Consider the following 57,671-nt stretch of genomic DNA (forward strand, 5'->3'; position numbering starts at 1 on the left):
TAGATGTTCCAATCCGGAATGGGACCATGGGCACTCAGTTCATCAAAATCATCATCAACGGCTCCCTTGACGACATGCCGGATGGGAGTGGGTACCCGGCTGACCCACATGTCCTCCTTGTTCATGCTGTAGGTTAGCCACATGTCGTTACCGGGAGGAGTTCCGTTTCCCTGCACGATCCCGCGTACGTAACAGGGTCCGAAATCTTTCCATCGACCGTAAAACCGGCGGGGCGGGACCTCTCCCTGTACCAGTACCATGTCATCAAACAGGATGCCGTCATCCGAGCTGATTGCGATCAGCGGGTACCGGTATTCGTCGATGTCAATGGGGTTGTATACGAGGGCATAGCGGTTGTCGGGTGTCTGCTGCGCCCAGACCTTGTCGCCGGCCATGGTCAGTGTGGGGACTTTTACAGAGGGGCTGAACGTTTTTCCCGCATCTTCTGAGATAGCGACCAGCGAACGCTTCCAGAATCCAATCGTTTTTCCGTCCTTCCGTGTATAGTAGGAAAAGGCCGAACCACCTCGCTCTCCCGTGTAGAATCCATCCAGGCCATTGTCTTCGTCCCGCCACTGCAGGGTGATCAGGGTATTTTCCAGCAATTCTTCACAGGCATGAATAAACGCTGTATCGGGAGATGTGGTATACAAAGGAAAAGCCGTGTTGCTTTCGTTCCAATCGGTGTGACTGCTGTACCGAATAAAATATATGGGGCCAAAACTTCCGTCTTTCTTTATTTCGCGGACAACCCGACCGATACCGCCTGCTTCGAAGGGGTCCTCCGAATGGCCGTAAAAGGCCAGGCTGAGTAATTTACCGCTGTTGCTTACATAGAATCCCATCCGCTGGTGCATCATGTAGCCGGCGTACCCTTCGGGAATCTGCACGCCCTCCGGTGCCGGGTAGGGCGGGAAAAGCACCACCGGTTCCGACCAGTTTCGCCCATCCTCCGAGCGGATCAACAGGGTTTGCCCCGGCGATATGTGCTCATCCACGGGGTTGCTCAAGTACTGTTGGAAGAAAGTACCTTCCCAATAGGCCAGGTTGGAGGCATGGCTATAGGTCCAGCCGAAGCCGTCGGCCAGCTCTGGTTGGCTGCGGTTTACCCGCAAGGTTTGCCTGCTTTCTACCCCCACGGCATACCGAAGCCTGCCTTCGTGTACATCCGGATCGATACTGGTACCGCCAATATAGCGGACCGGTTCATGTATGCTGCCCGTTTGGGCCGAAGAACTCGTCAAAAAGCCAAAAAGACCGACGAAAACAAGAAGGCAGTGTACACGTAGGTAAGGCTTCATGGGGTTTTATAATTTGATGAATATCTTCCGTTGATACAGCAGGTAGGCGGGGATAAAATTGATGCCAACGAACAGCAAGGCATAGACCATGCTGGAAAATTTCAGCGGCAATCCAATGCCGGAAAAGGCGGTCAGAAAGTGCATGTTTAAGGATTGGCCTCCGATCTCGAGCCCATAAAATACCAGGGAGAGGACATCTGCCAGTACATACACGGTAATGGCATTGGCTCCGAAAATAATGCCAATGCGGGTTCCTTTTTGTTTACCCAAAATGTCTACCAGAAAATAGCAGGCGCCCAGCGCCGGAAATGCCGCTCCTCCGGTTACTAAGGTAAAGGAGCTGGTCCACAAGTGTTTATTGATCGGGAAAACCTGCGCCCACAGGAGCCCCAGCAGGACAAGTGGCAAACCCAGAGCCATCAGGTAGTTGGCTTTCAGGTGCTGGTTTTTGTCGGAAAGCAAGATATGTCCTGCCAACATCCCCAAAATGCCCGTTACGATCGCTGGAAAGGTGCTGAACAGGCCTTCCGGATCCCAATTCCCCTCCCACATTTTGCCGGGAAGCAGGATTCGGTCGATCCAGGCGGCCAGGTTTCTTCCGGGTTCCAGCATCACCAGGCCCTCATCCGGCGTGGGAATCAGGGTCATGGCCAGCCAGTATCCCACGAGGATGCTGCCGGCCAGGTAAGCTTGCTTTTTCCAGTCGCTGTTCAGGAAAAGGAAGGCACACACCAGGAAGACGATGGCGATGCGCTGCAGCACCCCGGCTATCCGCATGTCCGAAAAATCAAAGGCAGGAATCAGGTTCAAAAAAACACCCACAAGGAATATTTTAAGGGAACGGGTCAGTATTTTTTTGTACATTTCAGCTTTGGGAAAGCCAGCCTGAAGCCTTTTGGAATAGGCAAAAGCAATGGAAACCCCGACGATAAACAGGAAAAACGGATAGATAAAATCCGTCATCGTAAGGCCGTTCCAGGACGCATGCAACAAGGGAGGGTAGACCTGGTCCCATGTACCGGGGTAGTTGACCAATATCATGGCTGCAATGGTAAATCCTCTCAACGCATCCAGGGAGATCAATCGGGTTGGCTTCATAGAATAAATTTAGGTTCGTTTGATAGTCAATTTAATACCAATTGCGGTAATAATAAGGCTATTTAAATCTGTTGAATTATGAATAAAACCCTTCCTTCCTTTTTACTCCTGGCCCTTGGTCTTTTGTTTGGGTCCTGTCAGTCGTCGCCCACCTGGGAGCAAACCGTCGAACAGCTTCACCTGGAATGGGAGTTGGTCAGTAACTTTACCGGAGAGGAAGGCCAGTTCAAGGCACGTTTCCTGTTTGAAAATACGGGCGAAAAAGCCCTGGAAGACGAGGGATGGGCTTTATTTTTCAACATGTCCCCGCGAAAGATCCTCAGCAGTACCCATGCGACCATCACACATATTAACGGCGATTGGTACCGGCTTCGTCCCGAAAAAGGTTTCTACCTTGGTCCCGGTGAGCGGCTGGAGGTAGCCTACACGGGTATTGAGGGGATAATCAAGGAAACGGATGCCCCTATGGGACTGTACATGGTATCTTACGGCCCAAATCAGCAGGAGCTTGCAACGGTCCCCGTGGATCATTGGAACGTCCGGCCTTTTGTCCGTGAAGAACAACTACTGCGCGGTGGGGCAGACCAGGAAGAACCGTACAGCCTTGCCCGGCAGTATGCGATCAACGAGCGCATGCAACCGGTAGGTGATTCCGATTTGCAGCCCATTATCCCGAGCCCTTATCGGATGGAAAAGCGAAAAGGAACGTTTTCAATCGATCCAGCGATGACAGTCGCTTATCAGGAAGAATTGGAAAACGAAGCAGCTTACCTGAATGAAAAGCTGAAAAGCCTGACCGGCGTTGATCTCGGAAGCAATGCAGCGCTGGGAAAAGGAGCAGCCATCCGGCTGTCTCTTTCCGATATACGGGTGGACGGGAAGCAGCAGGAGGCCTATCGCCTGGAGGTGGACGAATCGGGTATTTCCATCACGGGTGGAGATGCTGCGGGTGTTTTTTACGGGGTGCAAAGTTTGCTCTCCCTACTGGGCCCGGAAATCTACCTTCGCGAAAAAGCACCATTGGTCCTGCCTTTTGTCTATATAGAAGACGCCCCCCGCTTTCGTTTTAGGAGTTTGCACGTGGACGTGGCCAGGAATTTTCAAACCAAGGAGACCATCAAAAAAGCCCTGGACATGATGGCGCATTACAAGCTGAATCATTTTCTTTTCTATACCTCCGAGGACGAGGGTTGGCGGGTAGAAATCCCCGGGTTACCGGAATTAACGGATGTGGGCGGACAGCGGCAGCACGTGGAAGGCATGGCAGCGCCCGCGTTGCATCCCGGGTACGGTTCGGGGCCGGAGGCCTATGGGAAAGGCAGCCACGGAAGCGGCTTCTACACCCGGGAGGAATTTATCGATATACTTAAGTATGCCCGGGAACGTCACATCACGATTATTCCGGAGTTGAACTTTCCCGGGCATGCCCGGGCTGCCATTAAGTCCATGGAAGCAAGGTACCACAGGTTTATGGAGGCCGGCGATATGCTGGCCGCCGAGGAATACCGCCTGATTGATCCGGATGATCGCTCGGAGTACCTTTCGGCACAGGCGTATAAGGACAACGTCGTCAGCGTGGTGAGGGAATCCACCTACCGCTTTTACGAGAAAGTGGTGGACGAGCTGGCCCTTATGTATCAGGAGGCAGGTCTGGAATTAAAAAAGATGCATGCAGGAGGAGATGAGGTACCGGTTGGCTCCTGGACCGAATCGCCCATGGTCGCCGAATTGCTGGAAGAATCTCCCGGCGAATCGCCTTCCGCAGCCCTATTGCTGGAAAATCTCCCCGACATACAGGATAGGAAAAACCTACAGGCCTTCTTTTTCCGCGAACTTTTGAAGCGATTGGAAAAGCGGGGATTAGAGGTACACGTATGGGAAGAAATGACCCTGATAAAAGATGAATCCGGTGCCTACCGGCCCAATCCCGAATTCGTTGGCCGAAACGTGGTGCCCTATATCTGGAACAATATGTTTGATTACCCGGATTTGGGTTACCAATTGGCCAATCAGGGCTACGACGTGGTGTTGTGCAACGTATCCAATTTTTACTTTGACCTGGCCTATTCAAACGACCCTGCCGAGCCGGGTTTGTATTGGGCGGGATTCGTGGATACAAAAGACGCCTGGGCCTTTGCTCCCTTCGATTGGTTTAAAACAACCTATACCAGCAGCATGGGACGGCCGATCGATCGGGAAAAGGAATTCGCAAACATGGTCCGCATCCATCCCGATGCGAAGGAAAATATCATGGGATTGGAGGCACAGCTTTGGTCGGAAACGGTAAAGGGCGAGGCGATGGCCGAGTACTATATTTTCCCGAAACTACTCGGGTTTGCCGAGAGTTCCTGGGCAAAGGAGCGGGATTGGGAAAGGGCATTGGACCTTAAAGAAATGGATCAGGAAATTGAAAAAGGCTGGAATCGTTTTGCAAATACCCTGGCTCGAAGAGAGTATCCCAAACTGGCCCGTTGGAATGGAGGATACAATTACCGCATTGCGCCTCCTGGCTTGCGGATAAAAAACGATACCCTGTATGCGAATGTGAATTTTCCGGGGCTTGAACTCCGCTATACCACCGATGGGACCGAACCCCACTTCGATGCTGACAAGTACGAGAAGCCCCTACCTTTGAGCGCTCAGGTAAAAATAAGGGCATTTGACCGCGCAGGCAGGGGGAGCAAGACCGTAACTGTAGATCTGTAATTCGGTCTTGGCTTCACAAATTCCTCTCGGTAAAACGAACCCCTATGGCCCGGATTTGTTGATTCCAAAAGGGCGAATGCGGTAACCCGAGGCGCCAATATGGACGACCCCCAGCCGGAACAGTACACCCTGACAGCCGGTCACTATACAAACTTCATTGGTCGTTCCATGCCGGTAACGTTCATTTTTTTCTGAAAACGTGAAGTTAGCCGGGTCAAGGTAGGAGGCCGAGCAAGGAGGCGTTTCGTTAAGTAGTCCTGGAATAGGGGCGATGAGGTTCCCGCCTGATAGGATTGGTGCGCTTGCCTGTTTTCTACGGAGTGCTTATGTGGTTTTTACGTTACAGATTCGGGTGGGGCTTTGTCAGTTGCCCTGCCGTTGTTTTTTTTCTGTTTTTGGAGATTGATGGGTTTTGTTTTTCCAAAAAACATGTACTAATACAATTTTTTGTATTTTTTACTTAAATTAATTTACAGGTGATCGCATAAACCTATAATAAAACGAGGTTTAATTGTAACACATTGAGGTGCTTTGTTCGCTACCTTTGTAGGAAGTTGGTTGGTTCAAATGGGACTTGCCGAAAGCATTCTAAAGCCCCAAATAGTATGAAAAAGATATTAGTTGTTGATAATCAGATTTCCACGTGTTCGCTTTTGAAAAAATTTTTATCCAAAGAAAAGTACGAGGTGGAAACCATAACGCAAGGGCATCTTGCGTTGGCAATCATGAAAAAGCAGCAGGTGGACATCGTTATTTGCGAATACCGGCTACCGGATATCGACGCCGACGAATTTTTCGAAAAAGCGCTGAAAACCCTACCGGATGTGTTCCTGATTTTCATGGGTCAAGAGGTCAACCTAAAAAATGCGGTCGATTCAATCAAAAAGGGTGCGTGCAATTTCCTGTCGAAGCCGCTTAATCCAGATGAATTGCTGGAGGCAATTCGGGCCTGTAGTCTTCGGGAACGTACCGCCGCAAGTAGCGTTCCGTCTGTAGGAAGAAAGCCTACTGTCCAAGAAAATGGCGGTAGCGAGGAATTTGACTTTGTAGTCGGAGAAAGCAGGGAAGCGGTGGAGATGATCCGACAAATAAAACGCGTGGGGACAACGAACTTCACGGTGATCATTGAAGGAGAAACCGGAACCGGTAAAGAGGCGGTAGCCCGACTGATTCATAAAGTCAGCGATCGTTCCGATCAACCATTTGTAGCCGTTGATTGTGGGAGCCTGTCCAAGGAAATAGCGGGAAGTGAACTTTTTGGTCACGAAAAGGGGGCATTTACAGGAGCCGTTACCAAAAAGACGGGGTTATTTGAACTGGCCAATGGCGGCACAATTTTCCTGGACGAAATTGCCAATCTTTCTCCGGAAACGCAAATGGCTTTGCTCCGGGCACTTCAGGAAAAACGTATCCGGAAAATCGGGGGTGTTGGAGAAGTATCCATCGACGTCCGCGTGATCGCCGCTACAAACGAAGACCTTATTGTTAAATCCGGTTCGGCCTGTTTTCGGGAAGACTTGTTTTACCGGCTAAGTGAGTTCATTTTAAAGGTTCCTACCCTGAAGCAGCGAATTTCAGATTTGCCCCTGTTCATCAATTATTTCCTGAGCCAGGTAAGTGAGGAACTACGTATCGAAAAGCCACAGCTTTCAGAAGAAGTAAAACGAATCTTTTATCGATACGAATGGCCCGGAAATATTCGGGAATTAAAAAATGTAATCCGAAGGGCCTGCTTGTTTATCGAAAAGGATCAGTACATCTATAAAAGTGCCTTGCCGGCTGCAATGCTGGTTAGCCCTTCCTACAAGCACTTGGACGAAACGAATAACGGCAAAGCAGCGTACCAGGTGAGTAGCGTAGACCCGGACCTCAAGTCGGCTGCACGGCAGGCGGAAATAACCAGAATCATGGAAGTGCTTGAGAAGGTCAACTTCAACAAAACCAAAGCAGCGAAGATTTTGAACATCCACAGAAAAACACTCTACTCCAAATTAAAAGTCGTAGAATTAGCCAATTAGTGCTATCCAATACCAGGTATGCGCTGAGGAGAGCGCAGCACCTTGGGTCTGTCAGGGTTGATTGAATAGTAATGGAGCCCTATCAATCGAAAGCCATTGAAAAAAAAGGGAAAAAGATGCTAGTGAGTGGGCCTGTTTCGGCCGGCCAACCGAAACAGGGGGGCTCATGGTAAGCTACGATGGTGCGTTCCGGGATTCTGCCAGCCGCCAGGTTTGGCCCCCACACCTATATCAGTCAGCTTCACCTGCTATTTCTGGCCGCTGGTATCCCCTATCTAAGGTGATACCGGTCCCTTACCGCCAAAGGGTAGGGGGTAAACCGCTGGCGGATGCCAAAGCTGAACTGGCAACAGGTTCCGGTCCTACTACTAGGCGAATTGGGTCGGGATTCGTTTTGCATTCGTTTAGCGAAGCAAAACTATCAGGGTGCTGATTTGTGCAGTAATGTGCAGTACTACCTGGTCCTTTCAAATTTTAAACCATCTCCTAAAAACGTACCTTTCTGCCTCTTACTCCCTGTAACCGTTCCAAACCATTTTGTAACGATTACTCCACAGCGGAACCCCCTTCCAGCCAATTTGGAAAAACAGCGCCAAGTCCTTCCACGACAAATTGGATCGCAATAGCTGCGACAATCACTCCAAAAATTCTGGTAAATGCGACGAATGCCAGTTTGTTTACTTTTTCTTCCAGCAAATAGGAATGGATGAGAACGAGAAAAAGGAAGGCATAACTAACCACCAAAACAAGCGACTTGCCCAAGTAATCCAGCAGTTCCTGAGATTGCGCGCTGTATAGCAAAACAGTGGTGAGGGAACCCGGTCCGGCAAGCATTGGGATCGTAAGTGGGACAAGCACTTTTTCAAACCGCCTTGCGGCGAGTTCTGTATCGGTTTGGCCTTCTTCCTGATTTCCAGTCAGGCGACTGGCCTTTCCTTCCACCATCGAAACGGCTGTTAGCATTAGTAATAGCCCTCCGGCAATTTTAAACACTTCTATATCAATGGCAAAGAATTGCAGGATGAAGATTCCAACATTCACGAAGACCAATAGGATAACGAATGCGGTGCCTACCACCATTACGGCAATTCGGCGCCTTACCTTTGGTTGGGCATCCCCCGTCAATTCATACCAAATCGGTATCAGTCCGATAGGGTTGACAATTGCGACCATCGCTAGCAGGAAATTTAGCATCAAATCACTATTCATGTCTTTATTCCGGTTAAGGGTACGCCAGTTAGCGTACACATATCATTCCAATGGAGCGTTAGATCGCTGGCTGGGCTTAGGGTTTTCGGCCGATAACCAGACTGTTGTACCAAAAAAGTTGTAGGTATCGGGGTTTTTAGTCCTCAAGATTTTTTGGGCAGCACGCAACCAAGGTACTGGCACAGGAATTGTCCCTGTGTGGGTAAGTAAGCGAACGGCCAATCGTTTGAGAACCGTTGGAATCCAGTTTTGCGAACAAATAATGTCGAAACAAAATCACCCTAACGCAAAACGCGTATGAAAAGCAAAAATATCCATCCGACCTACTGGACACCTGCAGCGATGATTGGTACTAAAAATGAGCGAATATGGAATAGCTACACGGATCTGAATGAGAAAATAGCGAATGCCGGCTATCCATGTGTAGGCGCAAAGGCCGCTATTAATACCAATCAATACCGCTTGGGTTTTTATAACCTGATGGCATCGGAAACAACCACGCAAGATTTAAGCGTTGATTTAAAAAAATACCTACAAGAGGCCGTTGAATCCGAAAGTGATTACCTTACATTTATCGCCTACTTTACGGATGAAATCCGTTCCGAATCGGAATTTGAACAAAAGTTATGGGAGCAACTTCAAAAATTGCACGATCTCGAAGGTCGCAAAGATAATTGGGACCCGGCGGTAAGTAGTGATCCTGAGGCAGACAATTTCAGCTTTAGTTTTGGGGGAACGGCTTTTTTTATTGTGGGGCTTCATCCAAAAGCCAGCAGGCTTGCACGAAGGATAGGGTATCCCGCCATGGCGTTTAATCTACACCGGCAATTTGACAAATTGAGAGAAAACGATCAATTCGAAACGATGAAAAAGGTGATTAGAGAACGGGATAGGGAATACCAGGGTTCCATCAATCCAATGGTCGAAGATTTCGGAGAGGGACGGGAGGCACCTCAATACAGCGGTAGAAGGGTAGAAAAGAACTGGAAATGTCCCTTTCATCCGTAGAAAGGCTGAGCCGTTAAAATAGACGTAGGATGAAATCGTGCCTGCCTGCCGGACAGGCAGGGATTCCCCGTCCGATTGGCGTTATCCGGGCGGGTAGGTGACCACTAAAAGACCATTATAAACACATGAAAATAATTGAAAAACAGTCTGGAGTAGCCTTTCACCTCAAAAAGGGAGCATTTTTGAAGGTAATTGATTTACAGGGAGAGCAGGTCAGCGATTTGGTGGCATTTAATGCGAATGACAAGCGCGAAAAGCTCTCTTCGGGTAAAACCCTGGATTTTGAAAGTACGCTTTTTATCACGAAAGGACATCATCTTTGGAGCAACCGAGGTCAGAAAATGATGGAAATATGGGAAGATACGAATGGCAGAAATGATTTTCTCCTGGCTCCTTGCAGTCCCGAAACCTTTCAGATTTTATACAACAATCCAACCTATCACCCCAGTTGTTTCGAAAACCTGGAGCAAAACCTCGACGCATTCGGCATACCAGCCGACGATATACCGACAGCCTTTAATATTTTTATGAATGTACAACTGGACCCGGAAGGAACCATTCGCGTGGAACCTCCAAAAAGCAAGGCGGGGGACTACGTTCTATTTAAAGCCTGCATGGATTTGATTATTGGTCTAACGGCCTGTTCTGCCGAACAATCCAATAACTTCAAATTCAAACCTATCGGCTACGAGGTAAATCCGGAGTCGTAAAATCCGGAAGTTGTCGCGATGGACACCGTTTGGTATTCGGTATCGCTGCTACCGCACTTACCTGATTTCGGGTTCCCCCTTTTTCTTATTGGAGCAATAACGTTGATACCATTCGGGATCATTTCTTTGAATCAGTTCGATCCCTTCGTCGAACATTGCATGTAACTCATTCGAGTACAGGTCGTCTTCGGAAATGGCCTCCTGTAAAATCAGTCGCCATTGTTCCCTGACCTGTGGGTCGTCGGGTTTAGACTTGAGGTCACTGAGCTTTTCATGGTCAATGATACGCGTCAATTTACATTCGAGCCATTCATAAATAGTGTCCAGTCTCCCCTTAATTTTTTCGTTAACGGATGCCTCATTCAAATAACTAAGCAGAATCAGTAGTTGCGCAGGTATACTCTTCATTTTTCACAGGTTTATTTAAATTTCCTTCGAGGTGGTTACCGCAAAGGACAGATTTATTACGATGCTTCTATATGAGCTTTCAAAAAATGAACCAGACACCGTTTTTTATACAAAAAAATAGGCCAAAATTGCCGAAAAAGTTTTTTTAGTTCCAGAAACAGAGATATCGCTAAAAATTAACACAATTTTAAAAAGAAGCCACTTTTTTACGGGTATTCTCAATTTTTCGGTTAATTTTTTGTCATCAATTTGTTAAATCCTTCATTTCCAACCCATAATGTGTTTGTAAAATTCGCAAATTGAAGATTTATATACGTGATTTGCGCAGATTTTCCCGGTTTAAAGCTTCATATTCATAAAAAAATAAGCAGTGCCTGTCCATGTTTCATGCAGAGCAAGGCTTACGAACAGTGTATACGATAATCAATTGGGATATGGAACAACCTGACAAAAAATTGCTGGATGGTTTTCGGAGTGGAGACCGCAAGGCCTTCGAAAAGATTTACCAATATTACCGGATACCGGTAATCCGTTTCAGTGTTTCCATTATCAAGGATGAGCAGGAGGCGGAAAATATTTACCACGAGGTATTTATGAAAATTCTCAAACGAAGGACCAAAATTCGCCCGGAATTGAATTTCAATTCGTACGTATTTACTTCCGTCAAGAACGAAATATTCGATTACTTGAAAGCACTCAACAAAAACAACAATTTGAAGGAGCGGTTTTGGGAACGTATTCAACAAGAGGAGGACGATTGTGAACAGGTAAAGGAGGCGCAGCTAACGAAGATGGAACGCATCATCGAAGGTTTATCTCCAAAGCGGCGGAAGATTTTGGAGATGAATTATTTCGAAAAGAAGTCCTACAATGAAATCGCGGATATTCTCATGATTTCAAAAAACACGGTGAAGAACCAATTAGTAAAAGCCAAGTTTATCCTTCGGAAAGAGATGGAGTAATGCCCCGGCATCCTTGATTTTTTCAGGCTGGTAGGTGGTTCGTGAGGAGCTACGAAGATATTTGTGTGTTTTTTTTTTTCGCACCCAAGTCATTTTTTAAGTAACAGCTTATTTTCGGATATACGTTACATCTTTTTTATACAAGCAAGTAGAATCGGGTCCTCTGTGGTTTCGGTACACGTCCACCATAAAAACTTGCCCATTTTTGACTCCATGACGAATAAAAGCGGGGCTTCTCCGTGTCGGGACCTTCATTAAAACGCGTAAGCCTTCAAACAGTGGACGCGTACCACACAGTCCTTGAAATAACCTTTTGTTGTTTTTAACGAAAGTAGCCACGCGGGAAAAGCTGGTTACCCGGCTTCGGGGCATCAATCTACCAGGCGGGCGATTGAACCCGCCCGGGAAAAAAGAAAAAAATGGAGGGGATTTTTTCCTTATTTCTCAGTAGTAAGTAAGATCAATCAATAAAAAATCGGTATGCATCAGCATTTCCTGAACTTAATCCCGGTAGTAAATGGCCGCGGCGCTGGCTTTTCCCGGAACGCGCATGCGCCGAAAATCGCAAAAAGCAAACGCTGGCTGGCGCACACTTCCAGTCAAGAAGGCAGGAACAGCGTCTACATGCGCACCACTCCGCTGAAGCGGCTACAGAAATAATTGAGTATATTGGATGCAATCAAACTGACTCAGATGCCTATGATACCCGTTTACTCCGGTTTGTTGCCGGTTATCTTCTTACTTACAGCAATCCAGGTAAGCCTGGCCCAGGAAGCTGTGTCTCTTGCTGACCGCCGCGAACTTTTTGTGGACGAGTACCTGATAGACTCCCTGAAGGGAGCCACCTTACGGATGCATACGCCGGTGGATGAAGGTCAGGTGTTGCCATTCGACCTGCCCTGGGAGGGAGCTTTTTCCGCATACGTGACCATCCTGCAGGACGGGGATACGTTCAAGGCCTATTACCGAGGGGTTCCTACCGCCGGTAAGGATGGCAACAGTGCAGAGGTCACCTGCTATGCCGAGTCCGCCGATGGTATTCATTGGGTAAAACCCCACCTCGGCATCCACGAAGTGGGAGGCGATACAAACAACAACGTTATCCTGGCAAATGAGGCGCCAATTACCCATAATTTCAGTCCCTTCATTGATACCAATCCCGCTGCCAAACCGGATGAACGCTACAAAGCACTGGGAGGTACGCAAAAGAGTGGATTGGTTGCCTTTACCTCTCCCGATGGCATTCACTGGAAGCGCCTCCAAAATGAGCCCGTTTTTCGTCAGGGTGTTTTCGACTCCCAAAACGTGAGCTTTTGGTCCGAAAATGAAGGGATGTACCTCTGTTATTTTCGTTCCTGGACCGGAAAAGGGTACCAGGGCTTTCGCTCCGTTAGCAGGACCACTTCCCGGGATTTTATCCACTGGACCGAACCCGAACCCATGGGTTTTGGCAACACGCCCTACGAACACCTGTACACGCAGCAGACCAGTCCTTATTTTCGCGCGCCGCATATCTACCTGGCGATTGGTGCACGGTTTATGCCCAATCGAAAGGTGGTTTCGGATGAAGAAGCCGAAAAACTGGGCGTAAACCCAAACTATTACAACGACTGCTCCGACGCCATATTGATGTCTTCACGGGGAGGAAACCGGTATTACCGGCACTTTATGGAGTCCTTTATTCGTCCGGGCATCGGCCTGCAAAACTGGGTATCCCGCTCCAATTACCCCGCCCTCAACCTGGTGCAAACCGGGCCGGCAGAAATGTCATTGTATGTCAACCAGGATTATGCCCAGCCATCTGCCCATTTGCGCCGGTACAGCATGCGCCTGGACGGACTGGCGTCTCTTTCTGCGGGGTATGCGGGCGGGGAAATGCTGACGCGCCCGGTTACCTTTACGGGCAACAGGCTGGAGGTAAATTTTGCCACATCTGCGGCAGGAGAGGTCCGGGTGGAGTTGCTCGACGAATCAGGAAATAAGTTGCCCGGCTATTCTCTGGAGGAATGCCGTCCGCTGGTCGGAAATGAAATTTCCAAAACCGTTTACTGGAACAGCAACCCCGATGTTTCGGAACTTTCCGGGAAGGAAATTCGGATGCGCATACGGCTATCCGATGCCAATCTTTTTTCTTTCCGTTTTTATTCCAACGCCGACTAGTGTTGGGAAGTATACAAGAATTTACACCCAAACAAATTGCATAATGAGACTACCTTTTCTTTTCGCCTTACACGTTTTTGTGACCGTCGTAGCCCAGCAGCCTTCGTTGGCTCAAACGAACGGGTCCACTGCCACAAAAATCCGGGACCTGGTGATTTACCAGGATTCCATGTATTATGCCAGTTTTCCTTCCATCGTGCGGAAAGCGGACGGGGATTTTTTGCTTTCCTTTCGGCGTGCGCCGGATCGACGGGTCGTATTTGGAGAGAAGGGAAATAACCACGTGGATCCCAATAGTTACCTGGTGAGCATGACCTCCAGGGACGGTCTGAACTGGGCGGAAGACCCGGAGTTGCTCCATGCATACGATTTTGGGGGATCCCAGGACCCCTGCCTGTTGCAACTGCGGGACGGAACCCTGCTGTGCACCAGCTATGCATGGGCATTTTTGCGGGATGACGGCGTGCAAAACCTACCCATCCCAAACTTTCAGAACCGCCCCGGAACCGTATTCCTGGGAGGGTATTTGCTGCGCTCCATTGATGGGGGAAAAAGCTGGTCCAAACCCATTTATCCTCCACACATCGAACCGGAGGTGAACCTAGACCCCATGGGCCGCCCCATTCCTGCCTACAACCGGGGAGCCCTGCTTGAAGGCAAAAACGGCCGAATCTACTGGGTAGTAGCTGCCAATGATCAGGTAGCGCCCCGCCGTACTTCCAATTACCTACTGGTTTCCGACGACCAGGGCCGAAGTTGGGAGCACCTCTCTACCGTTGCCAAAGACGAGGAAGTGATATTCAATGAGGCATCGCTCCATGAAACCCCCAAAGGCGATTTGGTAGCCTTTATTCGCACAGACAAGTACGAGGGGCAGTCCGTTATCGCCCGGTCTTCGGACGGTGGAAAAACCTTTTCCTGGCAGGGGATGGGTTTTAAAGGGCATCCCTTGCAGGCCTTGCGCTTACCCGATGACCGGGTACTGCTGGTGTACGGGTACCGGTATCGGCCGTACGGCATCCGTGCCCGAATCCTGAACCCCGAATGCACAGATTTCGCTACCGCCGAAGAGATTGTATTGCGGGAAGATGGTGGAAGTGGCGACATTGGGTATCCCTGGGCCGTCATGCTCGATGAAAAAAGGGCCTTGGTGACCTATTACTTCAACAAAGACAACGGTACCCGACACATCGCCGGCACCGTCCTGGAGATTCATTGAGGGGGGATTTACTTGTCCCCGCAATGCCGCTGATTAGGCTGTTGGCAGGTAAGGGGATTTCCTACCTCCTCAGTGAGAAATGGGCCATTCCTAAACGATGGAATATCTGCAATTCGAACCTCCCTTCATAAGGAAATAGCCCATTCAAAAAAAAAAATAGCAATCAAAAATCATGGGCTTTAGCCTTTATAGATTCAATAGGAAATAGCCTATTCCAATTTATCTGTCCATGATTTTGGGTTAAAAATGGTTAAAGTTGCGCATTTACCTTCCATTATGTGCTGGAAATGAATAGGTTTATGGAATGTTGCTTTGCTCGTATACTAGACACCTTTAAATACAATGCCCAACAAAACTTTCCTAGTGCTTTTCTTTATGGCATGTTTTTCCTGCAGAAAACCGCAGGATACTGCATCCATTGAAACAATCCGTTATCAAGTGGACACCGTGATGGTAGATGGCAAAGGGCATCTGTTTGACCTAACCTATTTGTTGCTTAATTCGGATTATTGCGAGCAAGATGGTTTTTTGTATACCTATATTAAATTTGATCATGGTATTGACAAGATAGACCTGGACCTGATGGAACTGGAGGACAACTATCCACTTCAAAAAGAAGGTCCTGATGGCACCGGTTCGTGGATTTCCTCCCTCAAAAGTATGGGCGATGGTAAATTGTTTCTCGCAGGACAATTTGGAGGCCATTTCAACTTAGAAGGCAGACTGGTTAAAAAATTTGAATGGGAAAGATTATCCGGCATAAAGGGAGGAATTGCTGATGAAGAATACGTATACCAACAAATGGCAAATCCTAGCTTCGGTCACCTGGCCTTTGCATTGGTAATTGATGACTTGGCTGATAGGATATCACTGAAAAAACTAAACACAAACGACACCCTGATTTCAACCTACGAGATTGATCCCTACGGGAATTATAAAAAATACACACTTGGAGATTTGACGTCTTATAATAAATGGGGTCCTCGGGTTTTTATAGCCAGTCAAGACGATAAAATTATCGTTTCCCATGAATTTTCTAATGATTTTTATGTTTACTATCCAATGGAAGATAACCTCGAATCGGTGACCTATTCCTCCATCCATACGCCGAGTAAAGTAACTATCACAACCGAAGGTGACCTCGTTAATTCCACCGATGATCGAATTAGTGCCCTTCAATTTTACCTCGAACAAGTAAGTTTTGGACCATTGGCTTATGATAAGCAAAGGAAGAGATATTATCGGCTTTCTGCCTCCAGTAAGTTTGGTCAAGAAAAAAAAGAGAATAGAATCCTACATGAAACGATTAGCGTCAAGGTCTTTCTAACTGTGTTTGATCAGGAATTCAATTTTTTGAGTGAAATACCTATTCCCGAGCTCAGTAACAAATCCTCTGCAAAATATTTTGTAAAAGACGGAAAGCTATGGGTCTTTCAGAACAGGGATGATGAGTTGGGATTTGTTAGGGTGGCAATAAGTGAATGAAATTATGAAAATATCCAGTACCCATTCCACGAGCGTGACGGAGCATTTTTTGTGAAATGGGGATTTTAGTCTCTTGGGATAAATGGTTTGGCTAAAGCCAGGGATGTTGGGAAATGCCAGATTGCTGATTTCTCAATTCATGATTCCTTTTACAAGGTTTTAACCAATGATTGCTTTTAAAGGAAGATTTCGCTGGCATACTTAAACCGCCCGAAGTATGCAATTTACCTGGAATTAATTACTTTGGTAGACCAGTACTGGATGCTAGAAATGGGTATCCCACAGAAAAATTCGGTTGTTTCCAATTTACCAGCTGGATTTCGGATGAGATGTAGATGTACCTGCTTTCATAATTACCCACTCCCGGAAGCAAATTCTTCCGGGGAACCGGCGGGGATGGCAAATGAAAACCCCGAAAGGCCCGAACAAGAATCAGGCAAGAACAATTCGTAACAAACCATGGATTCCAGCAAACACATCCAACAATTCTCACGCGATGGCTACCTGTACTTACCGGGCTTTTTATCCCGCAATCAGGTGGAGGAGATCAACGAACAGTTGGACACCTTTATTCGTGACCAGCTCTCCGATATGGCAGCAGAACATAGGAAATACGAAGTGCCTGGGGAGGTACAAACCTTGAAAATGCTGCAGGACCTGCAGGTCTATTTGCCCTTTTTCGGAGACTTGCTGCTGGACAGTTCCTTTTCAACGCTGGCAGAAAGCCTGCTCGGAGAGCCGGTGGTCGGCAAGACGCTGGAGTATTTCAATAAACCTGCAAAAATTGGGAAGGCTACCCCTCCGCATCAAGATGGCTATTACTTTATGCTGAAACCGATGAGCGCCGTGACCATGTGGTTGGCGCTGGAAGATGTGGACGAAGAAAATGGCTGGGTAAGCTATGTGAGGGGTTCGCACAAAAAGGGCATGCGTTCCCATGCAGCCACCCAAACCGTTGGGTTTTCGCAAGGAATTGCGGACTTTGGAAGGCCCGCAGACTTGAAAAACGAGGTGTTCTTTCCAGCCAAACCCGGGGACCTGCTGCTACACCATGCCCTGACCATCCACCGGGCAGCCCCCAATACGCATCCGGAGCGAAGCCGAAAAGCACTGGGTTGGATTTATTTTGGTAAATCCGCCCAAGAGGATGTCGCAGCGAAAAAAGCCTACGTGAAATCCCTGAATCAACGGCAGGCATGACCGGAACGCGGATCCAAAACCTGCAAATGGGGTTATTGCTCCTGCTTTTTGCACTGGCCTGCCAATCCAGACCTTCTACGGTGAGCCCGGAACTCCGGAAGCGAGCGGTACAGGAGCTGCAGCAGGGGATGGAGAAGCAGGAGCAGTGGGTAAAAGTGCACGCTGCAGAATATAAATTATGGCTGGACTACACCGATGGCGTGTTGGAAACCTTTCTGCTGGAGGAAAAAAAATGGGATCAGCTTTCGTCCTATCGCATCGGAGTCTGGCGAGTGTTGGCCCAGGCAGATCCGGCTTCACGCGATAGCTATATACAGAAAATCCTTAGGGCCTTCGAAGACCGAAATGGTCCCGACCGGGTACATGCCGCCGAAAGCCTGGCCAAGCTGGGGGAATCGCTGGCCGACTTGTCACCGGAACTTACGCGGGAAGTAGTGGAAGGTCCCGTAAACAGCCTGTATGTCTACACCCTGTGGAGTACCTTACAGGGTAGCGATACGGCCGCGGCCAGGGAGCAATTGCTGGACCTGGCACTGAATCCTGAACGAGATGAAATAATCCGGCTTCAGGCAGCTTTTGTCCTCCGAAGTGAAGGAGTTTTTTCAACGGCTTCCTGGAAAAAACTAGCCAGGGCCGGTCTACAAGAGCCGAAGGCGTCCCTTCCCAGGGTGTACCTGTTATCGGCCGCCCTCATGCATGCACCGGAGGAAGAACGAAACAGTACGATTTTAGGGGAGGTAAAAAATGCCCTGCGGGACCTAAAAGAGGCCCCTTCTAAGGGAGTTCGAATGGAAATAGCGCATGCATTGGGTACTGCGGGGAGTCCCGAGGACCTACCGGTGCTTGTGGCGCTGTTCGAAAACGAAAACCCGTTGATGCCTGAGGAGGAAGTTCCCGGCGAGGATTTGCAGGCGGGGGCGAATGCAGACGTTCGGGCTGCGGCTGCCTATGGAATTCTGATGCTGGACCGACGGCAGGAGTACAGCCTGGCCTGGGCCGATTGGTTCGTAGTGGCGGCTTACCTGGCCGGTATGGTGGGCGTGGGTTATTATTTTTCGCAAAAAAACAAAAGTGAAAGGGATTACTATCTGGGCGGTGGAAAGATGAACCCGGTTGCAGTCGGTTTATCACTATTTGCTACCCTGCTTAGTTCCCTGAGTTACCTTTCCTATCCGGGAGAAATGGTGAAATACGGTCCGGTAATCTTCTCCGGCGTATTGGTTTTTCCGCTGGTATACTATGTGGTGGGATGGTTTCTGATTCCCCGGTTTATGAAATTGCGGGTCACCAGTGCCTACGAGATTTTGGAGATAAATCTGGGAGTGAGCATTCGGGTATTGGCTACGTTTTTCTTTTTGTCGCTGCGGTTTTTGTGGATGGATACGATCATCTTTATTACGGTGCATACGGCCATCCTGGCAATTTTCGGAGTCGATCCGTCGCATACATTGATCATTAGCATATTGTTGATGGGGATTACCATTTTTTATACCACGCTAGGTGGGCTGAAAGCCGTGGTATTTACAGATGTGATCCAATCGGGCGTGCTGATGGGTGGGGCCATTTTGACCTTGCTGGTGGTGACTCTCTCTTTTGGGTCGGTAGCTGCATGGTTTCCTACCGAATGGCCGGCGCACTGGGGGGAACTGCAGCTCGGGGTGGATGCCCGGGAGCGTCTGACGATTGGCAATGCCCTGCTGACCACCTTTGTCTGGTACCTGGCTTCTTCGGGCTCCGATCAGATGTCCATACAGCGTTTTCTGGCTACTGAAAATGCCCGGACCGCCCGCAAGACTTTTGGTGTTTCACTCCTGACTACCTTTGTGGTACAAATCTTACTGGGTTTGGTGGGGCTGGCCGTGCTGGCTTATTTTACCGCATTTCCCCATTTTCTGGCTCCGGGTGAGACAGTAACCACTTCTGCCGACCAGCTATTTCCGAAATTTATCCGGGTAGGATTGCCGGTTGGAATTTCCGGCCTGGTGGCTGCGGGTATCCTGGCAGCAGCCATGTCCAGCCTATCTTCAGGTTTGAACAGTACCTCCTCGGTCATTTCAGAAGATCTCATCAAACGCTTTACCCGCAAATCACGGGCGCCTCAGAAACAAATGGCGGCGGTGCGCAACCTTTCCCTGTTCGTGGGGGTTTTTGCCTTGCTGCTGAGCTTGCTAATCAGTAAGGTAGAAGGAAACCTCTACGAAGTAATTGTTAAAGTCGTTAATCTCTTCGTTTCCCCCTTATTTGTGCTGTTTTTTCTAGCCCTTTTTGTTCCCTTTGCCACGGGAAGGGCGACCTTTCTGGCCGGGCTAGGTAGTGTCGCCATTGCGGTGGCCATCGCCTTTTTTAAATTTTTGGGGATTGAGGTATTGTTTATTCTCCCCGTTTCGCTCGGAGTAGGTGTGTTATTGGGCACGATATTGAGTTTTCTGGATGTGCGATTGCTTGGGAATACCGAAACCATGGAAAAGCGCAGCCGGGAGGCAGCCATTTTCAAGGGATTCGGGGAAAGCGACAAATCGGCAAGGGCAGACACTGGAAAAAGGACAGGTATGTAGGTTGCCCCCTTTATTGGGGCGGGATAGCCAAATTTTTCCGGTTACGGAGGTACTGCTCGTTTGCCGACGGCTCGAAGAGTCCCGGTTGGCCGACAGGGAAAAAGACGGACGATGCACAGGGGCCAGGAGCAGTCGGCTGGTTGCGCGTCTTTTGCTACCTGGTGCCGCGAAACGACTGGAGTTTGGATCTGGTTATGGCAATAAGGCAAGTGAATGCTTGCCTATTTTGGTTTTCAGGTACTACCTGCTTACAAGCAGGGGCATGCGGTGAAGAAGGCAATGCCTCTGCCAGGATCCTGATTAGGAGAGCGTATTGAGATTTTTAAGTAATTCCTGTTTGTGTTGCTTGCTGATAGGTAGGGTGATGTTATTGATTTCCAGAAAATGATCGGCTACTGCGTCCAGTTTGGAAATATTGACAAGAAACGAGCGGTGAATTCGGACAAACTGCCGAACGGGGAGCTTTTGATCGAGCATTTTCAGGGGGCAAACGACCAGAATGGATTCCGACTTGGTGTGGATTTTTGCATAATTTCGGTCGGCTTCCACGTAATAGATATCGTCAAACAATAGCTTTACCAGTTTGTTTTGCGTTCGCACAAAGATACGGTCTTTCAAAAATGTGGCGTTTTCCTCCGGTTCCGTTTTGGCCCTTTCCGGTTCGAATAGGATTTGTTCCGCAGCCAAGGCAAGGGTTCGCTCCAACTCAACGGGCTGAAAGGGTTTGGAAATAAAGGCCAGGGGACGGGTGGTTTTGGCTTTTTCAAAGGAATCCTCATCGGTATTGCCGGTTAGATAAATGGCTTTTATCGCGTCGATTTCCTGAATGCGCTTCACGGTCTCAATACCATTTATTTTGCCATGCAATCCAATATCCACCAGTACCAATTGTGGCAGGTATTGCCTGAAATGAAGCAAGGCATTTTCCCCGTTTTTTTCGATGCCTGTAACCGAGTAGCCTAGCTTTTGGATGGTTTGCGAGAGGTGGGCGGCGAGCACCATATCGTCTTCTAGAATTAAAATACGTATCATGTCAGGGCGGTTTGGTACGCATCCGGGCAAAAGACGAAGCGGAAATACGTCCCTTCATGGGGTAATTTGCTCATTCTGCCGTTCAACTGGCTGGTTAATAATTGAATTAATTGTCCCCCGAAACCCAGCGAAAAGGCGGTTTCTTTTTCATTGAATCCGATGCCGTCGTCCAGGTAATCCAGGATGAGTTCATTCCCTTCCCGTTCAAGGTGGATGGTTAGGTTTCCTTGCTTTTTTCCGGGAAACGCATACTTTAGCGAATTGGTAATTAGTTCGTTTACGATCAATCCGATAGGTATTGCGGTAATGATATCCAGACTCATTTCCTCCATATCGCAATGCAATTCAGCCGTTCCATCCACCCCAAAGCTGTGAATGATGTCCCGGGACAATTTTGTGAAATAGTCTTTCATTTCGAGGTAGGCCAGGTCTTTCCCTTGATAGAGGGTCTGGTGCACCAGGCCCATACTTTGCACCCGGTTTTGGCTGTCCAACATGATTCGTTGTAAGTCGGGATCCTGAATTCGCTCCGATTGCAATGAAAGCAGGCTGCAGACGACCTGCAGGTTGTTTTTTATGCGGTGATGGGTCTCGCGAACCAGATAGGTTTTCTCCTCGTTTTGATCTTCCAACAGTTTGTTTTTCTTTCGGATGACGCGGTAACCCCGGAACATTATCAGAGAGAATACCAGCATCAGGCTGGTACCCACAATCCAAAAGGTGACCTGCTTTTCCTGTTTCGTCAGGATCAGCGCTTGTTCCTTGATGGTGTTGTTTTTTTGGGAAAGCGCTAGCTCGGATTTCAAGCCAGCCATTTTTTGTTCCGCTTTCTCATTAAAAATAGTTTGGTTTAGGTCATGGTACATTTTAAATGCAGCCAGTGCTTGTTGGTTTTTTCCCAGCGCCTCATAGACCTCGCTTAGCCGCTGATACGCCTGACTTGAAAAGAAGTGGTCTCCCAAATCAGTTCCTGCTTTGGCAATGCTTTGTAGCAAATAGTTTTCGGCTGCCTGCCATTCGTTTTTGGAAAAACTGACTTCTCCCAGGGCCAAAAAGGAACGCATTTGCATGAACGAATTCTCGAGTAGGCCGGCATATTTCAGCGCATTGGCAGCGGAATTTTCAGCTTGATCCAATTTATCCGTACGGATGTACAGACTGGCAAGCGACATGTAAACGTCACTCAGGTTGTTGTAAAATCCGAAGCGTTCCCCGACCGCAATGCTTTCGGAAAAATACTTCTCTGCTTCATCCAGACGGTCGAGTGCCATTAAATTGTTTCCAACCACATAGAGGGTAAAATCATAATCCATGTCCGGTATTCCCCAGCTTTCGAATAGATGAAGGGATTTCAGTCCAAATTCCAGCCCCTCCAGATAGTTTCCCTGTTTCCAAAGCAAATAACTCAGGTCGCTGTAAGCCATGGCCTGTGCCTTGCGATGATTGGATCGCATGCCGAGTTCCAGTGTTTTTCCTGCCCATTCGAAAGCGGAACTCAAATCTCCCCGTCTTTCGTACACGTAACCCAGGTTGGTATAGGCCAGCCATCGGTCTTGTAGGTCAATTTTTTTTAGGGCGGCTTGTAAGAGCAGTTCGGCTTGTTCGGTCTCGTCCATTCGGAGTAAAATGGCCCCTGCTATTAGCTGAAAACGGCCCTCCCATCGTTTGTCTCCCGCTTCTTGCGTTTCGAGCAACCCCTTTTGAATGATACGAAGGGATTCGTTGAGGTTTCGGGAATGGGTATAATACCCCCAATCCCAAAGTATCTGCCAGCGCAGGCTGTCTTTTTCTTGCTGCACTTGGGCCAGATTGGCCAGGGATTCCAGGTATTCTTTTCCGAAATCTGGAGGATAGGTAAATACCGGTTGGTAGAGGCTTGGCTTTTCGGGAAGCGGGTAAGCTAGCGTAAAATAGTAACTGCCGATACAGATGAGTAAAAACAAAACCTTCATGAAATAAATATACTCAAATTCCCAATAGAAATATCGTTTTTGTCAGATCGCTACGTAATTAGTGAAGCTACAGCCTCGTTTCGGGAATAAATGTGCTGCTTTCGGACAATATATCGGTGGTTTGGGAGAAAATCCCTTGCTGTATCAGGAATTTTGCCCTTTATTCGTCTCAAGCGTAATGGCTTTTAAAACATTTAAGATTAAGGTTTTTTAACAACATAAAAATGGCTCCCGTTGGGAGCTATTTTTATTTCCAGGCGCACGTTTGCTGGATTTCTAGTCCCATTACTGCCTCCGTTATTTTTGAAAGCGACAGAATTTTATTTGTGAAAGTGTTTTTTCAGTATGGCTAAATCCCAATAGGTTGCCATCACTCCTTCCTTTCAAATAAAAAATATTCCCATTGTACCAAAAGTGGTTTTATTCCATTATCTTACTTTCTAAATACGAATTTGGTTTTTGTCATGTTTTCTTTTTTCCACGTTCATTACTTGTTTTTTTTACTGATGGCAATTGCCATTGTTCCCTTGTCGTTCCTACTCTTTGCAAGCAAAAAGACAGGGGAGAAAGCGTATGTGTATTTTTTGTGGATCATGCTGGCTTGTTTTGTTTACTCGTTTGCCTATACCCTAGAGTTAATGCTCTTGTCCGCATCGTGGAAAATTGCCATGATCAAGCTGCAATACCTGGGAGCGGTAGCTTTTGCACCACTGGTTCTTTTTTTTACGCTGGCCTATACGACAAAGGAACAATGGATCGCGGGACCAAGGAAACTTGCTTTCTTGGTGATACCAATCGGAAATTTACTGCTGGTAGGTACCAATGAATTGCATTACTTGTTTTATTCCTCCTTTACTATCAGTAGTGAAGGGCTTTTTCCGGTATTGGTGACCGGAAAGGGGTATTTCTACTGGGTTCATCAGGGGTATACGCTATTGTTGATTTTCGGGAGTTTGTGGGTGCTCGTAAAACGGATTGAGGAGGTGCCCGCAGCGGATTCCCGGCAGGTATTTATGGTGATTTTGGGTCTTTGTAGTCCGTTGTTTGTATACGTGTGGTACCTTACAGGCAATGTTCCTTTTTTACTGGATCCCATTCCAGTGGGTTTTCTGGGTACGGGCTTGTTCTTTTTTCTGGGGTTGAAAAATTTTAAATTATTCCGCATCGCTCCCATTGCGTACCGAACCCTGTTCGATAATCTACAGGAAGGAGTCATGGTGCTGGATAGCCAGGGAGCCTTGGTAACGCTAAACCTTTCTGCAGCCAAGATCATGGGTATCAAAAGGGTGCATCAGGCTTCGGCACTAAAGGAAATCAATGATAATTGGCCTGAAATCTGCGACATGCTTCGCACACCTCGTTCCTATCAAGTTAGCGAATTTACCCGTGTTAGGGACGGACATACCCTGTGGTACCTGCTCTCCAAATCCAAGGTGAGTGCCGAAGACCAGCATCAGGTGGGGAGCTTGTTGGTACTGCGGGATATCACCCATGAAAAAAATTTCCAGATCCAAATCGAAAATGCCAAAATAGCTGCAGAAACAGCAAACAAAGCGAAAAGCGAGTTTTTGGCGAACATGAGTCACGAAATCCGGACACCTTTAAATGGGGTGATCGGCTTTACCGAATTGTTGACCCATACGGATTTAAACGAGCAACAACGCCGGTATGCACAAACGGCATTGACATCGGCTACGTCCTTGCTCGATCTGATCAATGATATCCTGGACCTGGCTAAAATTGAGTCCGGCAAGACAGAAGTGAGCCTGGATGTGGTTGACCTACACGAACTGCTCGAGACCATCGTGGATGTGCTGCGTTTTCAGGCGCACCAAAAGGGGCTCGAATTGCTTCTGGATTTACACGCGGATGTTCCGCGCAGGATTAAAACGGACGAGCTCAAACTCAAACAAGTGCTGATCAACCTACTAAACAACGCGGTTAAGTTTACACAAAAAGGGGAGGTGGTGCTACTGGTAGAAACAAGCGGACCGGAGCAGTCCAAACAAACCGAACAACTCTTATTTTCGGTTCAGGATAGCGGAATAGGGATAGCTCCAGACAAACAGCACCTGATATTCGACGCCTTTTCCCAGGCAGACTCTTCCACGACCAAAAAATTTGGCGGTACCGGCCTGGGCTTGACCATTTCCAACAAGCTGCTTTCCCTGATGGATAGCCGGATTCAGCTTGAAAGCGAACCAGGGCAAGGGAGCAGGTTTTTCTTTGTGCTTTCGGTAGAGGGTCAAAAGGATTCGGACAGTGGGCAGCCGTTCTCCAGGGAATATTTGTCCCACATTTCCCAGGTAGTAATCCTCGATGGGAATAGCCGTTCGGGTACCCTGCTACAACGGTATTGCGAAGATTTCGGACTCCCGGCGAGCCATGTAGAAAACGTAAACGAGGCTTTTTCAGCGATTGAAAATGGTTCCAGGCCGGTCCTGGTGCTGGTAAACAATCGTTTGTTGGGAAAAAGTAGTCGGGATGCCATTCAGCAAATGATGCGACTCGCACAAAAAGCGAAACGGCATGCGTTCTTTGTGCCCCTGTTAAGCAGCAACGAACGAGACGGTGCCATCGATACTTTTACGGAAATTGGCTGCTTGGGGACGATCGATAAGCCCGTATCTCCCACCAAACTGCGGGAAATGCTTGGCAGAACATCCAACTCCTCAGCGCATGTCCGATCGGTAGCTACCCCCTCCGATACCCATACAGATACGGGTAAAGGATTTACCTTATTGGTGGCCGAGGACAACCCGATTAACCGCATGCTTGTAAAGGTATTTATAGAGCAAATGAGCCCCGGAGCGAAGGTGTTAGAAGCCGAGAATGGCAAGGACGCGTTCGCCATGTTTGAAACCAAGAAACCGGACCTGGTGATCACAGATATTCACATGCCGGAAATGAACGGGTACGAATTGTTGCAGGCCATTCGGGAATACCCCGGCAAAAAGGAGGTGCCGGTGATCGGGTTTACCGCAAATGCCTTCCCTGTAGCACAAACCGACTCGGGTAACTATCACTTTGATGATTACCTGACCAAGCCGGTGGCGCAGAAAAAATTTCAACAAGTGGTGGGCAGGTGGATGGAAAGTATATCCAAACAGGAAGAGCGGTGAGCGGCATTATTCCGCTCACCTTTTTCTGATGTAGGATTAATTGTCTTCTCCCCGGAGCTTGATTACCGCACCGTCCAGTTCCTCACTGATCCGAATCTGACAAGCGAGCCGGCTGCTGGGAAAATATTCCGGAAGCGCCTCCAGCTGATCCAATTCAATGTCAGTCGCCTCTCCAAGGCCGTTTTTCCCTTCCAGTACCTCAACGTGGCAGGTGGCACACAGCGCCATTCCTCCACAAGTGGCCAAAACGGGATATTCGGACGCTTTCAGTACTTCCATCAGGCTTAGCCCCATGTCATCCGGTGCTTCAATGTCCTGACGATTGCCATCGTGATCTTCTACGGTGAATGTTACCATTGGTTAAAAAAACGATTAAAATGAGTTGACTCCGTTTACGGTAGTGTATTTAAAACTTAGTTTTTGATCGGGATAGACGTACTTAAAAGCCGCCTGCATCATAATAGCAGCTTCGTGAAACCCGCACAAAATCAACTTCAACTTACCCGGGTACGTATTGATATCTCCTATGGCAAAGATGCGGTCCACGCCAGTCGAATAGTCTCTGGTATCCACTTCAATTGCGTTTCGGTCCACGGTAAGTCCCCAATCGGCAATTGGTCCTAGTTTGGGACTAAGACCAAACAGAGGAATCAGGTAATCCGCATCGATTTTGATTCGGGTTTTGGCTTTGTCTTCCAGGAAAACCGAAGCAAGGTGACCATTGCCACCAAGTTCTTTTAGGTTGGCAGATAGGATCAGGTCAATTTTACCTTCATTGGCCAGGTCAAACACCTTTGCGGCCGAGTCGGGCGCGCCTCTAAAGGTTTCGTTTCGGTGTACCAGCGTTACCCGCTTGGCTACGTCGGACAGGTAGATGGCCCAGTCCAGGGCAGAATCTCCTCCGCCGGCCAGAATCACTTTTTTGTCCCGGAACTGCTCCGGATTTTTGACCATGTAGGCCACTCCTTTGCCCTCGAAGGTTTCGAGATTTTCCAGTACGGGCTTTCTAGGTTCAAAACAACCCAAGCCCCCAGCTATGACTACCACCTGCGCATGTATTTGGGTTTTATCGCTGGTGGTCAGCACATACGAACCGTCCGTCTGCTTGCTGAGGTGGTCTACCCGTTCGCCCAGCGAAAACGTGGGCTTAAATGGCTTTATTTGTTCCATGAGATTATCTACCAACTCCTGCGCCTTCACCTCGGGATAGCCGGGGATATCGTAAATAGGCTTTTGCGGATAGATTTCCGACAACTGTCCTCCCACTTGAGGCAAGGCATCCACCAAATGGCAACGCATCTTTAATAAACCGGCTTCAAAGACCGCAAATAAGCCTACCGGGCCTGCTCCAATTATGCAAATGTCAGTAGTAATCATGGTATAAATTGATTGTTTTAAAGGTGGAACCCCGTTCAGGTTCCTTTGTTTCTACAAAGATAATTAGTATACCAACTATTTTAAATTTTCCGCCAGTTTATTCTGCCAGGTTGCCATAGATGGTGTTCAGTATCCGCTTAAATTCCTCAAAATCCCTCTCGGTTAGATTTTCCCAGGCCTTTTGACGAATCTGCGCAATTTGTGGCTTCAATTCTCCTACCTTTTCCTTTCCGCTGCTCGTCAGAAGCAGCCGATAGCTCCTCCGGTCCTGGGGATGAGGAATACGGTCCACGTACCCTTTTTTGCACAGAATATCGACAATTCGGGTCAGGGTGGGCTGATCTTTGAATACCAGATGAGCCAATTCAGTCTGGCTAAGCCGTTCGTTTTCATCCAGGTTTTTCATGACCAACCATTGGTCCACCGTAATGTCAAATGCGTTCAACTTGAACTTTTGCTGGGCGTACTGCTTGACTTTTTTCGCCGTCCGATCCAACAAAAAAGAATACCTGCTAAATTGCTCGTATGTCATGCCAATAATTCGTACGGCAAATATAATCAATATTTCATTTCTTCTCCCAACAAACCCTATAAAAATTATAGGTTTTGTTGAATAGTGATTGGAAGGTCGTTTCGACTTGCCATATTGTCTGGAAAGGGCTAATTTTCCGGAATCAAATGTCTTACCCTAAAAAACAAGCAAGAAATGATCATTGATCTTACTGGATACCAGGCGGTAGTAGGGGGAGCCACCCGGGGGCTTGGATTGGCCGCTGCTCGTCAACTTGCTGCATCGGGCGCTACAGTCACGCTGATGGCACGAAACGAGCGTTCCTTGAACAAGGCCGTAGCTTCCTTACCTGCCGATAACGGACAAATACACGATTACCTGCAGGTCGATTACCTGGATTTTCCTGGTTTCAAGCGACACTGTGAGAAGTTTTTTAATGGGAAAAAAGTAGATATCCTGGTCAACAATACCAACGGTCCGAAAGCCGGTACGGTCACGGAGAAAACAACCGAGCACTTTCAGGAGGCCTTCGATCTGCTGTTTAAAACCTATCACCATTTGACCCAGTTGCTGCTGCCGGGCATGCGTGCCCGGGGCTACGGGCGTATACTCAATGTTTCCTCCGTTTCGGTAAAAGAACCCTTGCCCAATCTGGTATTGTCCAACAGCATACGCACCGCGGTGGTCAGTTGGGCGAAAAGTCTGGCAGAAGCGGTAGCTTTGGATGGGGTCACGGTCAATTCCATTCTTACCGGAGCCTTTGATACCGAACGTATCCGGGAGCTGACCGAACAGCAGGCCCGGGCTACCGGCAACACGATGGAAGCACTGCTGGAAGCCAGGAAAGCGAGCATTCCTGCAGGCAGGTTTGGAGATCCCAAAGAATACGGTTACTTGCTTGCCTTTCTGGCTTCCCCAATGGCCGGATACATCACTGGAACCAGTATCCCGATTGATGGAGGTGCCATCAAAAGCCTATAAATTTTCCGGTGCCGGCCCCATATTAGGCAGGGCAATTGAAACGTACACTACTCCACCGATGATTAAAAGCACCGAAATGGATGCAAGCAAAATAAGGATTTTGAGAAACTTGGGCATGACAGGCTGGGTTTATGGCTAGCAATAAAATCCGATTGTGGAAATAATTGATCTTATTTACGCGAATGCGTTGATGTGTTTTTTCAATAAATTCGTTAATAAGTAAAATCGATATTAATAAAATTTTATTACTATTTAATTGTTTTTTAATAGAATAATTTTAAATTAAATATAAATAAAAAATTTTATTTTAAAAAGGGGTTTTCTGTTGCTGGCGGATTTTGGAGGAATCTGAGCATTTCGGAAATGCTTTGAAAGAGGCAGTAGCTTTTGGCAAAGGTTGCTTTTATTTCGAAGGGGGATGCGGTGATTTGAATGGAGGCAGGCAGTTGCAGTTCGGGGTTTTTCCGGAGGGCGTTTTTTACCCAACAAACCAGGGCTTCGGGCCCTTCAATGGCACAAGCCAGCGGAATTGTGCTCCGAACGATCTTGCCAGAAACAGCATCCACCTGCCATTTGTCCCCGGGGACCAGGCGCTGTATGCCGCCATTAATCATCAGGTCTTCCGGGCTGCCGGTCAACAGGGGCTGGTTTGCGTTCATCAGCCAAAGTTTATCAGCCGTTTCAAGGGCTACTTCCAGATCGTGGGTGACGACCAAAATGGCTTTGGACGCTTTTCTTGCAAGGTCACGTAACAAGTACATGATTTCAAACCGATTGCTAAGATCCAGGTGGGCCGTAGGTTCGTCCAGGATTAGGATGGGGCTGTCCTGGGCCAGGGCACGGGCAATCAGGGCCGTTTGCCGCTGTCCGTCGCTGAGCGCGGATACCCGTTTTGCGGCCAGATGCGAAATGGATGTCCATTCCATCACTTCGGCTATTTTTGCCTGGTCCTGCGGGCTCAGTTGGCCCCACCAGCCGGTGTGTGGAATTCTGCCCAGGGCGACCAAATCCCGGACGGTCATCATGCCTGTGGGTGTTTTTTCGGTCAGGACCACGGCGATCTTTTTTGCCCGCTCCTTTTCAGCAAGCCTACCGGTTGGGGTATCCCCCAGCCACACCTCGCCCTGCAGGGGCGGGTGCTGATGCATGATGGCTTTTAGCAGAGTGGATTTGCCCACCCCATTGGGTCCCATCAGGCAGGTGAGCTCCTGCCGATACAGGTCAAAGCTCACCGGATAGGCTACCCGCTGCGCCAGCTTACCGGTGCGATAGCCCAATTCCAGGTCCCTGGCCCGTACAAATGCCGGATTTTCGGCCGTGTTGGTTGTCGGCAGATTCATGGTGTTAACGTTAAAATTCCTCACTGAAACTTCGTTTCATGATCAGCCAAATGATCAATGGCGCACCAAAGGCTGTGGTGATTGCATTTAAAGGCAACGTACTGGCCATGCCGGGCAGCTGGCTAATGGTATCGCAGGCAAGCAAAATCACTACCCCCAAACTTGCTGCGGCCGGAAAGAGCAATGCATGGTTTTGGGTGCGGAAAAGCAGCCTGGCCAGGTGCGGTACCGCTATGCCAATAAAGGCGATGGGTCCGCAAAAAGCCGTAATGCTGCCGGTAAGTATGCCCGTACTGACGATCATTACCCAGCGTAACCGCTGAAAGTTTATTCCCATGCTCACTGCATAGGCCTCGCCCAGGAGCATGGCATTGTAGGCTTTGACAGAAAAAATTGCTGGTACCAGGCCCAGGAACACCGCTCCCGAAAGAAGTACCAGTTCCTTCCAGCCGGTGTTTCCCAAATTGCCCATGGACCAAATGGTAAATAGCTTCAATTCCTCCGCTGCACTGAAATAGGCCAACAGGGTGATTAGTGAGGAGGCGGCACTACCAAACATGAGTCCGACAATCAACAAGGTCATGCTATCTTTTACCTTCCAGGCGGCCAGGCCCATGAGTACCAGTACGCTGATCGCCCCGGCACTCGCCGCCAAAACCACCGACCAATACCCTCCGGCACTGCCCAGCAGGTGCCAGCCGAAAGCGGTTCCCGCCATGGTCAGCAGTGCCACGCCCAGCCCCGCACCAGCGCTAATGCCCAGTACATAGGGACCGGCCAGTGGATTTCGAAAAAACGTCTGCATTTGCAAGCCGCTGAGGCTAAGTCCGATCCCGGCAAGCATTGCGGTAAGTGATTTGGGCAGCCGGTAGTCCACGACAATGATTTCCCAACTGCTTTTTGGGAAAGGGATACCTCCAAGTCGCCGGAGCAGGTCGTTCAAAGGAATGTGTACGCTGCCCAGGCTCAGGTTGATCAGCCATAACCCGGCACACAGAAGTAGCACGATCACCAGACGGGGGGATAGAAAGCTATTCATGGAGGCGTTGGAAATAGTGAAAATCGCGGTCCCTTGCTTTTTCCGGATGCAGGATCTTGATCAGGTCCCAAAGTACCCAATCCGGCCGCAGGTAACCTTCCTCGAAATACATTAGTCCGCCCGTTTCGCCCCTGTTCCGGGTATAGGTGTAGACCTGTCCGTTGGAAAAAGCCCTGAAATCCTGGTATTTTGGATTGGTATTTCCCATCTGCGACACGGAGGCGTAATCTGCGGCGCCAATCCAAAAGCTCGCTTCACCCGCATGATCGAGCACAAATTCATAGTTGAGAGCAAGGCTACCGCTGCCTTCGAGTTGCTCGAATACATACGCTCCTCCGGCATCCCGTATCAGTTGGGCTACCCAACTGTCCTTCCCGGGAGCATACCAGATGTCTTTGTACAAGGTTCCGGAAAGCACGGAGGGCCGATCTTCTTCTAGGGTGGTACCTGGCTGCATCCGGGCAGTCTGGTAATTGGCCTCTATGGCGGAAAAGATGCTGTCGGCGGCCTCCAATTCACCCAAAAGGGCTCCTGTAGCCTTGATCCATTCCGCCCTTCCCAGTGGATGTGGTTCCAGGAATTCTCCGTTTACGACCACGGGAATTCTCGCTGCATCCAGCCTTTCGGTGAGTTTTTGCACTTCCCCAAATCCGGATACCATCACCCAGTCGGGATCGGCTGCGATGATCGTTTCCAGGTCCGGGGATGGGCCTTTTCCCAGTTCGACGACCTTCCCCGCAGCTATCTGTTTGCGAACGGCCGGGGAAGAAATCAGGTCCAAATTTGGAAACGCCAACAAACGGTCTGTTGCACCCAGATAGGTCAGGTGCGGAATTTGGGTGGTTGCTGTCAGTACAATTTTTCTGCTACTGGCGAAAATCGTTTGGGTACCCTCCGCAAGGTGCAGGGAGTCCGGGCTGGCAGCGGCTCGGATTTCGTACCGTTTTTCCAGTCCTGGCTCAAAATGGGTTACCAAGCGGTAGCCTCCTGGGGTTTTGTACAGAGAAAAACCCTTCGCATAAGTCAGGGGGATTTCTTGGATGCCCAGCGCAGTGGCGTCTTCTCGTTGCTTTTCTTTTTCACCACAGGAAAAACCAACCAACAGCAGCAGGTTTATGGCAAGGTAGAAGCGAATTCCCGGGTACGATAGCTGCATTTCTGATTTACATTTGATGCCAAAGTAAACCAATGTACCCCCCAATTCCAACAGCTATTTTCTGGTAAAAATTTTTTGAATGCGGATTTTCCTGTATGTTTGTCTCGATTAATGGTTCCCGAACCTGTACCAGGCTCTCGGGATTAATAGGGAATCCGGTGGAAATCCGGAGCTGTCCCCGCAACTGTAACCCATGCCTGCAGCCAGATTTCGGCGGCAGGGGTTGTCCATCCTCAGCCATTGTCCTAATCCAAGGACGAGAAGGCGGAACAACCAAGGGAAGTCAGGAGACCTGCCATTTTTCGCTGTATTCAACGCTTTCGGGAGAAAGGCGGAGAAGAAGGTTTGTAACAGTGTTCATTTCTACCAGTCGTAGCCAGGCGAAGCCATTTGACGGTGGTCGCGCTCTATTGGTCTGTCCAACGGATAAACCCGCATTCTCTTGCCGTTTCTGTCCGGATTCGAAAGAAACCGATGGTATCATGGCAGTAGTAAATCAACGTATTCCCTTTCTCGCCATTGTATGGCTTTTGCTGCCGGTCTGGGGATATTGTCAAGAGCTGGCCCGGGATACGGTGGAGTTGGATCCCGTGGAGGTGGCTGCGGTACCGATGCGCACCTATGCATACGGGCAGCGGATTCGTAGCCTTGACCTTTCTGCTGCAGAGGGGCCTTCCGGGGGCTCGGTTGCCGACCTGCTTCAGGATCGAACCGGGCTGTTTATCCGCGCTTACGGGCCGGGAATGGCTGCTTCCCTAAGCATAAGAGGTACATCCGCGGGCCATAACGCCTTGTTTTGGAACGGGCTGCCGGTCAATAGTCCCTCTCTGGGCCAGGCAGATTATTCGATTTTTCCCATGGCCGGTATGGACCAGGTAGACATCCACTACGGAAGTGCAGGTGCACTGTACGGGACGGATGCCATCGGAGGAGCCGTGCATCTCTCCACTTCCCTCTCCAGAGACCAACGGCGCAAGAGCCACGTTAAAACTCAGCTGGGAAGTTTTGGCAATTGGGGCCAGGAAATCAGCCACCAACAGCGCCTTCAATCCATTTCCTTTCGTACCAGCCTGTATCGAAACGTGCTGGCAAACCGGTATCCGTATACGGATTGGGCGAGCCCGGACACGCCTATTCGGTACCAGGACCATGCGGCGGTCCACCAACAGGGTTGGGTACAGGACATTCGTGCCGATCTGGGAAAAGCTCAGGTGCTACAAGCTTCCGTCTGGCTCGGGGAAATACAGCGGGAGGTTCAACCCGTTATGGGCTCATCCAGCCGAGATGTCCAAAACGATACAAATCTCCGGGCGGTGTTGGATTACATCAAAAACGGTCCAAAAACCACTTGGAATATCAAGGCGGGAATAGTGCGCGACCACATGGAGTTCAATTCAGACGTAAACCTAACCCTGCAAGCCTTGCTGGCAGCTGCGGTGGACTGGGAACCTTCAGCGCGTTGGCAAAGCCGCTCCGGCGTTCGGTATACCCGAATTCAGGGGGATTTATCGACCTATTCCCATTCCGAACAACGCATTGAACTGTATCAGGCGACCAATTACAAGCCCCTGGACAACCTGGCATTTTCCCTGCAGTTGAGGCAGTTGCTGCACGAAGGACAGCCCGTTCCCTTTACTCCGGGAGTGGGTGTTTCCTGGACATTTGGTAAAAGTCCAGTGCAGCAGTGGGAGCTGTTGGGAGCTGCATCCAAAGGCTTTAAGGTGCCCACCTTGAATGACCGCTACTGGGTGCCTGGGGGAAATCCGGACCTTGCTTCCGAGCAGAGCTGGAGCAAGGAACTGGGTTTCAACCAACAGTTTACCAATAAGATCCTACAGTTTAGCAATCGGCTTTCCCTGTTTCACATGAGCGTGGACAACTGGATTATCTGGCTTCCGGAGGAATCCTACTGGACACCAAAAAACGTCCGCAAGGTGGTGAGTAAGGGGCTGGAGTACTTCATGGAATGGGAGTTGAAGCAGGGGGGCTGGGATCTGGGTTGGGAGGCGGACTATGCCTGGACCCATACCAGTAGCCGCAGCGTGGCAGCAGGAAACGAGATGGATCTCGGTAAACAACTGCCCTACGTACCCATCCACAAATTGCAGGTACGCGGGAAGGTAAAAAATGACCGGTTTTCCGGCTTTGTGTCGGGGCAATACACCGGTGAACGCTTTGTCACCTCCGATAACCAGACCGCACTTCCGGCCTATTCGCTTTGGGGAGCGGGTGTTTCCCGTACCTTTTCCTGGAAGAAATGGGTAAGCGGAAGCGTTGCGCTAGAAGTTCATAATGTGTGGAATACCGAGTACCAGCTGCTTCGGCTACGGCCCATGCCTGGAAGAAATTTTCAACTTACAATACATCTAGAACTATGAAAAAAGTGAAGTTAGCTTTTCAAAAACTGATTTTTACGCTGTTGGTATCCTGTGCAACGGAGCCGGTAGAAATGCCCCGAGGTGCCTATGAAGAAGGGGTGCTGGTGATCAATGAAGGGGCATTTGGCGCCAATGATGGGGAAATTTTCCATTACGAAACCGAAAGTGGGGAAATGGAATCGTCTATTTTTGAAAAGGCGAATGCGCGCCCCTTTGCCGGGTTGATCCAAAACATGCGGTCCTTTGGAGCCAATAGGTATCTCGTCGCCAATACCGGCAAGGTGGAAATCGTTCGGTCCGATGACTTTGTAAGCGTAGGCGCGGTAAACGAAGGCCTGATCAATTCCCGGTCCCTGCTTGCTACTGACGGGAAATTATTCATCAGCGATTGGGGTGCCTACGACGAAAACTGGAACAATCCGGAATCGTTTATTGCCGTGGTTAATGGCTTGGAGGGCGGTTCGGTCAGCAAGAAAATCGCTATTTCCTCCAGGCCAGAAGGAATGACTTTCCTGGGAGACCGGATTTTGGTAGCCTGCCAGCAGGAACAGCTGATTTCGGTCATAAACCCCGAAAATGAAACCGTAGAAAAGACCGTATCGGTAAGCGGCACGCCTTTTTATTTCTTTAACTACGCAAATCGTACCTACCTGTATGCCAACGATGCCGAAAATGTCTACGCGCACCGACTGGATCCGGTGACGTTTGAGGTGGAGGAAACGCAAACGTTTGGGGTTGTCAACAGCATTTACAATGGCAATTTTGCCTTTACCGGTAGTGGCGAACTAGTTGTCATTAGCAACCAGGCCGATGAAGATGTGGTAGTGAAGCTTTCTCTAGGTACCGGAACGGTTTCGGAGGCCCGTTTTTATTCGGGAAAAAATTTTTACGGGTTGGGATACGATGAGGCAACGCAAACGCTGTTTATTGGAGAGCATGCCGGCTGGCAGGGAAACGGCTCAGTACTACGTATCAATTCGGCCGGAGCGTTGATAGACCAATTGCCCGCCGGAAGAGGCCCTAGTGGCTTTTATTTTCCCTGATTTTGAGGGATGATAGGTTAAGTGGTGATGTGATGATTTGATGATGTGGAGTGGCTTAGCCTGCCGTAGCCCGACGGGCTCAAAAACCAATGCCCGGTATTGGCGCCACTGCGAGACTTAACATTTAAAAAACGCAGAAACCAGGATGACGGTATTGATTTTTACCTATCTAAAAATCAGCCTATTAAAAAAATAAAGCGTGATATCAAATCACCTCCCCCCTTTCTCCCACTCCTGTTTTCAGGAGTGGGAGAAAGGGGGTGGTAAAAATACGTCATCGGTAGGATGTATTTTGGGATAAAGGATGAACGCCTCGCTCGTTGCACCCGCGGAAGTCTGTCGGTGAACGTTGGCGGTACGCGTTTTCTATTCGACAGGCTTCGGCACCAGTAACGGTTAGTGATGATCCAACCGATTGACGGTTTGTTAAAAAATGTTAATTTCTCGATTTGGGTCTTGCGTAAAATCTGCTTCTCGCATAAAATTGTCTCCGCAATTCTTGAAGTTATCTCAAGGTAAATAGGCTTGGATTTTACGTCAATGGTTTAATTCATAATTTCACTTATTTATATGAACTCCGCAGGTAATTTTAACAGAAAGAGCTCCTCTCGGGGCGTGTATTGTTTGTTTGCTTTTCTAGTTGTTTTTGTATTTCTACTTCCCTTAAAGGTCCCGGCTCAAGATTCACGGGACGGGTCGTCGTTTACCGCAAGTCTTCTTAACATAGAAGCCCCGGTCAATGAAACCTTTCGTTATCAGGCCACGCTCACGAACAATTCCGATCAAGCGCGGATATACCAATTAAGCGCAGAGATGCCCGAAGGCTGGCGGGTTGCTTTTAAGGCGAGGGGCAGTCAAATCACTTCGCTAAATGTGGAGCCGGGAAGAACGGAAAGCCTCACCATCGAAATACGACCGGCCTATGGGGCAGCTCCTTCGACCTACCCCGTACCCGTGCAGGCCCGCGCAGCTAATGAGACCCTTTCACTAGACCTGGAAGCGGTAGTAGAAGGATCCCATGAAATGGAGCTCACCACTCCTACGGGGCGCTTGAGTGGTGAAATTACAGAGGGAGAAAAAGCCGAAATACTTCTCCAGGTAAAAAATACTGGCTCGCTGGCCTTGAATGACATTACTTTCTCCTCGCAGACCCCTCCAAATTGGCAGGCCACCTTTTCTCCCGCTGAGATCCAGCAGTTGGATCCCGGCGAGACCATGGACGTGATCGCAATGCTGTCCGTTCCCGATAAAACCCTGGCAGGGGATTACGTCAGTAAATTTACTGCCAAAAACGCTCCAAGTACGAGTACCGCGACCTTTCGAATGACGGTCAAAACCTCCATGTTGTCTGGCTGGGTAGGTATACTCGTGATTTTGCTGGCGATCGGTTTTGTATTTTACCTCATCCGAAAATTTGGTAGGAGATAAGCAACGTTATGGCTAACCCAATCATAGAGTTGAATCGCCTGACAAAAAAGTATGGCGAATTCAAAGCAGTGAATGAATTGGATCTTACGGTATACAAAGGGGAAATATTTGGATTATTGGGCCCCAATGGAGCCGGAAAGACGACGACCATCCTTATGATGATGGGGCTAACGGAGCCCAGTTCCGGCACGGCCCGTGTTTGCGGATTTAATGCTACCAAGGACGCCCTATCGGTCAAGCGGCTTGTAGGGTACATGCCGGATAGTGTCGGCTTTTACGATACGATGACGGCCCTCGAAAACCTGATGTACATAGGGGAACTGAATGGAATTCCACGATCCGAAGTGGAAGAACGGGCCCTTGCCACCCTGGAATTGGTAGGGCTGTCCGGTGAGGCCATCCATAAGAAGACTGCCGCCTATTCCCGAGGAATGAAACAGCGCCTGGGATTGGCAGAAGTGCTTATCAAAGATCCAGAAGTCATTATTTTGGATGAACCCACGCTGGGAATCGATCCAAGCGGTGTAAAGGAATTCCTCGGGCTCATTTTGCGATTGAGTCGCGAGAAGGGGCTGACTGTTTTGCTTTCGTCCCACCACCTCCATCAGGTGCAGCAAGTTTGTGACCGGGTAGGCATTTTTGTTAAGGGAGAATTGCTGGCTGAAGGTACCATCGATACGCTTTCCAACCGGATTTTTGCTGAAAAATCCTACGAGGTCCATGTCAGCCTGGAAAACGCCATCGTTCTTCCCTGGAAAGATGAGACAGAAATGCGCCAACTGGAGGCTGTGCAACAGGTTCGCGTACAAGGGCAGGTGATCGAGGTGACGAGTAGCAAAGACCTGACCCCCGCTATCGTTCGGTTCTTTGTACACAAAGGCTATGACGTTTCCGGTGTCCAGAAAAAGGAGTATGGATTGGAGGAAATTTACGAAAAGTATTTTGAGAAAAACCTAACTGAATAAAAGATCAATGAAAGCAATCAGGGATCTCGTTGACAGTCATTCTTCTACAACGACAGAAACCCGCCCCCATCCCTTCTGGGTGATGGTACGAAAAGAAATTTCGGGTCATATTCGCAGCTGGCGGTTTTTGGTACTGCTGCTGCTCATTCTCCTGACCTTTTGGGGCAGCATCTCGGTGGCCATGAGTACTATACGCGAGGTGGTGAACAATGCAAAGGATCCGGATCGGTTGTTCCTGTACCTGAAGTTGCTTACCACCACCGAAGGCACACTGCCACCATTCCATGTATTTCTGAATTTTCTGGGCCCCATCGTGGGTATCAGCCTTGGGTTTGATGCAATCAATTCCGAGCAGCAAAATGGAACATTGACCCGCATCATGGCGCAGCCCGTGTACCGGGATAATTTGCTCTTGTCGAAATTTGTCAGTGCGCTGACACTTGTTGGGAGCTTATTACTGACGCTCTCCCTATTGATGGTCGGCGGGGGCATCCTGATCACCGGAGTGCTCATCGAGGCAGAGGAAGTATTTCGAATCGTTGGTTTTACGATCCTTTGCACGGTTTATGTGGGATTTTGGCTGGGGCTTTCCATCTTATTGTCGATCCTTTTCAAACAGGCTTCCACCTCCGCACTGACGGCAATTGGCATTTGGCTGTTTTTTACCGTATTCTACCAAATCATCATTGACCTGATTGTACCGGCCGCCAATGAGTTTTCCGAAACGGATGTGATTCGGTATAACCGACAGGTTTTAAACCTGTTGCGCCTCTCGCCCAGTCAGCTTTTTACCGATGCGACGACCACCTTATTGATGCCATCTGTAAGGAGTCTGGGGCCGATCACAATGGAACAGATGGCCGGCGCGATCCCCTCGCCACTTCCGTTGCGGGACAGTTTGATGATCGTATGGCCGCAGCTCAGTGGCCTGATCGCTGCCACGACGATGTGTTTTGCAGCTTCGTATTACCTGTTTATGCGCCGGGAAATACGGGGGTAGTTCTGAATGTAGGGATCTACAGGTCCCTACTTATAACGAGTTTTTTTTGGGATTTGTCTGCGGGATAAAAAAAATGCACCACAGATTAGCACAGATGCATCACAGAAAGCAGGACAAATTATGCAGTTAAGTAGCTGACTCAGTTATTTTAAATTCGAAAAAAATCTGTAAAACTTGTGCGAATCTGTGGTGAAAAAGGGACCACCACAGATAGCACAGATTAGCGCAGATATATCGCGGAAAACAGGTCGAATTATCGGATTAACTAGCGAATCCAGTTATTTTAAATCCGAAAAATAATCGGTGTGAAGTTGTGGCGAAAAAAGTTGTCTTTGTGTCACCTTTGGACCTCTGTGACGCCATTTTTCGAAAAAACGGGCTTTTTAATACTTTTCAAAACCAATATCCCAAGCGATACACCACATTATTGAATGTGATTTTATCTTTTGCAAAATAGCTCCAGTCTTCCGGGCGACTGGGATCGGGCATTGGGACCATGGGATTGGCAGTGGTGAGGTGGTAGATTTGCCGTTTATAGGACAGGCTGATGGTCCAAAAATTGGTCCGTTTCGTTTTTAAGCGCAGCCCGATACTGCCCTGCCCCATAAAACCCCCGTCTTGCCAGCGGTGTTCGTTCCATTCGGTGACCACTGTGGGTTCCAGAATCGTGGACCCGTACCCCAAATCCAGGGCTCCGTATACCTGCCAGGTATCTTGGGGATTGGCTACTGTTCGCCAGCTCATGGCCACCGGCACCACGGAAAGGCCGCCGTATTGGTCCAGGCCGGTCAGGAACCCAAACGCGTGCCTCTCCGAAAGCAGAAAGCCATTGAAAGTTTGGAAGGTGAAATTGGTGCGCGTCCCAAACTCATCCCTCCCGCTCAGCATACCCATTTCGGAATGATGGGTAAAAGGTAAGGCCTGTCCCCAGCTGTTAAAAGGACAGGCCAAATAGAGGGTTGCTGCAAAAATGGTATAAATGACCTTCATTTAGCGAAAAGATACATTGATACAGCTTAATTTCTTTAGTTTTTCCGGGTCGGAATAGTCAAACTGACAAACCCCATCCGGGCCAATTACGATTAACGATTTGGGTCCGGGGATGATGTCTATGGCAGCAAAATCGTCCAGATGCTCCAATTGATTGCTGGCGATTTCCAAAACATCTGCCACGTTAAAACTCTTCAATCCGTGTTCACCCTCTGCAAGGTACAAATAATCTCCCAAAAGGCCCAGCCCATGCGGATTATCCATGGGGTAGGATTTAATCAACCGCGGTTTGTACAGGTCGGTGATGTCCAGCACATGCAGTTCATCTACACCCATGCGACACATTGCCCCGCTTCGAAGGGTGACAAAGGCATGGGTATCGTTGACGACCACCGGATCGCAGGAAGTGACGTGCTCGTACACCGCCATTTTCTTCGGGTCGGAGGGAATGCTCGCATCGTAAATGTGCATGCCGGTCATGGAACCGATAAATAAATTTCCTTTAAACGGAAAGATGGTCTCAATGCCCCAACCCAGGTTGATGTTTTTCAGGTACTGCGGGTCGGTAGGGTCTTCCACGTTGAAGACGCGAAGGTCGTAGTCGTCTACCGTGTACAGGTGGCCCGACAATAAGGTGAAGCGAGCCATGGAGCCACCCTGCCCGTAATTTTGTCCACCTCCTCTGCTGGCATCGCTGCTAACCGCAGCCATGGACTCAAAGGCCATAAAGTCGGTCCGAAAAGCTGGCCTGCCCCAACTGGACCACATCATATTGGGATCCGTAGACGTGATCAACGTATCCTTATACGTGACAATGGTACCGGTTTCCTCGTTGGAATACAGGTTTGGGAACACGTCTTCCTCTCTTTTGACCAATTCAATGTCCTGCGGATCGGAGATATCAAACGCCAATAGGTCTACGTAATTATCGGCGTACAGAATGTGATCGTTGATAGCCAAATCTCCCGTTCCCGGAATATTGATAAAATTCAGATTACGCGGGCTGGCAGGGTCGGTGTTGTCCAGGATGTGAATCCCTTTGCCGGGCTCAGATACAAACAGGTAGTCCCCGAAAATGTAGATTTTACCGGGATTATCCAGTGGCTTGGGCGGTTCGATGATGATGTCTGCTTCACGGAAGGCATTTACTTGCAAGAATACCGGCACCTGTGTTTGGTAGGTGTAGCTGGATTCCAATTGGTCTTCGCAGGAAGGGAAGAACACGAGCAGCATTGCCGAAAATACGAGCGGAAGGCTTTGTCTGAGTTTTTTTTGTACGTGTGTTTTCATGGCCATTGGGAACAAATTTGAAAAGGTTTTCGGGGACATCTTGATCAGATGCTTTTCCCTGAGACGCAACTCATTGGAAAAGTGCGACACCAGGAGCTCACTTTTTTTTAGTAATGGTTTACTGGTCCAGGTTTTTTTCCATGACCCGTTCAAATCCTTCCAGAAAATCGATGTATTTTTTCACGATGTTTTCCGTCAGGGAACCCAGGTAGTCCCCGGGATACAGGGGGTTGTATTTGATGCGGCAAATAATCATGTCCAACCACCCCTGTCCGTCGTCGATCAGGTTTGCGTGAAAAGCTTCCACCGTGGCGTCCCGGGACCCGGAAAAGGGTGGTTTCCCCTGTTTTCTAAAATAGGCCGCAATGGTTTCCAGGGCCGCGTCATGGGCTTTTTCAAAAGATTTCACGATTTCGGCGCGCGTCCGGTCGTCCATACCGTGACTTTTGCCTTCCTGTACCACATCCCGCAAATCATTGAGCTGTTCGACAAATTCGGTGTAGCAATTTTCGCAATCCAATTCCTTTCGTTTCATGAGCGTTCCGTTTACAGCGGTAGAAGTCAATGTACCAATTACCGATCGAAATCGGAATAGTTAGGTGATTATTTTTTTACCCGGTCTGGGTTTTCGCTAAGGAAGGATTTCCAGCCCGCGCTTCGTCCCCGGGTCTGAATCCGGCCCTCGTGGAAGTGGTGGCAAAGCGCCACCGCCAATGCATCGGTGGCATCCAGCAATTGGGGCAATTCCTTCAGGTTTAGCAGGGTTTTCAGCATTTCTGCTACCTGCTCCTTGGAGGCATTGCCGTTTCCCGTGACCGATTGTTTCACTTTCTTTGGCGAATATTCGGTAATGGCTATTTCTTTGGCCAGCGCCGCCGCCATGGCCACTCCCTGTGCCCTGCCCAGTTTGAGCATGGATTGTACGTTTTGCCCGTAAAAGGGGGCTTCGAGTGCTACGGCATCCGGCGAAAATTCCTCCAATATGCCGCTTATTTTGTCGAATATTTTTTTCAACTTCAAGGCATGATCGCTGTATTTTTTCAAATGAATGACACCAAATTGGAGGACTGAATAGCTATTGCCTGTTACCAGTAACAACCCGTAGCCCATGACCGTGGTGCCCGGATCAATGCCCAAAATTATTTTTTCCTTCTGCTGATTTTTCGCTTCTTTACCCATCGGTGCAATTTACGACAATTCTTTCAAAGCAGGACATGGGTTTACTTATCGCTGCCGTTTGCATTTTCGTCCTCGCTGCGTACCTGCTGGGCCTGGTTTTTCTTGCCATCACCTGGGATCAATTGCCGGTGCCGGCCTCAGCGGCTGAAAATCCGGTGCCCGACTGCACGGTTCTGGTTCCTTTCCGAAACGAAGCGCCAAATCTGGCTCAATTACTGCCGCAACTCGCCCGGCAGCTTCCCCATGGCTTGCCGGTTATTTTCATCAATGACCAAAGCGAGGATGGGGGAGAAGCCCTGGTAAACGCCTTTATCAGCGAGAGGGATTTGGCACATTGGCGGTGCATGACTAGCGAAGGAATTGGAAAAAAAGCCGCGTTGCGTACGGGAATCGAACACAGTACCACAGCCCTCATCCTGACCACCGATGCCGACGTACAGGTCCCTTCTACCTGGGTCCGGTCCATGCTGGCTTCCTTTGAGCAGCCGGAGGTGCAGTTGGTGGCAGGCCCGGTAATCGCCAGCGCCGGTCCGGGGGTCTTTGGCAGGTTTCAGCCCATCGAATGGGCGAGCATTGGACTGATGACGGCTGTGTCGTTTTTCCGGGGAAACCCGTTGATGTGCAGCGCTGCCAATCTGGCTTTTCGCCGGGCAGCTTTCTACCATGTTTCTGGCTACAAGGGAAACGAACACCTGTTATCGGGGGACGACGAGTTTCTGATGAAAAAAATACTTGCCGCATTCGGCGCTCCTGCCTTGCGGTATAGTGCCGGACCGGAATCGCTGGTAACAACCCGGTACTTACCGGGGGTGGAGGCTTGGATTGCTCAACGTAGTCGATGGGCCAGTAAATGGAATGCTCACCGGAGCTGGGGGCATGCCGCTTCGGCGGGCTTTTTTGCACTTGTCAGTCTGTGCCAGTTGGCCGTCCTGCTGCTTCCATTGCTGCATTGGACCTTTCTTGGCTGGGTCCTGCTTTATTGCGCGCTGAAATTCTTTCTGGAAAAACGAACCTTGGGTCGGTTTCTACGGCATTTCGGAAAGCCGGTGAACAACCTGGACCTGTTTCTAGCCGGTTGGTTATACCCCTTGCTTGTGGTCCGGACCGTTCCGCGGGCGATTTCAGGAAAATATACCTGGAAAGGAAGGAAAAACTAATCAAACCCTTATTTTTGTCATTCCACCTAACCAATGGGTACAAAAAATGACCGACGACGAATTTGACCTGCTCGACGAATTGTATTTCCTACAATCGTACGACTACCTGAAAAATAAATTGGGTTGGGAGGACGAGCGGCTGTTAGTTACCTTGGATTTGCTGCTGCAAAAAGCATGGATTAAATGCTATTCGGGTCCTGAGGAAGAAATATTTACCCCGCCTGCGTTGAAAGAAAACGGCAACGAGCTGTATTACCTGGCCAGCAAACAAGGGCTTTTGAGACACAATACCCGCTGACATGACCACAGAGACGTTAAAGTACCAACGAAAAGAATTGGAATTAAAGGCCTTGTTGGAAATCACCCAGGCCATCAACGAAAATAAGACGGAGAATGTATTGCTCAACATTTTTAAATTCACCTGTCTCGTGCACCTCAACATCAAGTCGTTGTTACTTTATGTGTTCAACGAGCAGGAGCAGTTTTTTGAACGCAGGATCTCCCACCAGGTAAAAGGAAAGTTACCGGAACATATTGCAAAAGCGGATGTGGAGGAAAACAAAGACCTGGGTAAACTCAGCGTGAGCCTTTCTCAGGAATACTCTTTCTCGGAGGTAAATATATACGTACCCGTCTACCACAAAGAAAAAATGCTGGCAATCCTGTTCTTGAATACCAAGGACAAAGAAAAAGGGTTGGACCTGGACTTTACCCAAGCGCTTACCAACATCCTGGTTGTGGCATTGGAAAACAAACGCTTTGCCCGAAAGCAACTCGAGCAGGAACGCTTGCGCAAGGAAATGGAAATCGCCAGCAGTGTGCAGCGCATGCTTTTTCCGGCAAGCTTGCCATCCAATCACCGACTAAAGGCAAAGGTGACCTATTTTCCCCACAGTACGGTGGGAGGCGATTACTACGACCTGGTTCAGCCCACCAAAAATGATGTTTATTTTTGTGTAGCAGATGTTTCCGGCAAGGGAATGCCCGCTTCGCTGCTGATGTCAAACTTTCAGGCTGCCTTGCGAACCTTGTTGCGAAGTGGTTCGGATTTGGTGACCATCGTCGAACAGCTAAATTCCACCATATTTGAAAACACCAACGGAGAACGGTTCATTACCTTCTTCCTGGGACATTACCGGTATTCGGATGGCAGGCTGCGCTACGTCAATGCCGGGCACAATCCCCCCGTCCTTTGCACCGAGCAGGGGCAGCAGATGGAAGTGCTGGAGGCAGGTACCACCATTCTGGGAGCCTTCGAATCCCTACCGTTTTTGGAACAGGGCCAACGTAACGACCTGCACGGCTTTATCATACACCTGTATACGGATGGCTTGACCGAAACACTAAATCCCAGGGAACAAGAGTATGGCGAGGAAAGCTTTTTGCAGTACATCCGCGCCAACCCCTGTGCGACTCCCGAACAATTTCATTTAGGCTTCTTTACAGAACTGGACGCCTTTTCTGAGGGAGTGCCGCGACGGGATGACCTTACGTTGCTTAGCCTTCAATTCAACGGAGATGCGCCCCTTTAAAGTACCAGACATAGCGCAGCAGGTTTTTACCGACTTTACCTGGCACCGGGACCGGGATCAACGGAATGTTTTTTTGACGTTTGACGATGGGCCGGTAGATGGAGTGACCGATTTTGTGCTGGAAGCCCTGGACCAACACCGGATGAAGGCGACCTTTTTCATGGTGGGAGATAACGTAAGCCGGTCCGGTTCCCTGGCCCGGCAGGTATGGCAAGCAGGACACGGCATCGGCAACCATACTTTTCACCACCTTCGAGGTGCAAAAACAAGTGTTGCGGGATACCTGCAGGACGTAGAAAGGTGTGGAGAAGTCATCCGTGCCGAGACCGGTACACGTCCCACCTTGTTTCGGCCGCCTTACGGGAGCATCCGTTGCAAGCAAAAAAGGGCGATTAAAGAAGCGTATGAAATCGTCTTGTGGGATCTGATTTCATGGGATTTTGTACCCGGCATGTCGCCCAAACGCGCGCTGCGTAAATTGCAGGAAACAACCAGAAACGGCTCCATTGTCTTGTTTCACGATCAGCAAAAATCCCGACACTTTCTCAAAAGCATGCTGCACGGATACCTGGACTATTTATCCGCCACTGGCTACACCACCCAACTACTGTAGCCGTGCAGCAGGTGGCGCTACTCATACTGTCCCTGGTTACGCTCCAATACCTGGTACTTTGGTTCCGACTGAAACGATTTTTTCGCGGGTACTCCCAAGCGGACCCGACCGCCGCTATGCCAAACGTTTGCATTTTTCTTCCCTGTCGAAATGAAGCAGAAAATTTGCCCGACTGCCTTCGTGCGCTAGAGGCGCTGCAGTACCCCGCCGAGAAGATTCGTTTCCTGGTGGCGGATGACCAGAGCAGTGATGAGACGGGTGCCATCCTGGCCAACTGGGTAAGTCAGGGAAAAAACCGGCAGTTGATACCGCTGGACCGGCCGCCGGTAGCTGGAGAAAACGGCAAAGCCCTTGCCATGGCCCTGATGGCCGGGCAGGTAAAAGAGGGGGAATTGTTGCTCTTTACCGACGCGGATTGCCGGGTTCCGGTAGGCTGGGCAGAATGCATGGCGAAAACCTATCGGCAGGAATTCGGTTTAGTGACCGGGATAACGACGATTTCCGGAAACTCCTGGTTTGCACGCATGCAGTCCCTGGACTGGTGGCTTACCCTGGGAAAAGTAAAAGTGGTCGCAGATTGGGGATTTACCCTAACAGCCATGGGGAATAACATGGCAGTGGGGGAAGGCCCCTACAGGAAAGTGGGCGGATTTTTCCCCTTCAAGGAAGTTGTGACGGAAGATCTCGCCCTGGCCAGAGCCATTTACGGGATGGGATTTCGACCCATTCAACTGGTAACTAGAGCCGCGCTGGTGAGGACCCTGCCCGAACCGGGATTTGCCCGGTTGATGAAGCAGCGAAAACGTTGGATGCGTGGTGCATTCCTTTTGCCCTGGTATTGGCAATGGCTATTGGGCTTGCAGGTAGGGTTCTACCTGGCACTGGCAGTCGCCTTGTATTACGTACCGTTACTGACAGGGATCAGTTGGGCCATTAAAATTTTGGCTCAATCCCTTTTTATCCGCACATTTGCTGCAAAAACGGAAACGAAAACAAGATTTCTGGATTTACTAAGCTTTGAAATTTATAACTGGATCGTAAGCTGGGCCACCGTATTGTATTACTTTTGGCCCGGAGCCATCCAATGGAAAAACCGCAAGTACGCATGAAATTTATCGAGACACACGCCCATCTTTACAGCAAGAAATTTGATTCCGATCGGTACGAAGTGATCCGGACGGCCCGGGAACAGGGTGTGGCGAAATTCTTTATGCCTAATATTGACCTGGAGTCCATTCCGGGGATGCTGCAGATAGTGGCGGATTTTGAAGAGGTTTGCTTTCCTATGCTCGGCTTGCATCCCTGCGACGTAGGAGCAGATTTCGAACAAAAGTTAGACACTATGGAGGAATGGTGGGGCCGGCACCCGTTTGTGGCCGTAGGAGAGACGGGCATCGACTTGTATTGGGACAAGACGTATTTTGCGCAACAGCAGGAATCGTTGCGCAGGCATATTCGATGGGCGAAAGACAAAAGCCTTCCGCTGGTATTGCATTGCCGTAATTCCTTGGATGAAACCATTGCCTTGCTGCAATCCGAGCAGGTCGATGGACTGTCTGGCATTTTTCATTGTTTTTCCGGAGATCTCTCTCAGGCAAAGCAAATTATTGCCATGGGGTTTTATTTGGGCATCGGGGGAACGCTCACCTACAAAAACAGTGGGTTGGGAGAAGTAGTGGCTGCCCTGGGTCTGGATCGGTTGGTGTTGGAAACCGACAGTCCCTACCTGGCTCCAGTTCCTTTCCGGGGAAAGCGGAATTCACCGGAATACATCCCACACATCGCCGAAAAAATGGCCGGCTTTGTTCAAACCTCGGTGGAGGAAGTAGCCGCCGTGACGAGTAAAAACGCGTTGACCGTTTTTAAACAGCCTTTCGATGAATTATAAAATCGTTCGTTTAAATACTGCCGCCCGAACTGAGATCGAATATGCGGTCCTCATCATCTATACGGGAGGTACGCTGGGAATGGCCTACGACGAACAGGGTTCGCTGGTGCCCTTTAATTTTGGGAAAATTTTGGAAAAAATCCCCAACCTAAACAACCTGAACATCAGCATTACGGTCATTTCGTTTCCGGAACCCATTGATTCGTCCAACATCAACCTGCAACACTGGGTGGACATGGCCTACATCATTTACGAGAATTACGATACCTACGATGGTTTCGTGGTGCTGCACGGCACGGATACCATGGCTTACAGTGCATCCATGCTCAGCTACATGCTTTCCGGGCTCAACAAACCGGTGATTTTTACCGGGGCACAACTGCCCATAAGCGCGATGCGCTCGGATGCCCGGGAAAACCTGATGACCTCCCTGGAAATCGCGATTTCGAAAGCCAACGGAAAACCGATTGTACCAGAGGTTTGCATCTTTTTCAACCACATGCTTCTTCGGGGAAACCGGGCGAAGAAGGTGCAAAGCGTTCATTTTGATGCTTTTGAGTCAGAAAATTACCCACCTCTGGCAGAATCCGGCATTGTGATCGACTACAATTATGCCTCGATCCGTCCCTATGAAGAGGGGAAAAAGCTCAAATACCTAAACAGGCTGGATAATCGCGTCATGGTGTTGAAACTTTTTCCCGGGATCACAAAAAACGTCATCCAACACTGCCTTCAAATCGAAGGATTGAAAGGCATTGTGCTGGAGACTTACGGCTCCGGCAACAGCCCGAGCGAGGACTGGTTTATCCATACCATGGAGGAGGCGGTAGACAGGGGCTTGCTGGTATTCAATGTCTCGCAGTGCAACGGAGGGCGGGTGATTCAGGGCCGTTACCAGACCAGTACCGACCTCAAACGTGTCGGGGTTTTGAGTGGAGGGGACATTACCACAGAGGCTGCGATTACCAAGATGATGTTTGTACTGGCCAACGAAAGTGACGAAACCGAAATTAAACGCAAGATGATGACGCCGCTGGCTGGAGAGATGTCTGTTTTGAGCCATTGACAGGGCTCGAATCAATGGTTTGATCGTCAATCTTCTAGCTTTCATTGCCAGAAAAATTCCGTTTGAGGCGTGTTATTTTTACATAATAAACGAGGCAATTATTTGCATGGGCTGAATTTTATAATTTTATTTGTCGCTTCAACAAAACCGAAATTCACCAGAATAAATAGAGAGGTGTCCGAGCGGTCGAAGGAGCACGCCTGGAAAGCGTGTATACCCCTAAAGGGTATCGAGGGTTCGAATCCCTTCCTCTCTACGTGAATCACCTGGTTCGGAAACAAGCGGTTCCAGTTCTTTGAAAACTCTCTCACATTGTAAGTCACGTCGGCAGAAGGGTTTCATTCAAACGGAAGAATGCCCACCTGCGTACTTGGGTTAAAACAATCCTTTTATTTACAATAAGCAGAAAATGCGTGCGATCCGGTACCCATTGAAAGGGTTTTCTTAGAAATTATAATGGAATCATTTGCAAAATGAACCGAAAAAATTATAACTTTAAAAACTTAATTCGAATTCAGAAACCGTTCAACCTTTAAATGTCTATTAAAAACTACATTATGAAAAAGTTAATCGCTTTGTTCATGCTTTTCGGGATTTTATTTTCTCCGATGATCACAAAAGCACAAGAAGAAACAGAAGAAACAGAAGCTGACACCACCGAAGAGGCTGCTGCTCCAGCTCCAACGCCTGCTCCTGATCCCACGCCGGTGATGACCGATGATGACATCGTTGCTGAAGAGCAATCCTTTCATCAAGTGATCAAAGACAAGTTTATTGAAGGAGATCCCACGTACATGACGCCCGTTTTGTTGTGTTTGATATTGGGTTTGGCAGTGGCACTGGAACGAATCATCACGCTTAACCTCTCAACGACCAACACCAAGAAATTGTTGGCCAAAGTTGAAAGTGCGTTAGAAGAGGGTGGAATTGAAGCCGCCAAAGACGTGACGAAAGGTACCAGAGGCCCCGTTGCTTCCATCTTTACTCAAGGGTTGATGCGCTATTCGGAAGGTATTGACATGGTGGAAAAATCCATCATTGCGTACGGATCCGTAGAAATGGGTAGGCTAGAAAAAGGCCTGGTTTGGATCTCCCTGTTTATCTCCCTTGCACCAATGCTTGGTTTCATGGGTACGGTAATTGGTATGATTGGTGCCTTTGACTCTATCGAGGCAGCAGGTGATATCTCTCCGTCTCTCGTGGCAGGTGGTATCAAAATCGCCCTTTTAACAACAGTAGCCGGTTTGATCGTAGCGATTATCCTACAGTTATTTTACAACTACTGCGTGGCAAAAATTGACTCTATCGTAAACGATATGGAAGACGCTTCCATCAGCTTAGTAGACATTTTGGTGAAACACAAATTGACCAGGTAATCCTGGTCTTTTTTGTGTACCTTTAAATGATTTATTCACTCAAGATATTTAGATAAAATGGATACTACTGATATATTTTTATATGCAGGGTACTTGCTGATCATCGTAGGAGCGATTTTTGCAATCCTAATGCCATTGATCCAGTCTCTCGGAGACCCAAAAAGTCTGTTAAAGACGGTCGCCGGGGTGGTTATCATCGGCGCAGTGTTTGGGATAGCCTACTCCTCCGCAAGTGGAGATGTGGCTGCCAAGTACATGGCAGACCCATTTAACATTTCTCCAGAAGGTGCCAAGATGGTAGGAGGGGTATTGCTTACCGTATATGCCCTATTCATTCTGGCCATCGTGGGCATCGTAATTACCGAACTTAATAAATTAATCAAGTAATTATGGCTAGCAAGAGAGGTAGAATGAGTCAGGAGGTAAATGCAGGGTCGATGGCGGACATCGCCTTCTTGCTTCTTATCTTCTTTCTCGTAACCACAACAATCGCTTCGGATAAGGGTATTCTTAATATCCTTCCTCCCAAGCAGGACCCCAATCAGCCACCACCAGAGGTGGAGCTAAACGAACGGAATATATTTAACATTCTGATCAATGCAAACGATGACTTGTTGATCGAAGGTGAATTCAGAAATAACACCGATGGTTTGTCCGAAGAAATCAAAAGTTTTGTATTGAACTTTGGTAACCCGGACGAAGATGCGGTGGCCTTGTTTAATGAGTTACCTCCTTCATTGAGAGGCTTGGCAGAGCAAAGTCCGGAATCTTCCGACCATCCCATGACCGGTGGTGCAGTAATTTCAATCAAGACCAATAGAGGTACCAGTTATGAAACCTATCTGGAAGTTTTGGATTTGGTGAAAAAGGCCTATTTCGAGATCTACGGAGAGCGGGTAGGATTGACTGCAGAGCAGTACCGGGCACTGTCGGGGCAAACTGCGGCCGAAAAAGAATTGATCGATCGTGGAAAAGACCGTATTCCAATGGCCATCTCGATTGCTGAACCTGATAAAATAGGAAGCTAATTATGTCGAAGTTTAAAAAGAAAACCAAAGCTGACACCAATATTCCTACTTCAGCACTACCGGATATTATCTTCATGTTGTTGTTCTTCTTCATGGTGACGACGGTTTTGCGGGAGCAGGAAATCCTGGTGGAGCAAAAAATTCCGCAGGCTACGCAGCTGCAGAAATTGCAGAAAAAGACCTTGATCTCCTATCTGTACATTGGAAAGCCCAAGAACACCTCCCTGTATGGATCGGAGCCTCGAATTCAGGCCAACGATGTATTGATCAACACTTCTGACATCATCCTGTGGGTGAATCAGGAAAAAGATAACCTATCGGAAGCCGAACGGGATCAGATCACGATTTCGCTGAAAGCGGATAGAGACGTGAAAATGGGACCTATCAGTGATATACAGTTTGAATTAAGGGAAGCAGATGCACGAAAGCTGATGTATGCTTCCGTTGGAAAGGTGGAAAATAACTAGTCCAGCGAATTTCATCGTCATTACTAAAAATTTAAAGCTGTCCCATGGGCAGCTTTTTTTTTGCTCACGGCTTCCCCGCACCCCATTGGGCGGTTCGTGGTGAGACCGTTTTTTACCCGGATGCTCGTTTTTCACACCGATTTAAAGGAAAGTATTAATTTACAACTGTTTGAGGCAGGGTGCATGCGTGTGCCCAACCATCCAACACAGCCGGTGTGCAGAGATACTCGCTAACGATGATCGCAGAGGCAACTAGGAAGGAATAATACTTCCTGCCTGCCTTGGTGTGGGAGGGAATGAACCGCTAGTTAAAGTTGTGAAATATGCCAATTCGATCGGCGTGTACGTCTACCTCTATTTTCTTGTAACGGATCGACCCGTGGCACGGTGGGGTGGATAACCAGTCTTTTTGGCTGATGTGTTACCAGTGGGGTAAAGGGGTCGAATGGCTGCTTTTTCCGGCTGCCTACCGGTATTATGTAGCAAATTTTGTGCTGCCGTCATGGCTACTGGACCCAGTGGGTGTACTGGCTTTCAGGCTGCTTTGAACCAAGGGGGCGATTCAACTGGAATTGGCGACGTGAACTCAGCGAATCCAGGAGGTGTAGTCAAGGCGGTGGCTGCAAGTGAAAACTTCTGACATTTGCTCAAAAAAACAAAGGCCATGAACGTGGATTCATGGCCTTTAGAAGTGCTAGCAGGTATCGGACACTAGATGGCGTTTTCTTTTACCAGATTTAAGGCAGATCCTGCCTGAAACCATTTGATTTGCCCTTCGTTGTACGTATGATTGACCTTGATTTCATTCGTGCTTCCATCGCTATGGTGTAGGACCACAGTCAGTGCTTTTCCAGGAGAAAAGCTGTCCAAGCCTACAATATCGATCGAATCGTCTTCCTGTACCAGGTCGTAATCGGCCGGATTATCAAAGGTGAGGGCCAGCATGCCCTGTTTTTTGAGGTTGGTTTCGTGGATACGGGCAAAAGACTTGACCAAAATGGCCCGTACGCCCAAAAATCGGGGTTCCATGGCCGCGTGTTCGCGTGAGGATCCTTCGCCGTAATTTTCGTCTCCTACCACTATAGAACCGATGTTATGCAGCTTGTACTGCCGTTGAACTGCCGGTACTTCTCCGTAGGTTCCGTCAAGTTGGTTTTTCACCTTATTGGTTTCTTCGGTGAAGAAATTGACTGCACCGATGAGCAGGTTGTTTGAAATATTGTCCAGGTGCCCACGAAAACGGAGCCAGGGACCAGCCATGGAAATATGGTCGGTGGTACATTTTCCTTTTGCCTTGATCAGTAGTTTTAAGCCTTTCAAATCCGTTCCCTCCCATGGAAGGAAAGGCTCGAGTAATTGTAGCCGATCGGAGTCCGGTGCTACCTTAACTTCTACCGAAGATCCGTCGGCGGCAGGCGCCTGGTATCCGGCGTCTTCCACCGCAAACCCTTTGGTTGGCAATTCCAGACCGGCAGGTTCTTCCAGCTTTACCTGCTTGCCTTCCTCGTTGGTAAGGGTATCGGTTTGGGGGTTAAAGGTAAGATCACCGGCGATAGCCATAGCCGTAACTATTTCCGGAGAGGCGACAAAAGAATGCGTGTTGGGGTTACCGTCTGCTCTTTTGGCGAAATTGCGGTTAAAAGAGGTTATGATAGAATTTTTTTCCTGCTTTTCGGCACCGTGTCTGGCCCATTGGCCAATGCAAGGGCCGCATGCGTTTGCGAGGACCACTCCGCCCATATTTTCAAATACCCCTAAAAAGCCATCCCGTTCCACCGTATACCTGACCTGTTCTGACCCGGGAGTGATGGTGTATTCGGATTTTGCTTTCAGTTTTTTATCGACTGCTTGTTGGGCAAGGGATGCGGCCCGTGATATGTCTTCGTAAGAGGAGTTGGTACAGGACCCGATCAGTCCGACTTCCAACTTTTGCGGCCAGTTATTTTCCCGAACGGCAGCAGCAAACTTGGATAGAGGCCACGCGAGGTCCGGGGTAAACGGACCGTTGATGTGTGGTTCCAGTTCGGACAGGTTAATTTCAATGATCTCGTCAAAATATTCCCCTGGAGAAGCATATACTTCATCGTCTCCGGTGAGGTGTTCGCTGATTTCATTGGCGAGGTCCGCTATTTCAGACCGATCGGTTCCTCTCAGGTAGGCTTCGGATTTTTCGTCGTAGCCAAAAATGGAGGTGGTAGCTCCGATTTCAGCTCCCATGTTGCAAATGGTGCCTTTGCCCGTAGCTGATAACGAGCGAGCCCCCTCACCGAAATACTCCACGATACATCCCGTACCACCTTTTACGGTGAGTATACCGGCCACTTTAAGGATGACGTCCTTGGCAGCGGTCCAGCCAGAAAGCTTACCGGTCAATTTTACGCCAATCAGTTTGGGGAATTTGAGTTCCCAGGGAAGTCCTGCCATGACATCGCAGGCGTCGGCTCCACCTACGCCTATAGCGACCATTCCCAGACCACCGGCGTTGGGTGTATGGGAGTCGGTTCCAATCATCATTCCGCCCGGGAAGGCATAGTTTTCCAACACCACCTGGTGAATGATACCTGCCCCTGGCTTCCAGAAACCCAATCCATATTTATTCGATACCGAGGATAAAAAATCGTATACTTCCCGGTTTTTATCTTTTGCCTTGGCCAGGTCTTTGGTAGCCCCTACCTCTGCCTGTATCAAGTGATCGCAGTGAACAGTAGAAGGGACCGCCACCTGGGATCTGCCGGCTTGCATGAACTGAAGCAATGCCATTTGGGCGGTCGCATCCTGCATGGCTACCCGATCCGGTTTAAAATCCACGTAGGAACCTCCCCGCTCGTATCCCTTCGTTGCCTCTCCTTCGGATAAGTGGGCGTAAAGGATTTTTTCAGTTAAGGTGAGCGGCCTGCCCACTGCTTTTCGGGCTGCGGCTATACGCTTCGGGAACGCTGCGTAAACCGACTTGATCATGTCTATATCAAAAACCATGGATGATAAAGTTATACGAAAGTTTATGTGTAGAAAATTCAATGAAGCGGCAAAGATACGAAAATCGCCTGTTAATTGGCTAAAATAGCACTTTAATCTGTTAATTTATACAGGTTTTAAAAAAACAAACCGGAGTCTCCAGCTATTTCGAAAGCCTTATCGCAGATCCAATAAAAATTGCACCGTATCTACCTTATCTGCATAGTCGTCAGGGTTGGGGATCTGTGCGGTGCCGAACGGAATGCTATCTTTCCACCAACCGTTTCGTGACACCACACATTGTATTTTGTCCTCCAGCGCGGCAATCCGGGACCGAAGATCAGCCTCACCGGCATACATTTCGTAGTAGATTACCGAGATCGGGGATACAAGCGCCTCATTTTCGACCAAAAGTAAATGACCATTGTCCAAATGAGGCGTTCGGTTGACCAGGTATTTGGATTTATTGTATTCGTAGTTGTTCAGGTACTTGTGGTGGTTGATGATCTGATTGGCAGGATCCATTCCTTTCAAGAACGCTTGTATCTGATCCGGCTCCCGAAAAAACACCTTGGATACGTTTCTACAGCCAAGTCCAAAATAGCGAAAAATGTCTTCAGAAAGTTGGTTCCAGTCTTCCTGGCTTTCCTTGCCATCCAGTAGGGCAATGGAGGTCCGGTTTTTTCGAATGATATGAGGGTATTTTCCGAAATAATAGGCGAAATAACGGGCCGAATTGTCACTCCCCGTCGCTATGTAGGCATCCATTCCCTTTAGTTGCTCCGAAAAATGGACGGCTTGAGCCAGCCCTGGGGCGATTTTTTCCGTTTGTTGTACCAGCCAGGGGATCAATACCTGATCCGAAGAGCTTAACTTGATCCATGCGAGGTGACCTGTCAGCCAAACGCAGAGTAAGTCGTGAAACCCAACACCCGGAATGTTTCCAGCCATGATCAGACCGATCGTTTTTGGAGAAAACGAGGGATCCGATAGCATCGGGTAGCGATCTACCCACGCAGCAATTTTTTGGGGTGATAGATACCGAATAATCCCTTCGAGGGCATGCTTGGATTGTTCTGGGGTAAACCAGCTATTTTGATTCTGCATCCGCTGAAACAGTGTGTCTTTCGTCGCTGTGGGCAGGTTTTGAAGGTGGTCATGCAGGGAGGAAAGGGCTATCAGTCGTTGACGTACATCCATGGGATCGGAATTGGGGTTGGGTTTGGCGGCGGAATCGTTTTCGAAAGTCAGGCAAAGATAACGAAAGCCCGACAAAGAGTAAAGTAAGTAGTTAGTATACCAATTAATGTTGGCGAATTAAATTTGAACAAAAGGGAATCTTTTTGCTTGTGAGATTGTCTTTTGGGTAGTAGTTTTGCGAACAAACAAAATCGAAGAACAATGGCAATAATGATAACGGACGAATGCATCAACTGCGGTGCATGTGAGCCCGAGTGCCCGAATACAGCCATTTACGAAGGCGGTATTGAATGGACCTGGGGTGGAGGTACGGAGTTAAAAGAAGTAACCCTTGACGATGGATCCGTGGTCAGTGGGGACGAAAAACAAGCGCCTGTATCCGACGAGTTTTACTATATCGTGACCGAAAAGTGTACGGAATGTACCGGATTTCATGAGGAACCACAATGTGCCGCAGTATGCCCGGTAGACTGCTGTGTGGATGATCCAGACCACAGAGAATCCGAAGAAGCGTTGCTTGCCAAAAAGCAATTTCTCCATGGAGAATAGCGCAATAGCAAGAAAAAACAATCTTTTGTAGTCATAAAATTGTCTTTTCCAACAGGTAATTTGAATATTATCCCGAATTTTGGAAAAAAAAAGAGGCAATAATTTGAATTTAACAAGTGAATTGATTTAACTTGGCATTAAATTGTTTTTTACAAAAAAATTAAATGTTTGGATAGTGGAAAATAACAAGGATTACGACAGAGATGAGATTTTCACCAAAAGGGTAAAGGCCGGCAAGAGAACCTATTTTTTTGATGTGAAATCCACCAGGTCAAACGATTATTATTTGACCATCACGGAGAGCAAGCGGAAAATCAAGGACGATAATTTTTTCTACGAAAAGCATAAAATTTTCTTGTACAAAGAAGATTTCGCCAAGTTTGTCGAGGCACTTCAAGATGCGGTAGATCATGTGAAAAACGATTTGATGGCAGATTTCGATTTTTCGCAATTTGACGTGGAGCCGGAAGCAACGGAGACAAACAACGAAAACAATAAATTTGGAGAAGATTTAAAATGGGAATAAGTGCCGGGAGCCTGTTTTCTCGGGTAGTTTTCAGGACCCGTTAAGGGCCGCTAAACGAATTTTGGGGTTACTTGCCTGATGCAGGCAAAAATATCCCGAAATTCGTTTTTTTTTGCTAAATTTAGTGTATGTTCCGAGTAATCCTAACGGCAACCGTTTTCACGGCGCTCATCTTTTTATTGGGTTGGTATTTTTCAGACATCAGCTTGTATTTTGTTTTTTCCCTTGTTTTGGCGGCTGCACTACGCCCCCTCACCAACAAGATCAACAACCTGTACGTGATGGGGCAGCACATTCCCCGGGCTTTGTCCATTGTTCTTTCGTTTGGGGCAGTGCTTTCCGTAGTCTTTTTTTTGGTGTTGCTATTTATACCTTTGTTCCGTTCCCAGGTGGCCTTGCTACAAGACCTGGACATCAATTACCTATACGACCAGATACAGCGGCCGATAGACAATTTAGAGGGCATTCTGATCCAATTAAACCTGATCAACA

Annotated in this window: 49 protein-coding genes, 1 tRNA gene and 1 riboswitch (2 of these 51 cut by a window edge); of the genes, 32 read left to right on the top strand and 18 right to left on the bottom strand. The window is 48.7% G+C overall.

Translation table 11 applies throughout. From position 1 onward, the window contains the following. Both GCU44_RS01925 and GCU44_RS01930 read right to left on the bottom strand, forming a co-directional pair. Window positions 1-1,301, bottom strand: the 5' portion of a protein-coding gene (locus GCU44_RS01925) for an exo-alpha-sialidase (protein ID WP_241684806.1). Its footprint begins 562 nt before the window's first position; only the first 1,301 of its 1,863 coding nucleotides appear in the window; the start codon lies at window positions 1,299-1,301; its stop codon lies off the left edge, out of view. A gap of 6 nt (window positions 1,302-1,307) precedes the next feature. Further along, complete coding sequence (locus tag GCU44_RS01930; RefSeq protein WP_154853076.1) at window positions 1,308-2,399, bottom strand: acyltransferase family protein; 1,092 nt, start codon at window positions 2,397-2,399, stop codon at window positions 1,308-1,310. 78 nt (window positions 2,400-2,477) lie between these two features. Here GCU44_RS01930 and GCU44_RS01935 point away from each other — a divergent pair, with 78 nt between their 5' ends. Both GCU44_RS01935 and GCU44_RS01940 read left to right on the top strand, forming a co-directional pair. Continuing rightward, window positions 2,478-5,105: a family 20 glycosylhydrolase gene (locus GCU44_RS01935; RefSeq protein WP_154853101.1), complete on the top strand. Its 2,628-nt coding sequence runs from the start codon at window positions 2,478-2,480 to the stop codon at window positions 5,103-5,105. A gap of 605 nt (window positions 5,106-5,710) precedes the next feature. Further along, window positions 5,711-7,123: a sigma-54-dependent transcriptional regulator gene (locus GCU44_RS01940; protein WP_154853104.1), complete on the top strand. Its 1,413-nt coding sequence runs from the start codon at window positions 5,711-5,713 to the stop codon at window positions 7,121-7,123. Window positions 7,124-7,669: 546 nt separating this feature from the next. On the opposite strand, the gene GCU44_RS01945 is transcribed toward GCU44_RS01940, so the two are convergent. Next, on the bottom strand, window positions 7,670-8,332 hold the full coding sequence (locus GCU44_RS01945) for a MarC family protein (RefSeq protein WP_154853107.1): 663 nt from the start codon (window positions 8,330-8,332) through the stop codon (window positions 7,670-7,672). Window positions 8,333-8,629: 297 nt separating this feature from the next. Between GCU44_RS01945 and gntA the strand changes: the two genes are divergently transcribed. Together gntA and GCU44_RS01955 are read left to right on the top strand one after the other, a co-directional pair. Next, window positions 8,630-9,340 (top strand): guanitoxin biosynthesis heme-dependent pre-guanitoxin N-hydroxylase GntA, encoded by a 711-nt coding sequence (gene gntA / locus GCU44_RS01950; protein WP_154853110.1) that lies wholly within the window; start codon window positions 8,630-8,632, stop codon window positions 9,338-9,340. A gap of 125 nt (window positions 9,341-9,465) precedes the next feature. Next, complete coding sequence (locus GCU44_RS01955) at window positions 9,466-10,050, top strand: DUF1989 domain-containing protein (protein ID WP_154853113.1); 585 nt, start codon at window positions 9,466-9,468, stop codon at window positions 10,048-10,050. Window positions 10,051-10,107: 57 nt separating this feature from the next. On the opposite strand, the gene GCU44_RS01960 is transcribed toward GCU44_RS01955, so the two are convergent. Continuing rightward, the gene (locus GCU44_RS01960) at window positions 10,108-10,458 is read right to left on the bottom strand and encodes a hypothetical protein (RefSeq protein ID WP_154853116.1); all 351 of its coding nucleotides are present in this window, start codon (window positions 10,456-10,458) and stop codon (window positions 10,108-10,110) included. 434 nt (window positions 10,459-10,892) lie between these two features. Between GCU44_RS01960 and GCU44_RS01965 the strand changes: the two genes are divergently transcribed. The 6 genes from GCU44_RS01965 (at window position 10,893) to GCU44_RS01990 (ending at window position 20,039) form a co-directional block, all read left to right on the top strand. Continuing rightward, entirely contained in the window at window positions 10,893-11,420 is a 528-nt protein-coding gene (locus GCU44_RS01965; protein WP_092175408.1) for an RNA polymerase sigma factor, read from the top strand. A gap of 699 nt (window positions 11,421-12,119) precedes the next feature. Beyond that, window positions 12,120-13,580, top strand: a complete 1,461-nt coding sequence (locus tag GCU44_RS01970; RefSeq protein WP_154853119.1) for a glycoside hydrolase family protein — start codon at window positions 12,120-12,122, stop codon at window positions 13,578-13,580. Window positions 13,581-13,623: 43 nt separating this feature from the next. Beyond that, window positions 13,624-14,799, top strand: coding sequence for a sialidase family protein (locus GCU44_RS01975; protein ID WP_154853121.1), 1,176 nt, complete (start codon window positions 13,624-13,626; stop codon window positions 14,797-14,799). Window positions 14,800-15,141: 342 nt separating this feature from the next. Beyond that, window positions 15,142-16,284 (top strand): DUF4221 family protein, encoded by a 1,143-nt coding sequence (locus tag GCU44_RS01980; protein WP_154853126.1) that lies wholly within the window; start codon window positions 15,142-15,144, stop codon window positions 16,282-16,284. Window positions 16,285-16,743: 459 nt separating this feature from the next. Beyond that, window positions 16,744-17,484 (top strand): phytanoyl-CoA dioxygenase family protein, encoded by a 741-nt coding sequence (locus GCU44_RS01985; RefSeq protein WP_154853129.1) that lies wholly within the window; start codon window positions 16,744-16,746, stop codon window positions 17,482-17,484. Then, complete coding sequence (locus GCU44_RS01990) at window positions 17,481-20,039, top strand: sodium:solute symporter family transporter (protein ID WP_154853132.1); 2,559 nt, start codon at window positions 17,481-17,483, stop codon at window positions 20,037-20,039. Before GCU44_RS01985 ends, GCU44_RS01990 begins: the two co-directional genes overlap by 4 nt. Before the next feature lie 300 nt (window positions 20,040-20,339). Here the strand turns inward: GCU44_RS01990 and GCU44_RS01995 are convergent, their stop codons facing one another. Both GCU44_RS01995 and GCU44_RS02000 read right to left on the bottom strand, forming a co-directional pair. Further along, window positions 20,340-21,071 (bottom strand): LytR/AlgR family response regulator transcription factor, encoded by a 732-nt coding sequence (locus tag GCU44_RS01995; RefSeq protein WP_154853135.1) that lies wholly within the window; start codon window positions 21,069-21,071, stop codon window positions 20,340-20,342. After that, window positions 21,068-23,023, bottom strand: a complete 1,956-nt coding sequence (locus GCU44_RS02000; protein ID WP_154853137.1) for a tetratricopeptide repeat-containing sensor histidine kinase — start codon at window positions 23,021-23,023, stop codon at window positions 21,068-21,070. The genes GCU44_RS01995 and GCU44_RS02000 overlap by 4 nt, the downstream gene beginning before the upstream one ends. A gap of 506 nt (window positions 23,024-23,529) precedes the next feature. On the opposite strand from GCU44_RS02000, the gene GCU44_RS02005 reads away from it, so the two are divergent. Further along, window positions 23,530-26,145, top strand: a complete 2,616-nt coding sequence (locus GCU44_RS02005; protein ID WP_161993881.1) for a histidine kinase N-terminal 7TM domain-containing protein — start codon at window positions 23,530-23,532, stop codon at window positions 26,143-26,145. A 36-nt stretch (window positions 26,146-26,181) separates the two neighbouring features. Here GCU44_RS02005 and GCU44_RS02010 read toward each other — a convergent pair whose 3' ends face one another. The 3 genes from GCU44_RS02010 to GCU44_RS02020 all read right to left on the bottom strand — a co-directional run bounded on the left by GCU44_RS02010 (window position 26,182) and on the right by GCU44_RS02020 (window position 28,054). Beyond that, a complete protein-coding gene (locus tag GCU44_RS02010; RefSeq protein WP_092175439.1) occupies window positions 26,182-26,502 on the bottom strand; it encodes a 2Fe-2S iron-sulfur cluster-binding protein in 321 nt (106 codons plus the stop codon). A gap of 15 nt (window positions 26,503-26,517) precedes the next feature. Beyond that, a complete protein-coding gene (locus GCU44_RS02015; protein ID WP_092175442.1) occupies window positions 26,518-27,522 on the bottom strand; it encodes an NAD(P)/FAD-dependent oxidoreductase in 1,005 nt (334 codons plus the stop codon). Window positions 27,523-27,619: 97 nt separating this feature from the next. Continuing rightward, on the bottom strand, window positions 27,620-28,054 hold the full coding sequence (locus GCU44_RS02020) for a MarR family winged helix-turn-helix transcriptional regulator (RefSeq protein ID WP_154853143.1): 435 nt from the start codon (window positions 28,052-28,054) through the stop codon (window positions 27,620-27,622). Window positions 28,055-28,228: 174 nt separating this feature from the next. On the opposite strand from GCU44_RS02020, the gene GCU44_RS02025 reads away from it, so the two are divergent. Next, complete coding sequence (locus GCU44_RS02025) at window positions 28,229-29,014, top strand: SDR family oxidoreductase (RefSeq protein WP_154853146.1); 786 nt, start codon at window positions 28,229-28,231, stop codon at window positions 29,012-29,014. A 302-nt stretch (window positions 29,015-29,316) separates the two neighbouring features. Here GCU44_RS02025 and GCU44_RS02030 read toward each other — a convergent pair whose 3' ends face one another. From GCU44_RS02030 to GCU44_RS02040, 3 genes are read right to left on the bottom strand one after another with little or no spacing between them, the layout of a single operon-like run. After that, window positions 29,317-30,354 carry an ABC transporter ATP-binding protein gene (locus GCU44_RS02030; protein WP_154853148.1) on the bottom strand — a complete coding sequence of 346 codons (1,038 nt, stop codon included), beginning with the start codon at window positions 30,352-30,354 and terminating at the stop codon, window positions 29,317-29,319. Between the two features lie 10 nt (window positions 30,355-30,364). After that, window positions 30,365-31,393: an iron ABC transporter permease gene (locus tag GCU44_RS02035; protein WP_154853151.1), complete on the bottom strand. Its 1,029-nt coding sequence runs from the start codon at window positions 31,391-31,393 to the stop codon at window positions 30,365-30,367. Then, window positions 31,386-32,549 carry an ABC transporter substrate-binding protein gene (locus tag GCU44_RS02040; protein ID WP_154853154.1) on the bottom strand — a complete coding sequence of 388 codons (1,164 nt, stop codon included), beginning with the start codon at window positions 32,547-32,549 and terminating at the stop codon, window positions 31,386-31,388. The genes GCU44_RS02035 and GCU44_RS02040 overlap by 8 nt, the downstream gene beginning before the upstream one ends. A gap of 95 nt (window positions 32,550-32,644) precedes the next feature. Further along, window positions 32,645-32,863, top strand: a riboswitch (cobalamin riboswitch). A 168-nt stretch (window positions 32,864-33,031) separates the two neighbouring features. On the opposite strand from GCU44_RS02040, the gene GCU44_RS02045 reads away from it, so the two are divergent. The 5 genes from GCU44_RS02045 (at window position 33,032) to GCU44_RS02065 (ending at window position 39,363) form a co-directional block, all read left to right on the top strand. Next, window positions 33,032-34,927: a TonB-dependent receptor gene (locus GCU44_RS02045; RefSeq protein ID WP_154853157.1), complete on the top strand. Its 1,896-nt coding sequence runs from the start codon at window positions 33,032-33,034 to the stop codon at window positions 34,925-34,927. Further along, complete coding sequence (locus tag GCU44_RS02050; RefSeq protein WP_154853160.1) at window positions 34,924-35,970, top strand: YncE family protein; 1,047 nt, start codon at window positions 34,924-34,926, stop codon at window positions 35,968-35,970. The genes GCU44_RS02045 and GCU44_RS02050 overlap by 4 nt, the downstream gene beginning before the upstream one ends. Before the next feature lie 570 nt (window positions 35,971-36,540). Further along, complete coding sequence (locus GCU44_RS02055; RefSeq protein ID WP_154853163.1) at window positions 36,541-37,398, top strand: COG1470 family protein; 858 nt, start codon at window positions 36,541-36,543, stop codon at window positions 37,396-37,398. An 8-nt stretch (window positions 37,399-37,406) separates the two neighbouring features. After that, entirely contained in the window at window positions 37,407-38,363 is a 957-nt protein-coding gene (locus GCU44_RS02060) for an ABC transporter ATP-binding protein (RefSeq protein ID WP_154853165.1), read from the top strand. A gap of 7 nt (window positions 38,364-38,370) precedes the next feature. Further along, a complete protein-coding gene (locus tag GCU44_RS02065) occupies window positions 38,371-39,363 on the top strand; it encodes an ABC transporter permease (protein ID WP_154853168.1) in 993 nt (330 codons plus the stop codon). 393 nt (window positions 39,364-39,756) lie between these two features. Here the strand turns inward: GCU44_RS02065 and GCU44_RS02070 are convergent, their stop codons facing one another. The 4 genes from GCU44_RS02070 to ruvC all read right to left on the bottom strand — a co-directional run bounded on the left by GCU44_RS02070 (window position 39,757) and on the right by ruvC (window position 42,822). Next, window positions 39,757-40,353: a hypothetical protein gene (locus tag GCU44_RS02070; protein ID WP_154853171.1), complete on the bottom strand. Its 597-nt coding sequence runs from the start codon at window positions 40,351-40,353 to the stop codon at window positions 39,757-39,759. After that, window positions 40,354-41,643: an LVIVD repeat-containing protein gene (locus GCU44_RS02075; protein WP_092176077.1), complete on the bottom strand. Its 1,290-nt coding sequence runs from the start codon at window positions 41,641-41,643 to the stop codon at window positions 40,354-40,356. It lies immediately after the preceding gene. Window positions 41,644-41,761: 118 nt separating this feature from the next. Further along, window positions 41,762-42,178, bottom strand: coding sequence for a nucleotidyltransferase substrate binding protein (locus GCU44_RS02080; RefSeq protein ID WP_154853174.1), 417 nt, complete (start codon window positions 42,176-42,178; stop codon window positions 41,762-41,764). A gap of 68 nt (window positions 42,179-42,246) precedes the next feature. Then, window positions 42,247-42,822: a crossover junction endodeoxyribonuclease RuvC gene (gene ruvC, locus GCU44_RS02085; RefSeq protein ID WP_092175474.1), complete on the bottom strand. Its 576-nt coding sequence runs from the start codon at window positions 42,820-42,822 to the stop codon at window positions 42,247-42,249. A 35-nt stretch (window positions 42,823-42,857) separates the two neighbouring features. Between ruvC and GCU44_RS02090 the strand changes: the two genes are divergently transcribed. From GCU44_RS02090 to GCU44_RS02145, 12 genes are all read left to right on the top strand, one after another. Beyond that, a complete protein-coding gene (locus tag GCU44_RS02090) occupies window positions 42,858-43,979 on the top strand; it encodes a glycosyltransferase (protein ID WP_154853177.1) in 1,122 nt (373 codons plus the stop codon). 46 nt (window positions 43,980-44,025) lie between these two features. Beyond that, window positions 44,026-44,277, top strand: coding sequence for a hypothetical protein (locus GCU44_RS02095; protein ID WP_092175479.1), 252 nt, complete (start codon window positions 44,026-44,028; stop codon window positions 44,275-44,277). 1 nt (window position 44,278) lies between these two features. Next, window positions 44,279-45,511 carry a PP2C family protein-serine/threonine phosphatase gene (locus GCU44_RS02100; protein ID WP_154853180.1) on the top strand — a complete coding sequence of 411 codons (1,233 nt, stop codon included), beginning with the start codon at window positions 44,279-44,281 and terminating at the stop codon, window positions 45,509-45,511. Continuing rightward, window positions 45,498-46,124 (top strand): polysaccharide deacetylase family protein, encoded by a 627-nt coding sequence (locus GCU44_RS02105; RefSeq protein ID WP_092175485.1) that lies wholly within the window; start codon window positions 45,498-45,500, stop codon window positions 46,122-46,124. Before GCU44_RS02100 ends, GCU44_RS02105 begins: the two co-directional genes overlap by 14 nt. Before the next feature lie 116 nt (window positions 46,125-46,240). Next, window positions 46,241-47,233, top strand: a complete 993-nt coding sequence (locus GCU44_RS02110) for a glycosyltransferase (protein WP_154853183.1) — start codon at window positions 46,241-46,243, stop codon at window positions 47,231-47,233. After that, a complete protein-coding gene (locus tag GCU44_RS02115) occupies window positions 47,230-48,012 on the top strand; it encodes a TatD family hydrolase (protein ID WP_154853186.1) in 783 nt (260 codons plus the stop codon). Before GCU44_RS02110 ends, GCU44_RS02115 begins: the two co-directional genes overlap by 4 nt. After that, window positions 48,002-49,078 (top strand): asparaginase, encoded by a 1,077-nt coding sequence (locus GCU44_RS02120; protein WP_092175490.1) that lies wholly within the window; start codon window positions 48,002-48,004, stop codon window positions 49,076-49,078. The genes GCU44_RS02115 and GCU44_RS02120 overlap by 11 nt, the downstream gene beginning before the upstream one ends. A gap of 168 nt (window positions 49,079-49,246) precedes the next feature. Next, a tRNA-Ser gene (locus GCU44_RS02125) sits at window positions 49,247-49,334 on the top strand. 301 nt (window positions 49,335-49,635) lie between these two features. After that, window positions 49,636-50,454, top strand: coding sequence for a MotA/TolQ/ExbB proton channel family protein (locus GCU44_RS02130; RefSeq protein ID WP_092176082.1), 819 nt, complete (start codon window positions 49,636-49,638; stop codon window positions 50,452-50,454). A gap of 57 nt (window positions 50,455-50,511) precedes the next feature. Continuing rightward, on the top strand, window positions 50,512-50,841 hold the full coding sequence (locus tag GCU44_RS02135; RefSeq protein WP_092175492.1) for a hypothetical protein: 330 nt from the start codon (window positions 50,512-50,514) through the stop codon (window positions 50,839-50,841). 2 nt (window positions 50,842-50,843) lie between these two features. After that, entirely contained in the window at window positions 50,844-51,482 is a 639-nt protein-coding gene (locus GCU44_RS02140; RefSeq protein WP_092175495.1) for an ExbD/TolR family protein, read from the top strand. Between the two features lie 2 nt (window positions 51,483-51,484). Continuing rightward, entirely contained in the window at window positions 51,485-51,949 is a 465-nt protein-coding gene (locus tag GCU44_RS02145; protein WP_092175497.1) for an ExbD/TolR family protein, read from the top strand. 711 nt (window positions 51,950-52,660) lie between these two features. Here the strand turns inward: GCU44_RS02145 and GCU44_RS02150 are convergent. Next, window positions 52,661-54,925: an aconitate hydratase gene (locus GCU44_RS02150; RefSeq protein WP_092175503.1), complete on the bottom strand. Its 2,265-nt coding sequence runs from the start codon at window positions 54,923-54,925 to the stop codon at window positions 52,661-52,663. 156 nt (window positions 54,926-55,081) lie between these two features. Beyond that, window positions 55,082-56,104: an acyl-CoA reductase gene (locus GCU44_RS02155; RefSeq protein WP_154853188.1), complete on the bottom strand. Its 1,023-nt coding sequence runs from the start codon at window positions 56,102-56,104 to the stop codon at window positions 55,082-55,084. A gap of 201 nt (window positions 56,105-56,305) precedes the next feature. On the opposite strand from GCU44_RS02155, the gene GCU44_RS02160 reads away from it, so the two are divergent. The 3 genes from GCU44_RS02160 to GCU44_RS02170 form a co-directional block, all read left to right on the top strand. Continuing rightward, entirely contained in the window at window positions 56,306-56,653 is a 348-nt protein-coding gene (locus GCU44_RS02160; protein WP_092175505.1) for a 4Fe-4S binding protein, read from the top strand. A 175-nt stretch (window positions 56,654-56,828) separates the two neighbouring features. Further along, complete coding sequence (locus GCU44_RS02165) at window positions 56,829-57,179, top strand: DUF3276 family protein (RefSeq protein WP_092176087.1); 351 nt, start codon at window positions 56,829-56,831, stop codon at window positions 57,177-57,179. A gap of 128 nt (window positions 57,180-57,307) precedes the next feature. After that, window positions 57,308-57,671, top strand: the 5' portion of a protein-coding gene (locus GCU44_RS02170) for an AI-2E family transporter (protein WP_092175508.1). Its footprint extends 728 nt past the window's final position; the window shows 364 of its 1,092 coding nt (coding positions 1-364); it begins with the start codon at window positions 57,308-57,310; its stop codon lies beyond the right edge, outside the window.

The sequence above is a fragment of the Cyclobacterium xiamenense genome, from assembly GCF_009467825.1.
Taxonomy (GTDB): domain Bacteria; phylum Bacteroidota; class Bacteroidia; order Cytophagales; family Cyclobacteriaceae; genus Cyclobacterium; species Cyclobacterium xiamenense.

Coding starts and splice junctions, on each gene's coding strand:
- GCU44_RS02100 (WP_154853180.1), top strand. CDS start 44,279: ATGACCACAGAGACGTTAAAGTACCAACGAAAAGAATTGGAATTAAAG.
- GCU44_RS02045 (WP_154853157.1), top strand. CDS start 33,032: ATGGCAGTAGTAAATCAACGTATTCCCTTTCTCGCCATTGTATGGCTT.
- GCU44_RS01945 (WP_154853107.1), bottom strand. CDS start 8,332: ATGAATAGTGATTTGATGCTAAATTTCCTGCTAGCGATGGTCGCAATT.
- GCU44_RS02010 (WP_092175439.1), bottom strand. CDS start 26,502: ATGGTAACATTCACCGTAGAAGATCACGATGGCAATCGTCAGGACATT.
- GCU44_RS01955 (WP_154853113.1), top strand. CDS start 9,466: ATGAAAATAATTGAAAAACAGTCTGGAGTAGCCTTTCACCTCAAAAAG.
- GCU44_RS01985 (WP_154853129.1), top strand. CDS start 16,744: ATGGATTCCAGCAAACACATCCAACAATTCTCACGCGATGGCTACCTG.
- GCU44_RS01935 (WP_154853101.1), top strand. CDS start 2,478: ATGAATAAAACCCTTCCTTCCTTTTTACTCCTGGCCCTTGGTCTTTTG.
- GCU44_RS02135 (WP_092175492.1), top strand. CDS start 50,512: ATGGATACTACTGATATATTTTTATATGCAGGGTACTTGCTGATCATC.
- GCU44_RS02115 (WP_154853186.1), top strand. CDS start 47,230: ATGAAATTTATCGAGACACACGCCCATCTTTACAGCAAGAAATTTGAT.
- GCU44_RS02025 (WP_154853146.1), top strand. CDS start 28,229: ATGATCATTGATCTTACTGGATACCAGGCGGTAGTAGGGGGAGCCACC.
- GCU44_RS02040 (WP_154853154.1), bottom strand. CDS start 32,549: ATGCAGCTATCGTACCCGGGAATTCGCTTCTACCTTGCCATAAACCTG.
- GCU44_RS01980 (WP_154853126.1), top strand. CDS start 15,142: ATGCCCAACAAAACTTTCCTAGTGCTTTTCTTTATGGCATGTTTTTCC.
- GCU44_RS01995 (WP_154853135.1), bottom strand. CDS start 21,071: ATGATACGTATTTTAATTCTAGAAGACGATATGGTGCTCGCCGCCCAC.
- GCU44_RS02110 (WP_154853183.1), top strand. CDS start 46,241: ATGCCAAACGTTTGCATTTTTCTTCCCTGTCGAAATGAAGCAGAAAAT.
- GCU44_RS02065 (WP_154853168.1), top strand. CDS start 38,371: ATGAAAGCAATCAGGGATCTCGTTGACAGTCATTCTTCTACAACGACA.
- GCU44_RS02155 (WP_154853188.1), bottom strand. CDS start 56,104: ATGGATGTACGTCAACGACTGATAGCCCTTTCCTCCCTGCATGACCAC.
- GCU44_RS02070 (WP_154853171.1), bottom strand. CDS start 40,353: ATGAAGGTCATTTATACCATTTTTGCAGCAACCCTCTATTTGGCCTGT.
- gntA (WP_154853110.1), top strand. CDS start 8,630: ATGAAAAGCAAAAATATCCATCCGACCTACTGGACACCTGCAGCGATG.
- GCU44_RS01975 (WP_154853121.1), top strand. CDS start 13,624: ATGAGACTACCTTTTCTTTTCGCCTTACACGTTTTTGTGACCGTCGTA.
- GCU44_RS01930 (WP_154853076.1), bottom strand. CDS start 2,399: ATGAAGCCAACCCGATTGATCTCCCTGGATGCGTTGAGAGGATTTACC.
- GCU44_RS02120 (WP_092175490.1), top strand. CDS start 48,002: ATGAATTATAAAATCGTTCGTTTAAATACTGCCGCCCGAACTGAGATC.
- GCU44_RS02145 (WP_092175497.1), top strand. CDS start 51,485: ATGTCGAAGTTTAAAAAGAAAACCAAAGCTGACACCAATATTCCTACT.
- GCU44_RS02055 (WP_154853163.1), top strand. CDS start 36,541: ATGAACTCCGCAGGTAATTTTAACAGAAAGAGCTCCTCTCGGGGCGTG.
- GCU44_RS02030 (WP_154853148.1), bottom strand. CDS start 30,354: ATGAATCTGCCGACAACCAACACGGCCGAAAATCCGGCATTTGTACGG.
- GCU44_RS02060 (WP_154853165.1), top strand. CDS start 37,407: ATGGCTAACCCAATCATAGAGTTGAATCGCCTGACAAAAAAGTATGGC.
- GCU44_RS01970 (WP_154853119.1), top strand. CDS start 12,120: ATGATACCCGTTTACTCCGGTTTGTTGCCGGTTATCTTCTTACTTACA.
- GCU44_RS02020 (WP_154853143.1), bottom strand. CDS start 28,054: ATGACATACGAGCAATTTAGCAGGTATTCTTTTTTGTTGGATCGGACG.
- GCU44_RS02075 (WP_092176077.1), bottom strand. CDS start 41,643: ATGAAAACACACGTACAAAAAAAACTCAGACAAAGCCTTCCGCTCGTA.
- ruvC (WP_092175474.1), bottom strand. CDS start 42,822: ATGGGTAAAGAAGCGAAAAATCAGCAGAAGGAAAAAATAATTTTGGGC.
- GCU44_RS01965 (WP_092175408.1), top strand. CDS start 10,893: ATGGAACAACCTGACAAAAAATTGCTGGATGGTTTTCGGAGTGGAGAC.
- GCU44_RS02050 (WP_154853160.1), top strand. CDS start 34,924: ATGAAAAAAGTGAAGTTAGCTTTTCAAAAACTGATTTTTACGCTGTTG.
- GCU44_RS01940 (WP_154853104.1), top strand. CDS start 5,711: ATGAAAAAGATATTAGTTGTTGATAATCAGATTTCCACGTGTTCGCTT.
- GCU44_RS02035 (WP_154853151.1), bottom strand. CDS start 31,393: ATGAATAGCTTTCTATCCCCCCGTCTGGTGATCGTGCTACTTCTGTGT.
- GCU44_RS02150 (WP_092175503.1), bottom strand. CDS start 54,925: ATGGTTTTTGATATAGACATGATCAAGTCGGTTTACGCAGCGTTCCCG.
- GCU44_RS02005 (WP_161993881.1), top strand. CDS start 23,530: ATGGCAATTGCCATTGTTCCCTTGTCGTTCCTACTCTTTGCAAGCAAA.
- GCU44_RS02140 (WP_092175495.1), top strand. CDS start 50,844: ATGGCTAGCAAGAGAGGTAGAATGAGTCAGGAGGTAAATGCAGGGTCG.
- GCU44_RS02090 (WP_154853177.1), top strand. CDS start 42,858: ATGGGTTTACTTATCGCTGCCGTTTGCATTTTCGTCCTCGCTGCGTAC.
- GCU44_RS02095 (WP_092175479.1), top strand. CDS start 44,026: ATGACCGACGACGAATTTGACCTGCTCGACGAATTGTATTTCCTACAA.
- GCU44_RS01990 (WP_154853132.1), top strand. CDS start 17,481: ATGACCGGAACGCGGATCCAAAACCTGCAAATGGGGTTATTGCTCCTG.
- GCU44_RS02130 (WP_092176082.1), top strand. CDS start 49,636: ATGAAAAAGTTAATCGCTTTGTTCATGCTTTTCGGGATTTTATTTTCT.
- GCU44_RS02000 (WP_154853137.1), bottom strand. CDS start 23,023: ATGAAGGTTTTGTTTTTACTCATCTGTATCGGCAGTTACTATTTTACG.
- GCU44_RS02160 (WP_092175505.1), top strand. CDS start 56,306: ATGGCAATAATGATAACGGACGAATGCATCAACTGCGGTGCATGTGAG.
- GCU44_RS02015 (WP_092175442.1), bottom strand. CDS start 27,522: ATGATTACTACTGACATTTGCATAATTGGAGCAGGCCCGGTAGGCTTA.
- GCU44_RS02105 (WP_092175485.1), top strand. CDS start 45,498: ATGCGCCCCTTTAAAGTACCAGACATAGCGCAGCAGGTTTTTACCGAC.
- GCU44_RS02080 (WP_154853174.1), bottom strand. CDS start 42,178: ATGAAACGAAAGGAATTGGATTGCGAAAATTGCTACACCGAATTTGTC.
- GCU44_RS01960 (WP_154853116.1), bottom strand. CDS start 10,458: ATGAAGAGTATACCTGCGCAACTACTGATTCTGCTTAGTTATTTGAAT.